The organism is Streptomyces macrolidinus (assembly GCF_023887685.1).
Lineage (GTDB): Bacteria > Actinomycetota > Actinomycetes > Streptomycetales > Streptomycetaceae > Streptomyces > Streptomyces macrolidinus.
Window position 1 is genome coordinate 56,241 of the sequence record NZ_JAMWMR010000018.1, and the last position, 56,920, is coordinate 113,160.

Genomic DNA, 56,920 nt, shown 5'->3' on the forward strand with positions numbered 1-56,920 from the left:
GGACGCGGCTCGCGGAGGCGGAGCGGCGGCTGCGGGAGGCGGAGAACACGGAGCGGCCCCCCGTACCGGCCCCGTCCGCCGCCCTCGCCGACGCCCGTGAGGCAGACACCCAGGCCCGACAGGCCCGGCAGCTCGCGGAGCGGGACGTACGGACGTACGGGACGCCGTACGGCGAGAGCCTGGAGACCGGCGGCGCCGTACTCGGCGGCATCCTGCTCCGCGCCCGCCCCGGCCGGGACACCGGCGGCCCCGCGAGCTACGGCGGACCGGGCACACGCGGGCGCAGGAACTGCGGCGAACTGTTCCACACGCCCCGACACCCGCCCGGCGAAGGAACCGGCTAGAGGGAGCCGTCTAGTACAGGCTCAGCAGTGCCTCCGTCGGGTCCATCGCGTGGCTGTCGCCGTCCGGGAGCGGTAGTTCGAACCACACTGTCTTGCCGTGCGGGGTGCGGCGTGAGCCCCAGCCTGCGGAGAGCAGGCCGACCAGTTGCAGTCCTCGGCCGCCCTCGTCGGTGTCGCGGGCGCGGCGGCGGCGCGGTTGGACCAGGCCCGCGTCCCACACCTCGCACACCAGCGTCCGGTCGAGGAGCAGCCGCAGCCGGATCTCGCCCTCCCCGTACCGCAGGGCGTTGGTCACCAGCTCGCTGACCAGCAGCTCCGCCGTGTCCACGAGGGGTTCAAGGCCCCAGCCGGTGAGTTGGGCGCGTGCGTACTCGCGGGCGCGGCCGACGCTGCGCGGCTCGCGCGGCAGGGTCCAGTCGCCGACGGACTCGGCGGGCAGGCCCTGGATGCGTGCCATCAGCAGCGCGATGTCGTCCTCGCCGTGGTGGGTGTCGAGGGTGGTCAGGACGTGGTCGCAGACGTCCTCCAGCGGCCTGCTGGAGTCGGTGAGCGCTCCGACGAACGCCTGGAGGCCCTCGTCCAGCGGATGGTCGCGGGACTCGACCAGCCCGTCCGTGTAGAGCGCGAGCAGCGCGCCCTCGGGCAGTTCGACCTCCACCTCCTCGAACGGCTCGCCGCCCACGCCGAGCGGCATCCCGGGCGGCACGTCCAGCATCAGCGCGGGCTCGCCCGGCTCGACGAGGACCGGGGGCAGATGGCCCGCGTTGGCGAAGGTGCAGCGGCGCGTCACCGGGTCGTAGACCGCGTACACACAGGTCGCGAGGTACACCTCGGACAGCTCCGCGTCGCGCGGCTGGCGGGATGTGCGCCCGGCTTCCGACGGGGCGCCGAGGCCGCGCGCGATCTCGTCCAACGCGGAGAGCACCTCGGCGGGTTCGAGGTCGAGCAGGGCCAACGTACGGACCGCCGTACGGAGTTCGCCCATCGCCACGGCGGCGCGCAGCCCGCGGCCCATGACGTCGCCGACGACCAACGCGGTGCGGTGGCCCGGCAGTTCGATGACGTCGAACCAGTCGCCGCCGACCTCGGTCGCCGCGTTGCCCGGCAGATAGCGGCAGGCGATGTCGAGCCCGGAGGCCTCGGGGTCGCCCGGCGGCAGCAGGGAGCGCTGCAGGATCAGCGCCCGTTCGTGCTCGCGGCGGTACAGGCGCGCGTTGTCGATACAGACCGCGGCGCGCGCGGCCAGTTCCACGGCGAGCCCGCGGTCCCGTTCGCCGAACGGCTCGCTGCCCTTCGTACGGCAGAACTGGGCGAGGCCGACCACGGTGTCGTGGGCGACCATGGGCACCGCGAGCGTGGACTGGATCAGCCCGCCGTCCTCGGCCGGGATGTACCGGGGGCGCCCGGTGCGCAGGGCCGCCGCCCAGGGCGAGTTGAAGGCGTAGTGGTGGACGGAGCCGACGGGTACGGGCGCGGGGCCGGTGGCGAAGGGCACGCCCGAGACCGCGCTGGAGAAGGCGACGCGCCGCAACTCGACGCTTCCGTCGGTGAGTCCGGGCGGTGTCTCGTCGCCGACCAGCAGCCCTTGGTGGAGGTCGACGGTGGCGAGGTCGCAGAAGCCGGGCACGACCACGTCGAGGAGTTCGCGTGCGGTGGTCTCCAGGTCGAGGGAGTTGCCGATGCGGGCGCCCGCCTCGTTGAGGAGTGCGAGGTTGCGGCGGGCGGCGGCGGCCTCGCGGGCGGCGGCGCGGCGGCCGGTGACATCGGTACTGAGCCAGGCGACGCCGAGGGTGCGCCCGCTGCCGCTGTGGACGCGGTAGAGGTTGGCGGACCAGTGCTTGCGCTCGTCGGAGCCGGGGACGAAGCCCGTGACATGCATGTCCGTGATCGACTCGCCGGTCTCCAGGACGCGCCGCAGGGTCGCGGCCACGCGGTCGGCCTCCGCCGCCGGCAGGTAGTCGTGGACGCGACGGCCGCGGTGGTCGTCCGGGGTGCCGCCGAAGACGGAGGCGAAGCGCTGGTTGGCGCGCCGCACCCGCAGTTCGGTGTCGATCAGCAGGAACCCGAAGGGAGATTGACCGAAAATCGCCTGCGAGGCGGCGAGGTCGGTCTCGATCCGGCGCAGCGTGTGGACGTCCACGACGATGCACACGGCGGCCCGCTCGCCCTCCTCGGTGGCCGTGGGCATCACATAGACCTCGGCGAGCCCCTCCGTCCCGGCCGCATCGGGCGCCCGGAAGGGGACGACACCCGTCCACTCCCGGCCATCGAGAATCTCGGCCATCTTGCGCTGGCCGCGCTCGCGCAGTTCGGGTGCGATGAACGCCTCGATGGGATCCATGCCGACGGCCCGCTCGGCGGGGATGCCGAACAACTGCTCGGCCCGCAGGCTCCACTGGTCGACATGCCCGTCGGGACCGATGGAGAACGACGCGACCTTTATGTAGTCGTACATGGAGCCAGGCGGGCTGACCTGCCACAACGTGCCGCTCGCGGCATCGCGAAGTTCGGCGGCCACGGCAGCGTCAGTCGTGGCCGCTGCCCTCGCGCCGTCCGACGGGTCCTCGGACTCCGTGGCCTTCGCTGGTATCTCGCTCACGCGAACCGTCCCCTCCAGCTCACCGCGTCCGGCACCGGTCACCGAGGGCGGCTGCCCGCAGTATCCAGCACTGCGGCGCCGCGCAACACGGTGTTCACGATCACACCATGGTCCCGATGGCTTTCGGACCGGCCGCGCCATACTCCCAGTCTTCTAACCAGGTGATGCCCCCTCGAACCAAAGACTGCCGCCATCGACCCTGGCGTGATCCTTTCGCTCACCGTGCGCCCCTGGTGCCTCACCGTGCGCCAGCGCAGCGCCACCGCGCACAGGGGGGCGCGATCAGCGGGGACGGGCGGCGCGGGGCGGACGGTGGCTCGGTCAGCCGGAAACCCCCAGTTCGAACCAGACTGTCTTGCCGGGTTCCGCCGGCTCATGGCCCCAGCGGCTCGAGGAGTGGGCGACCAACTGGAGCCCGCGGCCGTTCTCGTCGTCGGCGCGGGCGGTGCGCTCGCGGGGCGGGTCCGGGAGCGGGTCGGAGACCTCGACGCGCAGGGTGGCGGCGGAGTCGGCGGGGCGTACGAGGCGGACGCCGATGGGGCCCGTCGCATGCCGCAGTGCGTTGGTCACCAGCTCGCTGACCAGCAGCGCGGCGACCTCGCCGAGCTGATCGAGCCCCCAGGAGCGCAGTTGCTCCCGGACCGCGGTACGAGCGGTCCGCACCGCACCCGGTTCAGCGGGGAACGTCCACTCGGCGCTTTGACCTTCGGTGTCGAGCACACCGATCACTTCCCAGACCCAGAAGCCCACCCATGTCCGGTTTCGTGGGGTTAGTGGGCCCATACCCGGTATGCGAGGTGCCTTACCGCGCACAAGGGCGCACGGTGGCACCAACGGCGTACGGGGCGGAGGGCGCGGGGCGCGGGCGCGTCAGGGGAGCAGGACACGGGCCACGCCAGTGGTCGGACAGGGGTCAGGAAGAACAGGCCCGTCCCGGGACGCCCTCGGTGGGCCGCCATTCCGCCAGTACGGCCTCGACCGCCGCCACGTCCTGGTCGAGCCAGTCGACGTCCCAGATCTCCTCGGGGGTCAGCCAGCGCAGCTCGTCGTGGTCCTCCAGGGGCTCGGGCACCCCGGCGAGCAGGCGCGCGGTCCACACCCGCAGGACATATCCCGGCTTCAGGGGCCACTCCCCCGGTACGCGGCCGACCGGCTCCACCGTCACGCCCAACTCCTCGCGCAACTCGCGCGCCAGGGCATGTTCGGGGCTCTCGCCGGGTTCGACCTTGCCGCCGGGCAGTTCCCAGCGCCCGGCCAGCTCGGGGGGCGCGCTGCGGCGGGCGGCCAGGAGACGGCCTCGGTCCAGCAGGGCACCTCCGACCACCACGATCGTCTGCGTCATGCGCCGGAGCCTACGGGAGCGCGGGGCGGGACGGCCGTGCGGGGCGAACCCCTCACGTGCTTCCGTTGCTCCCGCTGCGCCCGATGCGCTCCACCCAGTAGAGCTGCTTGTGGCCGCGGTCCTCGAAACTGTCCACGATCTTCTGGGCCTCGGCGCGGGTCGCGTACCTGCCCACGCTGTAGCGGTTGCCGTTGTCGTCCTGCCGGATGATCAGCCAGGGAAGAGTGATCGTGCCGTCGCTCATCGCACCCCTCCGCGTCCCGTCCCCGATATCCGCCGCGCCCCTTCCGAGGGAACCGCATTGCGCATATGCCCGAGCCTACGCCCTGCCTTTACGGAGCGAATACGGGTTTTCACAAAGAGGTTACGCAACCAGCCACCGGGGAGGGGGCGCACGCCGTCGAACGCGCCGTCGCACACGCCCCCGGCGCACGCCGAGCAGCGCAAAGCCGATCAGGGGTGAGGGCGGAAGGAACGACCGAATCCCAACTGCGGCCCGGGATACGGCTATTGAGGGAGAAGCGGACCTCGCGGGAAGAGAGGCGGGTCCGCGCGGCTACTTCACCGGCAGGTGGTACGCCGCACGGAACCGGTCCGCGGGCACGACCACGTCCGCCGTCTCCACCGGGCGGCCCGAGGCGAAGTACGTCCGCTGGAGCGTCAGCACCACATGGCCAGGGACGCCGCCCAGCGCCATCAGCTCCTCCGCGAGGCCGGGGCGGGCGCCGACCTCCTCCGTGACGTTGTCCACGATCACGTCGATGGCGGCCATGCGCTCCACGACGCCCATGCCGCCGAGAGGGCCCTCCTCGGGGAGCATCACGGGCGTGCGGCCGGTCAGGGCGAGCGGCTCCCAGGACGTGGAGAGCATCATCACCTCGCCCGCCTCCCGGAACACGTACTTCGTGCGCATCACGCGGTCGCCCGGCTGGATGGCGAGCCGCTCGGCGATGACGCCGCTCGCCTCCGTCTGCTCGCTGCGCGAGTCCCAGGTGCCGTGCGCCGAGGTGTCCGCCTGCTCCTGACGGAACGGCGTGGCCCCGCTCTCCGGGCGGAAGCCGGAGCGGGCGATGCGCCGCGGCACGGGCCGCTCCCGGACATAGGTGCCCGAGCCGGAGCGGCCCTCGACGAGCCCCTCGGCCATCAGCACCTTGCGGGCCTCCAGGGCCACCGTGTCCGAGACGCCGTACTCCTCGCGGATACGGGCCTGGGACGGGAGGCGGGTGTGCGGCGGCAGCAGGCCGTCGGCGATCTTCTTGCGGAGATCACCCGCGACCCGCAGATATGCCGGCTGGTCACCGAAAGTCACTGGCCGCTCCCCTCAGGCTGTACAGACAGCAACAGATTGGCAACCCTGGGTGGTGCCGCGCAAGCAGAGGCCAGAGAATCACTCGATGTGATGACATTGCCTGCACAGGGCTTTGCGCAGGCACTTTCTCCCCGTTATGGCGCCCGTTACACCCGCTCCTCGCTCCGGGTGTCTCCGCCGGAACCCTCGCTGTCGTCGCTGTCATGTGACGGAGGGGTGGTAGCGAGGCCCAGAGCCTTGCGTGCGGTGACCGCCTCGCGGCCCTCCAGCAGCGCGCTGCCCTCGTCGTAGTGGGTGTAGAACGCGTCGGCGTCCGTGGCCTCCGCCGCCTTCCGCCACTCCTCGCGGGCCCGCTCCAGGGCCTTCGTCTGATCCGCGACGGGCTTGTCGGCGTCGTCCTGCCACTCATGGGTGCGCAGGTTCCGGGTCTGCTCGGTCAGCGCGGCGGCAACCCGCTCCGCCCACGCCCGGTGGCCCGGCAGGTCGTCCTCGACATCCGCGGTGTCGGGGACGGTGTTCAGGGCGTCGTAGAGCAGGACGTCCGCCTGCAGATAGGCGAGTTGGTCCCCGGCCAGGGTCGTGGCGTCGCGGCGCAGCGAGCCGGTGAGCCTGCTCTTGGCGTCGGTGTGGCCGAACATGCAGTTGATGTCGCGGTCGCCGAAGCGCCAACTCTCCCGCGTGGGCGTGAAGTAGTAGACGTCGACGTAGTCGGGGATCGCCCAGAAGTCCATGGCGTAGGCGCTCTGGAGCGTGAAGCACTTCTCCTCGGCGATCTCGGTGAGCGTGGCGGTGCCGGGGTAACGGGTGCCGGTCAGCTCGTAGTCGGCGAACACCTCGGCCTGGTGCCTGCCGGAGCAGGACACCGTGCGGACGTCGTACGGCTCGCCCTCCAGCGACCCACCGGGCACGTCGAAGCACTCGCCCTTCTTCACGGAGAACGTCACGCTGTCGCGCGCCCCGTCCTTGACGCCCTCCCAGAACTCCGACGCGCTGCCCGTCGCGAAGAACAGCACCAGCAGCGCGAGCCCGAGCGAGGACGTCGCGATTCCGCCGATCGCGAGCCCCCGGCCGCGCTCGCCGCGCCGCTTGATCTGCGCGAGCGCGATCAGCCCGAGGATCAGCCCGACGGCGGGCAGGAAGCACATGATGCCGAGGACGAGCGCGGCGACCGCGAGCCCGTTGACCGGCGCCGGACGGTGGTACGGGGCGTACCCCTGGCCCCAGGGCTGGTACGGGAGCCCGTTCCCGTACGGCGGCCCGTACGGCTGCCCGTACGGCTGCCCGTACGCACCCTGCGGAGGGGGGTCCTGGGGCTGCTGGGGGCCGGGAGGCGGGGGTATGGCCACGAGTACGGGCTCCTCGTCCGAATGTGGAGAACTGGTGTACGAGCCGCATGGTACGGCGAGCGCAGGACAGGGCGCCCCCGATCGACAACCCTGTTCCCATGACACTTTTGCCGGACTGTTACTGCCCGGTGGACGGCACGCGGGTGTCCGCGAGGTCGCTCGCCTGGTGCTGCCCCGTCTGCGGCGGCCCGCTGGACCTCGACTTCTCCCCCACCCCGGCCCCCCTCAAGTCCCTTGCGGGGCGCGTGAACTCGCTGTGGCGGTACGCGGAGACGCTGCCGCTGGCCAGGCCCTCGGTCAGTCTCGGCGAGGGCCGTACCCCGCTGGTGGAACTGACGGACGGCGTCCAGGCGAAGCTGGACTTCCTGATGCCGACGCTCTCCTTCAAGGACCGGGGCGCGGTGCTGCTGGCCGAGCTGGCGCTGCGCCTCGAGCCGCGCCGGGTCGTCGCCGACAGCAGCGGCAACGCGGGCACGGCGATCGCCGCGTACTGCGCGCGGGCCGCGCTGCCGTGCACGGTGTACGTCCCCCGGGACACCTCGCCGAAGAAGCTGGAGCAGATCGACGCGCACGGAGCGCGGCTGGAGGTGGTCGACGGCGACCGCGAGGCCGTGGCACGGGCCGCGCGCGAAGTGGCGGACGAACCCGGGGTGTTCTACGCCTCGCACGTCTTCAACCCGTACTTCCTGCACGGCACGAAGACCTACGTCCATGAGCTGTGGGAGGACCTCGGCGGGCGGCTGCCGGAGGTCCTCGTGCTGCCCGTCGGCAACGGCACGCTGCTGCTGGGCGCCGCGCTCGCCGTCGCGGAGCTGTACGCGGCGGGCCTGATCGGGCGTCGGCCCGCGCTGTACGCGGTCCAGGCAGCCGCGGTGGCACCGCTCGCGCGGGCGTGGGAGGAGGGCGCGGACGATCTGGCGGAGGCCGCCCCCGTGGCCCCGACCGCCGCCGAGGGCATCGCGGTCCCCCGGCCGCCGCGGGCCCGTCAGATCCTGCGCGCGGTACGGGACTCGGGCGGCATGTTCCTGACGGTGACGGAGGATCAACTCCGTCATGCGCAACGGGACCTGGCATCCCGTGGCCTGTACGTGGAGTCGACGGGGGTGGCGTCCTGGGCGGCGGTGCGGGACGGGGTGCCGGGCGAGCGCGGTGCGGTGGTGCCGCTGTGCGGGGCGGGCCTGAAGTCGGGACCGGTCGGTCCGGCGCCCTCCGGCGACTGAGGCCGCCGGGACTCCTCTTCTCGCGCGCTCCCACCTGGTCCGTTGTTGACATGCTCCCTGGCCTGAAGTCCGGGGATTCCGGCCTGGGTCGTCCGACCCTTCCGGGGGCTTCCTGCTTCACCGCGCTGTGCGGGCACGTGTGCCCGTCTTACCGGCGCTCCACAGGCGTTTGGCGTCTCCGCCCGTCCGGCGGCGACGATGCGACGTCCTTCGAACAGCACGTTGCGCGCTGCGTTGTGGTCGCGGTCGTGCACGGTCCCACACTCACCGCACGTCCACTCCCGCACGTGCAGGGGCTTGGGGCCGTCCCGGAATCCGCAGGCCGAGCAGACCTGAGAGGACGGGAAGGCACGGTCGACCTTGGCGAAGGTGCGGCCGTGCAGAGCCGCCTTGTACTCCAGCATGCCGACGAACGCGGACCATCCCGCGTCGTACACGGACTTGGCGAGCCGGGTGCGCCCGAGGCCGGACACCGCGAGGTCTTCCACATACACCGCTTGGTTGTCGCGAATGATCTGGGTGGAAGTCTTGTGGTGCCAGTCCCGGCGCCTGTCGGCCACCTTGGCGTGCTGGCGCGCGACCTTGCTGCGGGCCTTGGCCCGGTTCTTCGAACCCTTGACCTTGCGGGACAACTCCCGCTGAAGACGCCTGAGTTTCTTCTCTGCCCGGCGCAGAAAGCGCGGGGCACTGATCTTCGTCCCGTCGGACAGGACCGCGAACGCGGACAGGCCGAGGTCGATACCGGCGTCGGTCTCCACCTCCGGGAGGATGTCCGGGTCGGTGTCCACGACGAAGCTGAGGAAGTACCGGCCCGCACTGTCCTTGGTGACGGTCAGGGACGTCGGGGCCGCCGGAAGGCGGCGGGACCACTTGACCTTGAGGTCGCCGACCTTGGCCACGTACACGGTGCCGTCGTCCTGGAGAGTGAAGGCGTTGGTGTTGAGGCGGATCGACTGCCGGGTGTCCTTCTTCGACTTGTACCGGGGCGGCCCGACCCTCCGCCCTCGCCGTTTGCCCTTGAGGCTGTCGAAGAAGTTCTTGTAGGCGGCATCCAGGTCCCGCAGGGACTGCTGCAGGACGACCGCTGACACGTCGGCGAGCCAGGCGCGTTCTTCGGTGCGCTTGGCCTGGGTGATGCGAAGCCGGGACAACTCCGCCGACTTCACATACGGCAGTCCCGCCGCGTGCGCTTCCTTGCGGTCGCGCAGGCAGTCGTTCCACACCACGCGAGCGCACCCGAACGCGCGCGCCAGCGCACGGCGCTGGGTGGCATCCGGGTAGGCCCGGAAGTTGTAGCGGAGCCGCATGACCAAGACATTACGACAATTGGCCTCATGAGGTGAGAAGAACGACTACAGGCGGGGCAGACACGTTGGTTCGGCGATGCATGTGCACGTGGTCTTCGTGACGAAGCATTGGTCAACAGCCTCAAAGGCGTCTCCGCCCGCCGGATACGCCAGGAGTTCACCGGCCACACCAACCACGCCATCACGCACAAGCACCAGTGGTCACCCTCGTACTTCTCCGCCTCCTGCAGCGGTAAGATCCGGCAGCCGCGTGCTCGGGACGGCGCGCGGCACGGCCGCGGGCCAGGACTGGACGGTCGACCCGTACGGCGGCCACGTCGCCTACGTCGACGCGGGCGGCGACGTCCACAAGGTGTGCTCCAAGTGGGGCGCGTCGTACAACGCGATCGTCGGCGTCGGGGACATCACGGGCGACGGCAAGCCCGACCTCGTCGCGCGGGACACGGCCGGGGTCCTGTACCGCAACAACGGCAAGGGGAACGGGTCGTTCGGCGGACGGGTCAAGATCGCGACCGGCTGGAAGGCCTACAAGGGGATCTTCTGAGGCCTCCCGAGGCGCACTGCCCCGGACGCCGGTTCCGGGCATGGTGCGGCGCCCCATAGGGGCCAACTCCCTTATGGGGTACGCACCTATGCCTCCCCGTACGGGCCTTGCCTAACGTGTGCGCGGCGCACCACAACGCCGCGCACACATCCACACCAGGGCAAGGGGGCCGGGGCATGCGGGACGGACGAGGCCGTGCGGGACGGTGGCGGCTGCTGACCGCCCTGGTGACGGCGGTGGTGGCCGCGCTGCCCGTCACCGGGGGCACCGCGTCCGCCGCCGGGCAGCCGCCCTCCTACCTCGCCCTGGAGGCGAGTTACGGGTCCGGCAGCGTGACCAACGGCTGGGAGCGCGTGGAGCGTTACCTCGACTCCACCTCCGGGTTCCGCACCGAGGGCTACCCGGCCGACGGCCGCGGTGACCAGGACGGGCAGCGTGTGACGTACTTCGGCGGCGTCACCCGTCCGTACTCCGGCCGCTTCCTGCTCTACTCGGCCCCCGGCTGGGACACCGGAGCCGACACGACGCCGGTCCTCCTCGTGCACGGCGCGAACGACACCGCGGACCGCGCCTGGGCCGACCCGGGCGAGTCGGGCGGCTACGGCTGCGGCGCCCTGTCCTGCCCGTCCACCGGGCTGATGCAGTACCTGTCCTCGCGCGGCCACCGGGTCTTCGCCGTCGGCTTCGCGCACAAGCAGGGCGACAACCTGATGCAGGCGCAGGTCGTCGGGGACGCGATCGCCGTCATCAAGGCGAAGCTGGGGGTCGACAAGGTCGACCTGGTCGGCTGGAGCAAGGGCGAGATGTCGGCGCGCGCGTATGTCTCGTCGCTGAAGCCGAGTTGGGGACGCGCGTACGCCGGTGACGTCCGCAGGCTGATCACCGTCGGCGGACCGAACGGCGGCTACGACTACCCGTACGCGCACGGCTGGGCGCACGACTTCTCCGTCTGGCCGGAGTGCGGAGGACAGATCAACGCCCCCTCGCCGCACTCCCGTATGACGTGCTACGGCCTGTACACCGCGCACCCCGAGTTCTCGATGACCCCCTCCGGCGGCTACGACAACTACCCCGGCCAGCGACAGATGCTGGCCCGCTGGGACGACACGTACGGGGTCGACGGCGCCGCGCAGGACTGGTACACGACGTACTACGGCGGCCAGGGCTTCTACACCGCGGGCAGCGGCATCCAGGCCGCCATCGACGCGGGCTCGCTGATCGAGCCGCTGCACCGGGCGGGCGTGCCCGCGTCCGTCACCACGTATCTGCTGGCCGGTGGCTCCCCGGACGTCGTCGGCATCTTCAACGAGAACCGCGGGCCCAGCGACGGTGTCGTCTTCGTCGCGAGCGCGCTCGACACCACCGGCATCCCCACGGTCGGCGGCAAGGCCACCGTCGCCGCGGCCAACCACCTGGAGCTGGGCTGGAACAGCTCGGCCGCCGCTCAGATCGCCACCTGGCTCTCGTAAAGGACCCGCGCACATGACCGCGAGCAGCATCCGTACCCGCCGCGTGCCCACCGGGCGTCTCACCGTGCGGCTCAGCGAGGTACGGGACGAGGGCGAACCGGTCGTCTTCGTCCACGGCAACGTCTCCTCGTCCGCCTTCTGGCACACCACGATGACCCGGCTCCCGGACCGCTACCGCCCCCTCGCGCTCGATCTGCGCGGCTTCGGCGGCACCGATCCGCTGCCCATCGACGCGACGCGCGGTGTGCGCGACCACGCCGACGACCTCGCCGCGCTGCTCACGGCGCTCGGGATCGAGCGCGCGCATCTGGTGGGCTGGTCCCTCGGCGGGGGCGTGGTCATGCAGTATCTGTGCGACCGTCCGGCCGCGGTCCGTTCCCTGACCCTGGTCAACCCGGTCTCCCCGTACGGCTTCGGGGGGACGCAGGGCGTGGAGGGGGTCCTCACCTCCGAGGACGGGGCGGGCTCGGGCGGCGGTACGGCCAACCCGGAGTTCGTCGCGCGGCTCGCCGACGGCGACCACGGCGAGGACTCCCCGCTCTCGCCCCGCGCCGTCCTCGCGAATTGCTACGGCAAGGCGCCATGGCGCCCCGCGGCCGAGGACGCGTACGTCGCGTCCATGCTCACCACCCGGACCGGCGCGGACCACTACCCGGGCGACAGCGTGCCGACGGAGGTCTGGCCGGGCGTCGCGCCCGGGACCCGCGGAGTCCTCAACTCCCTGTCCCCGCTGCACTTCCGCCTCGACGGACTGCCCCTGGTCGACCCCAAGCCGCCGGTGCTCTGGATCCGCGGCGAGGACGATGTGATCGTCTCGGACACCTCGGTGTTCGACCTGGCGCACCTGGGCGCGATCGGCGCGGTGCCGGGCTGGGACGGCACCCCGGCCCAGCCGATGGTGGCGCAGACCCGCCACGTCCTGGACCGGTACGCGGCGGCGGGCGGCCTGGTACGGGAGGTCGCCGTGCCGGACGCCGGACACACGGTGCATCTGGAGCGCCCCGACGCGTTCGACACGGCCCTGCGGGGAATCCTGTCGGCATGACGGTCCGCACCACGGTCTGCACCACCGAGCAGGGCGCCGTCCGCGGGCGGCTGTCCGCGGACGGGGTGGCCTCCTTCCTTGGCCTGCCCTACGCCGCCCCGCCCTTCGGCCCCCTGCGCTTCCGCGCGCCCGCCGCACCCGCGCGCCGGAGCGGCGTACGCGAGGCGACGGCCTACGGCCCCACCGCGCCCCACGCGCCCTACGCGCCGCCCTTCGACGCCCTCATCCCGGAGAACGAGATCCCCGGCGAGGACTGCCTGAACCTCAACATCTGGACCCCGGAGCCCCGGCCGGGCGCCGGTCTGCCGGTGATGGTGTGGCTGCACGGCGGGGCGTTCTCCAACGGCTCGGGCTCGGCGTCGGGGTACGACGGGAGCGCGTTCGCCCGCGACGGGGTCGTCTGCGTCACCCTCAACTACCGGCTGGGCTCGGACGGCTTCCTCCACCTTCCCGGTGTCCCGGACAACCGCGGCCTGCTCGACCAGGTGGCCGCGCTGCGCTGGGTCCGCGCCAACATCGCCTCCTTCGGCGGTGATCCGGAGCGGGTGACGGTGTTCGGGGAGTCGGCGGGCGCCATGGGCATCGGCGTGCTGCTGGCCACCGGGCAGGCCCGCGGCCTGTTCCGCCGCGCGATCCTGCAGAGCGGCGCCTGCCATCACGTGCTGCGCCCGTCGTCGGCGGCGCTGATCGCGGCCCGGCTGGCGGAGAAGCTCGGGATCGAACCGACCCCGAAGGCGTTCGCCGCGGTCCCGCTCGACGATCTGCTGCCCGCCCAGGCCGAGCTGCGCGGCGAGATCGGCGCCCGCCCGGACCCGGCGCTGTGGGGCGAGGCGGCGCTCAACATGATGCCGTTCGAACCGGTGACGGCCGGTCCGTCCCTGCCGGGCCCCGACTGCGGGGTGGACCTCCTCGTCGGGAGCAACCGCGAGGAGTACCGCCTCTTCCTGGTCCCCACCGAGCGCATGGACGTCTTCCCCGCGTCCCGGCTCCGCACCATGGCGGCGGCCTACGGCGTGGACCCGGACCGGGCGCTGTCGGTGTACGGGGCGAGCCGCCCCGGAGCCGTCCCCGGCGAGCTGCTGGAAGCGGTGGCGACGGACTGGTTCTACCGGATCCCCGCCCTGCGCCTGGCCGAGTCCGTCCCGGGCTCGTACGTGTACGAGTTCGCCTGGCGCTCTCCGCGGTACGCGGGCCGCCTCGGCGCGTGCCACGCCCTGGAGCTGGGCTTCGTCTTCGACCGGCTGCACGACCCGTCGTACGCCCCGATGGTCGGCCCCCGCCCGCCCCAGGCGCTCGCGGACGCGATGCACGCGGCCTGGGTCTCCTTCGCGACGAGCGGCGACCCCGGCTGGCCCGCGTACGACACGGCCGGCCGCACCACGATGATCTTCGCCGAGGATTCGGGCCCGGAGGACGACCCCCGCGCGCGGGAGCGCCTGCTGTGGGACGGCGTACGCTGACCGGCCGTACGCGCACCGCCACACATATCCGTACGTACGCGTACAGGCGCCCGCTCGTGAGGCAAGCTCGTAAGGCAACTGGACCCCGCCTGGTAGCGTCTACTCCTCTGTAGATGTTCACGCCTCGGAGGCCTCACCTTCACCCGGGTGTCCGCCTCGTGCCGCTGTGCGTTCCCCGGGGCGTGTCCGCATGTGATCCACATCTCGGAGATCCACTTGATGCCTACCTCCTCGGTCGCTCTAGACGGCGCGGCCATAGACGGCGGTCTGTACACCGACGTCACCGACATCGCCCGCGACACCCACTGGCTCAATGAGCCGGTGGCGGTCTTCACCGACTACGGGATGGGGCTGTTCGCCGTCTTCCTGCTGTTCGCGTGGTGGCGGGCCCGGCGGGAGGAGAGCACGGTCATGGCGGCCGTCCTGTCCATACCGTTCGCCGTCGTGCTCGCGTACGTCTTCAACAGCGGGATCAAGAACTACTTCGAGGAGCCCCGCCCCTGCCGGGCCCTCCCCCACGCCTTTCTCGTCGAGGCCTGTCCCCCGGTGGACGACTACGCGTTCCCCAGCAACCACACCACCGTGGCCTTCGCCTTCACCGCGGCGTTCTTCCTGATCGACAAGCGCCTCGGGGCGGTCGCCCTCCTGACGGCCGTGGTGATGGGAACCTCCCGCGTCTACGTCGGCGCCCACTACCCCCATGACGTCGCGGTCGGCGCGGTGGTGGGAACGATCGCCGCCCTCATCATCGCGGTGCTGGGCCGCCGTCTGCTCACCCCTCTCGTGGAACGCCTCCGCGGCGGGGCACTGCGCCCGCTGCTCGCCGCCTAGCCGTACTCCTCGCGGCGGCTCTCGGGCCGCTGAAGCACCTCACCACCGACCCCAGGGAGCGGAACCCCGCCCCCTGGGGTTTGACATGAGGGAGATCGACTTCCTAGGTTTCACTAACACATTAGTTAAAGGGTGGTGACAGTGATCGAGTACCGCATCGAACGACGCAGCGGTGTCCCCACCTACCAGCAGATCGTCAGACAGACCGAACAGGCGCTGCGCCTCGGCCTGTTGAAGCCCGGGGACAAGCTCCCCACGGCCCGCGAGGTGGTGGAGGCCACCGCCGTCAACCCGAACACCGTGCTCAAGGCCTATCGGGAGCTTGAGCGTTCGGGGCTGGTCGAACCGCGTCCGGGGCTCGGCACGTTCGTGCTGCGCACCCTGGGCGCGGGCGAGACGGACGGTGAACTGCGGGACGAACTGCAACGGTGGACGGCCAGGGCACGCCGGGCCGGACTGGACAAGGAGGACGTCATCGCCCTGGTGACGTCCGTGATGGAACGGGAGTTCGCCGACGGCGCCGCGGACAGCGGAACCGGCACACGGACCCGGAAGGCGAGGACGTCATGATCGACCGGACCGAAGGGACGGCGGCCGTACGGGCCGACGGCCTGGACGTGCGGCGGGGCGGGAAGCCCGTCCTGCGGGGACTCCGGCTGGAGATACCCGCGGGCCGGGTCTGCGCGCTGGTGGGCCCCAACGGCGGGGGCAAGACCACGTTCCTGGAGACGGCCGCAGGGCTGCTGCGGCCGGACCGGGGGACGGTACGCCTGCTGGGCGAGGACCCGGGCAGCGACGCGGGACGGACACGGCTCGCGTTCGTCGGCCAGGACAAGCCGCTCTACCCGCGGCTGACCGTCGCCGAGACGCTGCGGATGGGCCGCGACCTCAACCCCGGCTGGCGACCCGACCTCGCCGCGCGGATGCTCGACGAGCGGATATCCGAGCGGGCCCGGGTCGGGTCCCTCTCCGGCGGACAGCGCACCCGCGTCGCGCTCGCCCTGGCGCTGGGCAAGGCGGCGGACGTACTGCTCCTCGACGAGCCGCTGGCCGACCTGGACCCGCTCTCCCGCCACCACGTCACCTCCGTACTCATGTCGGACGCCGCCGAGCGCGGCACCAGCATCGTGATGTCCTCGCACGTCCTGGCCGAGCTGGAAGGGATGGCCGACGAGGTACTGCTGCTCGACCACGGCCGCGTCCGGATGTCCGGCCCCGCCGACGAGGCCACGGCCGACCACCGGCTGCTCACCGGGCCGGCCGCCGAGGACGCGGCACCGGACCTGCCCGGCGTGGTGGAGACCCGTACCCGGGGACGGCAGACGACGCTTCTGGTGCGCGGTGACGGCACCGTGCCCGGAGGTCCCTGGCAGAGCGAAGAACCTTCCCTGGAGACGTTGTTGATGTCCTACTTGCGCTCCCCCGAGGCCCCGGCGTGGATCGCCCGCCCCCTGGACGACACCGCGCCGACGGCGACGCACCAGGAGGCGGCGGCATGAGCGCGCAGTCCCTCGCCCCGTCCACCGACTCCGCCAAGTCGGCTTCCGTGGCGTCCCGTTCGGGGCTGCTGCGCACGGTGGTCCGGCGTCAGCGGTCCCTGTTCCTGGTCGCCGGTCTCGTCCTCCTCGCGGTCGTCGCCTGGGCCGCGGCCGACCGGGCGGCGCTGTTCAAGGCCCGGAGCCAGAGCGACGCCTGTCCGCCGGTGAGCCCGGCCTGCGATGTGACGCTCAGTCATCTGATGGACGCCGAAACGGCCGTGCAGTACTTCCAGTACGCCCTGATGCTGCTGCCGCTGCTGATCGGCGCGTTCGTCGGCGCTCCGCTGATCGCGCAGGAACTGGAGCGCGGCACACACCGGTTGATGCTGACCCAGTCGGTCTCCCGCGCCCGCTGGCTCACCGCCCAACTCGCCCTGCCCGCCGCCGTCGTGACGACGACCGCCGTGGGCTGCTCGCTGGCCGCCGCCTGGGTGCGCTCGGCCGCCCGGCAGACCACCGTGCAGAACGTGTGGGGCCGCTGGGAGACCCCCGTCTACTCCACCTTCGGCATCGTGCCCGTCGCCTCGGCCCTGCTGGCCCTCGCCGTCGGCGTCCTCGTGGGCGTCCTGGTGCGGCGCACGCTGCCCGCGATGGGCATCACGCTCGTCGCATGCGCGGGCCTCAGCGCCTTCTTCTACTGGATCCGGCCCCATCTGCTGCCGGTGCGCACCTGGGTGGGCCACGGCGGCTTCCAGTTGAAGGGCGAGGTGTGGATGCTGCAGGACGGCGTCGTCCGCAAGGACGGCTCCTGGCTGCCGTACGACCAGTGTCCGGCCCCGGGCACCTGCCGTACGGGGACGGTCTTCGAGCAGTACCACGAGGCGAGCCAGTTCTGGCCGATGCAGGGCATCGAGACGGCCCTCCTGCTGGCCTGCGCCGCCGCGGCCACCGCCGCCACGTACGCGGTCCTGCGCCGCAGGGCCTGCTGACCGGGACCGCCTGACCTGGTCCGTCGGACCGGGTTCGCCTGGCCGGGTTCGTCGGGGAGTGCACCCGTGCACTCCCCGCCCCACCCCACTCCCCCATCCCACCCCCAAGGCCTGTCCACTCCCAGGCCTCCCCATGCCTACTTCCACTAACACACTAGTTAAATAGTCAGGAGCGTCACGCCCCCATGCCTCCCGCCCAGAAGAACCTCACCGCCAACCGCAGTTCGCTTCTGCACCGCGCCGGTTACGCGCTGCGGCACCCGCAGCGTGTCCCCCGGTACCTGCTGCGCGCGGGCCGGGACGCCTGGCTGCGCATGCGCCACCCCGACCACGTCTCCTACTACCGGGCGGTGATGCGCAGCGACACCGCCCGCAATCCGGAGGCGGCCGTCGGCAGCCGCAGCCATGAGAGCTGGCTGCGGCTCGGGAAGATGCAGTTCGACTACCTGGTGCAGCACGGCCTGCGCCCGGAGGACCGGCTCCTGGAGATCGGCTGCGGCAACCTGCGCGCAGGCTGGCGCTTCATCGACTACCTGGAGCCCGGCTCGTACCACGGCATCGACATCTCGCCCGACATCCTCGCGGCGGCCCGTGACACCGTGATGGAACGGGACCTGCGCGACCGGGTGCCGCATCTGTCCCTGGTGCACAACCTCACCTTCGACTTCCTGCCCGACGCGCACTTCCGGGTGGTGCACGCCCACAGCGTCTTCTCGCACTCGCCCTTGGAGGTCATCGACGAGTGCCTGGCCCATGTCGGGCGCATCCTCGCTCCCGGCGGCTGGTTCGACTTCACCTTCGACCGCACCACCGGCACCGAACACCAGGTGCTGCGCGAGGACTTCTACTACCGGACGGAGACGCTCGTCGCCCTCGCGGCCCGCCACGGTCTGGCGGCCCGCTTCATGGACGACTGGGAGCAGCTCCCGCACGGTCAGTCCAAGATCCGCGTCACCCACGGCCCCGCCCGCTGACTCACCCCGGGGGCGTCACGCCGCCTCGGTCTCCACGGTCTCGGCCTCCAGGCCCTCGATCCGCAACTCCCTTGTGCAGTCGCGGATCAGGGCGTGGAAGGAGAAGCAGTCCGGGGAGTCCTCGCGGATGAGGTTGTTCTCCAGGAGTACGTCGAAGTGGCGTTCCACCTCGCCGACCGGCAGCCCGGTGACGGCGGCGGCGTGGTCGAGGTCGTAGGCCGGGGACGGGTGGCGGCTGATGAGGCGGCTGAACCGGCGCTGGGCGGGGTCCAGATGCTGGTAGGACGTGCGCAGCATGGACATCAGGTCACGGTCGGCGGTGTGCAGGCAGTTCGCCCGCTGCGGGGCGCCCGTCAGCCGGTCCACGAGGTCCGCCACCGCCCACGCGGGGCGCCCGCGCAGCCGGGTCGCGGCGATCCGGACGGCGAGCGGCAGACAGCCGCACAGGTCGACGGCCCGGGCGACCTGCTCGGGCTCCCGGGCGGCGCGCTGCTCGCCCACGATGCGCGTGAACAGGGCGGCGGCGTCCTCTGGCGGCAGTACGTCCAGCGGATGCGGCATCGCGCCGTCCAGCGCGGTGAGCTTGCGACGGCTGGTCACCAGCACCAGGGCGCCGCCGGTGCCGGGCAGCAGCGGGGTGACCTGCGCGGTGTTCGCCGCGTCGTCGAGGACGATCAGACAGCGCTCACCCGCGATCCGGGAGCGCCACAGGGCGCTGCGTTCCTCCAGGCTGTGCGGCAGCGCCTGCGGTACCACGCCGCTCGCCTGCAGCAAGGTGGCCAGGGCCTGTTCGGGCGGCAGCGGCGGCCGGTCGGCGCTGTAGCCGTGCAGGCTGATGAAGTACTGCCCGTCCGGATACCGGTCGGCGACGCGGTGGGCGACGCGTACGGCGAGGGTCGTCTTGCCGACGCCGCCCATACCGTCGATCGCGATCATCAGGGGAGCGTCGTCGTGCTCCTGCCCGGCCGCGCTCAGCAGGGAGTCCGACTCGGCGGTGCGGCCGGTGAAGTCGGTGAGGTCATGGGGCAGGTAGTTGCAGCGGTTGCCGGGCGGGGACGCGGGTACGGTCGCGGGCGCGGGTACGGCGGGCGGTCGTACGTCGCTGTCGGCGCGCCGGGGTTCCGTACGGCGGGCCGCGAGGTCGGCCGGGGTGATGCCGCGGGCCGTGGGCGAGTCGGCGAGGATCTCCGCGTGCAGGCTCCGCAGATGCCGGCTGGGCTCAAGGCCGAGTTCCTCCGCCAGGAACCGCCGGCCCTCGTCGTAGACCGCGAGGGCGTCGGCCTGCCGTCCGCTGCGGTACAGCGCGAGCATCAGGCTGCCGCGCAGTGAGTCCCGTAACGGGTACTCCGCGAGCAGCGCGTGCAACTCCCCTACCAGCGAACCGGTTTCGCCGATCCGCAGCCGCAGCGTCATGAGGTCTTCCAGGGCGGTCAGTCGCTGCTCGTGGAGCTTGACCGCGGCGGAGCCGAGGGACGGGCAGTGGATACCGGCGAAGGCGTCACCGCGCCAGAGGTCCACCGCCGACTGGAGCAGGCGGATGGCGTCGGCGCAGCGCCCCTCGCGTCCCGCGATCCCCGCCCCGCGCACCTGCTGGACGAACCGGCGGGCGTCTATGGCGTCGTCGGGGATCATGAGCCGGTAGCCGACGTCCATCGTGACCAGGCTGGTCTCGTGGGCCGCGGACAGGACGCGGCGCAGGTCGCGGATGGCGTTGTGGACCTGGGGGCGCGCCGAGGTCGGCGGGTCCTCCCACAGCTCGTCCACCAGTACGTCCATCGGGACCACCCGGTTGGCGTGCAGGAGCAGCAGCGCCAGGAGCTTCTGCTGGCGCATGCCCCGGACCCGGATCAGCTCGCCGGACTGGCGTGCCTCCAGAGACCCCAGGACCAGGAATTCCATTTCTTCTGTCCCCCGACTGTTGTTTCTCTTCCGGTGCCGTGATCATTCACCGTCACCCGCGTGGATCGATCAGCTTCCCCAGGTGACGTCGCCGTCCGCGTGCACGGTGCCGGTGCCCGTTTCGCCGTCGCCCAGGACAATCGCCGGAACGCTCTTCTCGATGTCCGTCATGGCCACCGAAAGCGAGATTCCGGCGGCGGCGAGAAGCACGGAAGAGACGATCTTGGAGACACGGGTGGCCAGCATGGATTTCCTCCATCAAGAGTGAGTGGATTCCCGGTGGATATTCACCGGACCGAGGCGGTGGCTGCTTTCGCTCCCGCCGATGCCTCTACTCTGCTCGCCCGCCGGGCGAGAGGGAACGGAAAGCGGATGGACGGAACCTGCAGTGTCCTAAGCCGTCCAACGCGACCTGCGTAAACGCGGAGGCTCAGGCACTCCACCACGGGCCGGGCACGAGCACCGCGCCGGCGTCGAGCAGACGGAACCCGCGCAGTTCGGGGTGGTCGGAAACGGCCTGTCGGGCGAGGCGCGCGGCGGCCTTCTCGGCTTCCCGCAGGTCGTCGGCGAGCAGGAATAGGCCCAGCGTGACATCGCAGGCCGGGCCCGGGGTGACGGTGACATGCTCCAACCCGTCCGCTTCTTCCGTGTACGACATGACAATCCCGGCCAGATCGGGCCGCACGGCGGCGCCCTCCGGCTCCTTGAGACGCACATGGATGAGGTACATGCCTTCATTCTCGACCGTGGGAATTGGGCAGGGGGTGCCACTCGGGGTGGACGGTTTGTGCCATGGCATAAACCGTCACTCGCGGACGCGGGGCACGCGCCCCTAAATTGACGAGATCGCCGGGACAGGTGCGCGCCGGGGGAAGCCCGAGCGGACGCCTGAGCAGCGGCTGAGCGGGCGACTGAGTGGACGACACCCACCAGAAGATTCAACGCGCAACTACTTGCGGCCATGGCTGCCGCACTGTCCGCTGAGCGGACAGGTTCGGCGCCGCCATCTCCTTCGCGAGATTGGCCGGAACCTGCATTGCTGCGACCATCCGGAGTCATAGGAGTTCAACATCAGTAAGCTCGTGGGCGCTATGTTTCGAACTCGGTGTTCTTGGTGCTGACCAGGGGGAACGCATCATGTTGGATGTTCTGGGGCTCGATGCCGTTGCAGAGGCCATCTACCGCGGGATGCTGACCGCTCCCCGGGACGGTGTGGCGGTTCTCGCGACGCGACTCGGCCTGACGGCGGAAGAGGTCCGAAGAGGGCTCGACCGGCTCAGCGAGCTGGCGCTGATACAGCCCTCGGGCAGGGAGAGCGACGATATGGGCTTCCGGGCGGTCGGCCCGGAGACCGCGATGGAGGTGCTGCTGGCCCGTCAGCAGGCGGAGCTGGCGGCTCAGCAGATGCGGGTGGAGGCCTCCCGCGCGGCAGCCGCCCAACTGATCGCCGAATGCTCGGCGTTGCGTCCGCGCGCCGTCGACCAGGCCGCCGAGCAACTGATCGGCCCGGACGCGATCCGGGAGCGGCTCGCGGAGCTGGCCCGGACCGTGCAGACCGAGGTCGCCACCTTCGCGCCGGGCGGTGCGCACTCGGCCGAGGATCTCGCGGCCAGCCGCCGCCCCAACGCCGAACTGCTCAGCCGCGGAGTGCGGATGCGCACCATCTACCTGGACAGTGTGCGCAACGACGGCCCGACCCTCGAACACGTCAGCTTCCTGCATCAGCACGGCGGCCAGGTCCGCACGGTGCCCGAGCTGCCGATCCGGATGATCATCTTCGATCGCTCCCAGGCGGTGCTGCCCATCGACACCTCCGACGCCCGGATCGGTGTGGTCGTGCTGCGCGGGGCCGGGACGGTCGCGGCGCTGTGCGCGCTGTTCGAGGGCGTCTGGCAGACGGCGATCCCGCTGGACGCCACCCCCACGTACGGGGCGAAGGACATGCCGCCGCAGGAGCGCGCGGTGCTCAAGCTGCTCGCCCAGGGCTTCACCGACGAGGCCATCGCCAAGCGGCTCGCCGTCTCTCCGCGTACGGCCCGTCGGGTGGCGGCCAACCTGATGGAGCGCCTGGACGCCCGCAGTCGCTTCGAGGCCGGAGTCCATGCCGTCCAGGACGGCTGGCTCCCCTCGACGCGGTGACCGCGGACGCCCGGCGCACCCTGCGCCCTCCCCCGTCGCGTCTCCTTACGCTCCTTGCGCTTCCCGCGCCCCCTGGCCTTCCTGCGCTTCTTGCGCTTCCCGCGCCTGCTCGCCGGCGCGGCGGGCCTCACGGCGGTCCGCCAGGAGCAGCGCCAGAGCCGGGAGCAGCGTGACGGCGTAGACGGCCAGCAGCCGGCCGAAGGAGTGGGCGAAGGCACCGGGCACCAGGCCGTGGCGCTGCCGCGCCGCCGACTCCAGGATCACCGTGACCACGGCGAGGGCGACGGCGCCGCCGATCCGCTGGATCAGGTTCAACTGGGCGGAGGCGTCCGGGATGGACTGCGGCCGGATCGACTGGAACGCCCTGGTCATCGCCGGGACGATGGTCAGCCCCGTGCCCAGGCCGCGCACCGCGAGGCTCGCACACAGCAGCGGGTAGGAGGTGTCGGCCGTGAGGCGGGTGAGCGGCACGGTGGCGAGCATGGTCAGCGCGATGCCGACGACGACGGTCCCGCCCCCGCCCAGCCGCTTCATCAGCACCCGGCACAGCCAGGCGGCGGTGACCACGCCGAGGCCGCCCGTGGACATCAGCAGACCGGTCGTCACCGCGCTCTCGCCGCGCGCCGACTCGAAGTAGAGCGGGATCAGCATCATCGGCGAGTAGAGCACGAAGCCCAAACAGAAGATGTTGATCGCGGCCGTGCGGTAGACGCCGTGGGTGAACAGGCGCAGGTCCAACAGCGGGAAGCGGGCGCGCAGTTGGCGTACGACGAACACGGCGCCGCTCAGCACGGCGAGGACCAGCGGCACCAGCAGCGCGGGCCGCACCCGCAGTCCGGCCCCGGAGAAGGCGTGGATGGCCAGGACGGTGCTGACCGTGCAGGTGGCCGAGGACAGCAGGCCCACCACGTCCAGCGGCTTGGCCTCCTTGCCCGCCGGAGTGTCGCCGGGCACCCGACGCGCCGTGAGCGCCAACAGGGCGGCGCACAGCGGCACGTTGATCACGTACACCGCGGACCAGCCGCCCGCCGCCACCAGCAGTCCGCCGATGGTCGGGCCGAGCAGCGGGCTGATCAGCATGACGCTGCCGTTCAACGCCTGGACCCGGCCGAGCTGTTCACGCGGTACGCCGCGGGTGAGCAGGATCGTGGACACCGGGGTGAGGACACCGGCCGCCGCTCCGGCCAGGCCGCGCGCGGCGATCAGTTCCGGGAGGGTCTGGCTGACCGCGCAGGCCGCCGAGCCCAGTCCGAACAGCGCGGTCGCGCCGAGGAAGACCCGCTTGACGCCGAACCGGGTGGCGAGCCAGCCGGTGGCCGGCATGAGCGCGGCCAGGGCGATCAGATAGGTGGTCACCACCCACTGGACGTGGTTGATCGAGCCGAACCGGGCGCTGGTGTCCTGAAGGGACACGTTCACGATCGTGGTGTCGAGCAGGGCGAGGAAGCCGCCGGTGATGGCCGCGGCGATCGTCACCATGGTGGGCCCGGAGGGCCGGGCCGAGGCCTCCTTCGACGGCTTCTCGGTGGGTTCCGCAGTCGCCCGCGGCCCGTCCTCGGGGGTGTCCGGGGCCGGGGGCTCCGCGTCCTGGGCCGTGGCCGCGGGTTCCTCGGCTTTGCGCGGAGGGCTCGGTGCGACGTCTTCTTCGGTGGGGTGGTCGGTCAGCGACATGAGGTGCGCATCCTTGTGAAGTCAGCGGGTGGGCGGGGGAGTTCAGGCCGCCTCGGTGAACGCGTGCGCGATCCCGTCCAGCACCCGCTCGCCCGCCTCGCGGGCGCCGGGACGGTTGCGGCACGACAGGGTCAGCTCGGTTCCCTCGCCGCTCTGGCAGGCGCTCAGGAACATCTCGGCGTAGGGCACGAGCATGGGCAGCGTGGAGAACGCGGTGGGCCGGAAGCCGTCGGTGCGCAGCCCGTCGGTGTCGATCCGGCCGTGGTCGGTGATGATCGCCGTACAGGGGAAGCGGGTGCCGTCCAGCTCCTGAGCTTCGCGCAGGCTGTTGGCGAAGGGGTTCTGGCGCAGGAAGTCCCGGCTGAGCGCGGCCACTTCGCGCTTGCTCAGCAGGGCGCGCACGATCCGGCCGTGCAGCGACTTCCAGCTCTCCTCGCGCCGGAAGTCCAGCACCAGTTGGGAGGTCAGGTTGGCGGTGGAGCGCACCGCACGGTCGTGGCGGCGCAGGTCCACCGGGACGACCAGGCGGCCGGTGTCACCGGCCAGGTGCCGCGAGAGGGCGGCGGCCACGCGTGCGGTGACGGCGGACGGGCAGGCCGGCACCCGGCGGCGCAGCCACAGCGGGGTGCCGTCGGCCGGTCCGTCGCCGAGGATCGCGGGCAGGCCCGGGATACGGGCCAAAGGTTCGGCGGGCGGTACGGTTCCCGCCGCCGTACGGAAGTGGGTGTCGTCGACCACCGAGGCGGCGCCGACGGGGTCCTCGCCGCGCAGCACGCGGAACACGTCGTCGATCCACTGCCGCAGTCCCCGGCCGTCGGTGACGATGTGGCTGGCCCGCACGACCAGCCGGGTCACCGGGCCGCCGGCGAGACCGACCTCGCAGACCGGGCCGGTGACGACGTCCAGGTCACGGTGGAAGAAGGGGGTGTCGAAGGCGGTGTCCGCGGCGAGGTCGGGGAGTTCGACGACCGGCGGGACCGGGCCGTCCGCGCGCCAGGCGGCGGCCCGTCGGCGGACCGCCAGTCCGGGGTTGGCCAGGGTGGCGGTGCGTACGGCGTCCCGGAGGGCACCGGGGTCGATCCGGCCCTCCCCCTCCACGACCATCTGGATGAGCTGCGGGGTGCCGGTCGCCGCCGCGTTCAGATAGCCGCGCTCGATCTGCGAGATACGGCGGGTGTACGGCCGTGCCCGGGTGGCCGTGGCTGCGGCGGTCATGCCGCTCTCCCTTCTTGCCGGGTGCGCCCCGGCCGTGCGCGGTGGGGTGCCTGGTGTTCTTCCTGCCGCCGGTAGCGCACCGGGACGGGCTCGGCGGCGACGAGCGCGAGGTGCATCGCGGGGGCTAGTGCCTCGGCAGGCGATGTTTGCCCGTCAAGGAGCGGCGTCCGGTGCGTGCTCTCTGGGGGTCCCCCCTGCTCGAAGAGCTTGGGGGAGTGCCGGGCGGAAGCCCTCGTACTGGACGTACGTGGGCTTTCGTCCGGTGCGGCGAGTGGGGGTCCCCCCTGCTCGCAGAGCTCGGGGGAGCGTGCCGGGCGTCGCGACAGGGCGAACGTCGCCTGCCGAGGCACTAGGGCGGCCGAACGGACGTGGTAGGGCGTGACGTTGGTGGGCCGCCAGCCCGGCCGCCAGTCCGGCAGCCGGACCCCGGCGAAGGTCTCCTTCGTCACGTGCGAGGCCTTGATGAGCGCCTCGCACTCGGCGAAGTCCCGTATGGTGGCCGGCTCGGTGCGGCCGAGCAGTTCCCCGAGCCAGCGCATGGCGTGCGGCCGGTCCCGCTCGTCCTGGAGGTCCACCCCGACCACCGGGCCGGTCGACAGGGCGACCGCGCTGTAGGCGTCGCAGTGGGCGACCGAGACCGTCAGTCCGTGCGCCGGAACGCTCCACCGCTTGTGGTCGTCCCGGGCCAGGTCCCGTGCGGTGATGCCGAGGCCGTACACCGTCCGTACGGCCTCGATGATCAGCGAGCGGCCGGACCGGCTGAGGTGGTGGCCCATACGGTCACGCGGGAGGCGGGGGTGGTGGGTGACGACGCAGTCGATCACGGCCGCGCCGTCCCCGAGGCGCGCCCGGGTTCCCGTACCGGCCCGCATCACCGGGTCCATCACCAGCCCCATCAACGCGCCCATGGCTCACGCCTCCGTGTCGAACACGGCCGCCGCGTAGCTGCCGCCGTAGGCGAAGCTGGACAGCAGCACCCGGCCGCGCGGGGTGTCGCCGCTCAGCGCGGCGACCAGGCCGAGGGCACCCGCACTGCCGTACGTCTCCCCCAGCAGCGCCTTGGGCGCGAGCACCGGGCGGCCTTCCAGACCGGCCAGGCGCAGGGCCCGGGACTGGGCCGTGTCGACCAGGCTGTATCCGGAGGCGGCCGAGACGACGGTGTCGATCCCCTCCGGGCCGGTCCCGGCCTCGGCCATCGCCGCGCGCAGCGCCCTGGCCCACGCCTCGCCGTCGCGGCCGATGCGGCCGATACCGGCGGACTCGCCGGAGGCGCCGTAGCCGCGGACCCGGGCGAGGACGTCCGCGCCGCGATCGGCGGCCGACTCCCGGCTCTCCAGCAGGATCGCGGCGGCCCCCTCGCTGAGGACCGTTCCGGTCCGGCCGCCGGGCACCACGCGGGCGGTGCGGGCATAGCCGGGGAGTCCGGCCTGGGTGGCCAGCGCCTGCTCGGGGAACTCGTCGGCGATCACGACCATGATCCGCCGGGCCGCGCCGCGGGCGATGACCCGCGCCGCGAGCTGCAGCGCGAGGACCGAACTGGTGCCGCCGGACGCGATGGTGGCGGTGTAGCCGCGGTAGCGGTGCAGCATCGCCACGTGCCCGGCGGCGGCGTTGACGACCGTGTTGGCGAACAGGGCCGGGTTGGCGCCGTTGATGCCCTGCTGGAGGACGCCCTTGTGGAACTGGAGGACGGACGTCACCGGGCCGTACCCCGTCGCGAAGACGATGCCGGTGCCCTCCGCCTCGGCCCGCGAGGGCTTGCCGTGCCGGCCGTAGAGGTCGGCGACCGCGGCGGCGGCGAGCAGGCTGAGCGGGTCCATCCGGCGGGCGCGGCTGGGGTTGATGCCGCGGGACGCGGACTTGACGTCGATCCGGCCGACGGGCACCTCCCCGACGCCCTCGACGTGTTCGACGCCGGTGAAGCAGGCGCGCTCCTCGGCCAGGGCCGCGAGCAGGTCGGCGGTGGTGCCGGCCGCGCCCGCCAGACCCGCGACCCCCGTGACCACCACGTCGTGGACGGACTCGGTGCGGCGCGGCACGGAGCCGGGGTGACCCGGCCGGTTCAGCACGACGGAGGCGTTGTTGCCGCCGAAGGCGAAGGAGTTGGACAGGATGGCGTCGGGGACGGCCGGGCGGCCCGCGTCCGGGATGACGTCCAGGCCGAACGGCTGCTCCACACCACGGGTGTTGATGGTCGGCGGCAGGACCCCGCGGTCGATCGCGAGGGTGCTCACCACCGCCTCGACCGCGCCGGCCGCGCCGAGGGTGTGGCCGATGATCGACTTGGTGGAGCTGGCCGGTGGCACGGACGCGCCGAACAGCAGCTTGACGGCCTTGGGTTCGGAGGCGTCGTTGGCGGGCGTCCCGGTGCCGTGCAGATTGAGGTAGTCGACGTCGGCCGGGGTGAGCCCGGCGGTGTCCAGGGCCTGCGCCATGGCGGCGCAGGCGCCCTTGCCGCTGGGGTCCGGGGCGGTCTGGTGGTAGCCGTCGCAGGACAGGCCGTACCCGCCCAGCTCGGCCAGCGGCCGGGCACCGCGGGCGGCGGCGCGGTCGGCCGACTCCAGCACCATGAACCCGGCGCCCTCACCGAGGGTCAGCCCGCTGGAGGCCGACATCGGCGAGCAGGGCTCGGCGTCCAGCGCGCCCAGGGCGCTGAACCCGTACGCGGACAGCGAGGCGAGGGGGTCGACGCCGCCGCAGATGACGTAGTCGACGTCCTCCTTCCACAGCAGCTCGGCCGCGTAGCCGAGGGCCACCGCGCTGGCCGCGCAGGCGTTGGAGAGGACCACGCGCGGGCCGCGCAGGTCGAACTCGGCGGCGATGTAGTCGCCGACGCACGGCAGTTGGGAGGCGGCGGCGCCCTCGGCGTCCAGCGTCCCCTCGTGCACCAGACCGGCGTGCACGCCCTCCAGCGTCGGCATCGCGCCGAGGCTGGAGCCGACCACGACCGCGACCCGGTCCCGGTCGACGGTGTCGAGGTCCAGGCCGCTGGTGTGCAGCGCCTCGCGGATGGCGGTGGCGGCCAGGGCGTAGCAGCGGTCGAGGCCCGCAGGCTGCTCCGCGGTGACCATCCCGGCCCACTCGGTCAGCAGCTCGGAGGTGTCGAAGAGGGAGTTGGTACGGATGCCGGAGGTCCCGGCGGTGATGGACGACCAGCTCTTCTCCAGGTCGTCCCCGGCTCCGGTGATCAGTCCCAGGCCGGTGAGGGCGATTCTCGGCGTGGTCATCAGGAGATCCTCGTGGTGAGCGAACGGGCGATGACGCGGGGCAGGGTGACGGTGCGCAGCGGGCGCTCGGCGCCCTGCTCGTCGGTGGCGGCCAGCTCCAGGCCGGGGACCCAGAAGGGGGCGTCGAGGAGGGCCAGGACCAGCTCCTCCTCCGGGTTGGCGGAGGGCGCCTGCCACAGGACGGTGCCGACGGGCTGCCCGGCGGCGGTGATCTTCGTACCGGCGGTGAAGCGGCTCTCGGCGGGCGTGGCGAGCGCGGTCAGCCGGGCGGTGTCGGTGGTCGGCTGCTCCAGGTCGGCGGAGCCGTGGAACTCGCCGATCCGGTTCCAGTCGATCATCCAGGACAGGTCGGCCTCGTGGACGCTCAGCCCGGCGAACCCGGTCGCGTAGAGGGCCATACCGGCCTCGGCCTGGACCCGGGCGAGTCCCTCGGGCCCGACCGGCGCGCCGCCCTGCTCGGCGACGGCGGTGAGCACGGCCTGGTGGGCGACGTCGGGGGCGTTGGTCAGCAGCAGGTAGCCGTACTCGCCGGTGGTGCCGACGCGGGCGAGGTGGGCCGACGCGGCGGGCTCGCCGGGCAGTTCGGACTCGGTGACGGCGTGCAGGGTCAGGCCGGAGATGTCGAAGTCGACGAAGTGCGCGGCCACGGACCAGGCGGTCGGCCCCTCGAAGGCGCTGGCGCCCCAGCCCTCCGGTTCGACCTCGATCGTGACGTCCTCGGGGGTGTCCAACTGGGCGAAGTACGCGCGCAGTTCGTCGCCGGTGACCGCGGTGCGCGGCAGCAGCCAGGCGTCGTCGCCGATCTCGAAGTGCAGCAGGACCGCGAACGGGGTGCCGTCGGCGTTCAGCGCGAGCGCCTCACGGACGGTGTCCGGCTCGACGAACTCACCGGACTTGGCGAGGAACTGGTCGAGGAAGGTGATCCGCTCGTCGCCGCAGACACGGACCAGCGGGGCCGTGATCCGGTAGGCGCCGACCGTGGTGCGCACGGTGGTGTAGTCGTCCGTCTCGGTGCGGAGCAGGGCGGTGGTCATGATGAACGGTTCCTTTCGGTCGGTGCGGTGCGGTGCGATGAGTTCGTCGGTCAGCACGGCGAGTTCGTCGGTCGGCGAGGCGAGTTCGTCGTTCAGCACGGCGAGTTCGCTGGCTGGCAAGGCAAGTGCGTTGTTCAGCACGGCGGTTCGGCGCTCACCGTGAGGTGCCAGGCGTTCTCCTGGCGCGCCGGGGAGGCGCAGCCGACGAGCAGGCCGGACGAGGTGGGGCGCAGGACGATCTCCGCCTCGGCCGACGCGGGGTCGGCGGGCCGGCAGTGCAGCCAGGTGCCGTCGGTGAGCCGTACGGCGACGGCGGCGGCCCAGAGCTGCCGGAACTCCCGGGAGTTCAGCTCCCACCGGGTACCGGCGGAGTCGATCACCACGGGGGTGTGGCGTGGGGTGTTCGGGGTGAGCCAGAGGACGACCTCCTCGTGGGTGGCCGGTGCCTGGATGTCCACGCGGACCGGCTCGGCGGTGTCCTCGGGCGCGGTCAGCTCGAAGCCGACCTGCTCCTGCGGGCCGTACAGGCCGAGCGGGTGCTTCTCCTCCCACGCGGCGGTGGAGCGCACGCCCCAGCCGAGACCGGCGGCGCGGCCGAACCGGCTGTGCTCGGCGGTGACCCACAGGCCCGCGCTCCAGCGGGGGTTGTTGCCGAAGGCCCGGGTGCGCGGGAAGGGGCTGCGCAGGACCTTGGTCCTGCCCTCCTTCCAGGAGGTGACGCCCGCGGCGGCGGCGTCGAGCTGGATCCGGCGGGGGCCGTCGACCGGTCGTACGGCGGCGGTGCCCGCACGCGGGGCGTCGCCGCGCCGGAACTCGGTGCGCAGCCGGGCCACCCCGTCCGCTCCGGCGGCCAGGCCACGCTCCAGCAACTGGCTGTGGATCAGCCGGACCGGTTCCTGGACCGGCACCCGGATCTGCCAGTCCGCGCCGCGCCAGGTCAGGTCGGTGCCGGGCGGGGCCACCCGCGCCGCGGCGACCACCTCGGAGGCGTCGCGGACGCCGAGGCCGAGCCCGAGCAGGTGCGGCTCCTCGCCGCCCTGGGCGAAGGTGCCCTGCCGTACGCCCACGGTCTGGAAGATCCGGCCGGGGCGGCGGGTGAAGGCGAAGTCCTGGGCGAGCACGCCCTCGGCGAGGGTGACCGTGCCGGTGACCCGGTCCTCCCCGCACCGCTCGGTGATCCGTACGCCGCCGTCGACGGGGGCCAGTTCCAGGTCGCGCGGTTCGCCCTCGCGCCAGCCCGCCGGGCGGTCGGCGCGGCAGCTCGGCCAGGTGGAGACGAACACCGGCCCGTGGTGGCCCTCGGCCAGCACGCGTACGGTCCCGTCGTCGCCGTCCACCTCGACCGCCAGTCCGTCGGCGGCGAACCGGTACGGCTCGACCTGCCGCGGGGCGCGGATCCGGTAGGGCGGTTCCACGAGCCGCAGGGCGCGGGAGGTGCCGTCGGGTCCGGCGATCCGTGCCTCGCGGACGGCGCCGCGGTCCACGTCGACACGGGCGGTGAGCCGGAACTCCCCGAGCGCCAGGCAGTACTCGACGGTGTGGACCCCGTCGACCACGCGGACGTCGGAGCGCATCTCGTCGTCGCGTGCCTCGGTCACGCTGGCGAAGCTGTTGAGGCCGCCGAGGGCCGCCTTGACCTCGGGGTCGAGGTCGGCGAAGACGCTGCGCAGGATCAGCGGGATGTAGTTGTGCAGTTCGACGTTGCCGTCCTCGCCGGGCACGGTCCGCCCGACGGAGACACAGCCGACCCGCCGGTAGAGCCGGAACGCCACGGTGTTGGCGGGGTTGACGGTGAGCCGCAGCACGAGACAGCCGGACTGCACCATCCACTCCACGGCCTCCGTGAACAGCCGTCCGGTGATCACACCGTTGCGGTAGGCGGGGGCGACGAAGAACATGTCGGCGATCAGCTCGCCGGCGCGGGCGGAGCGCCGCCCGGTGTTGTGGAACAGGCCGAAGGTGCCCACCACACGCCCGGCGTCCACCGCCACCAGGAACATGCCGGTGTCGCGCTCGGCCAGCTCGCGCCTCAGCTCCTCGCCGGTGATACCGCCCGCTACCGGGTTGGGGTTGTCGCGGTGGCGGTTGTACAGCTCCGCGATGTCATGCGCGTCGCCCTCCTGGTACGGGCGGATCGTGAGGGACATTCCACACCTCCTTCTCTCGTTCGGATCTGGGCCGGGGGCGAGTGACTAGGACTTGCGGCCGGTGGTGACGATCAGGGAGCCCGCGGCGGCCAGTTCGGTGCCGACGCTGGCACGGACCGACACCTGCCGCAGGCCGCCCAGGCGCTGGCCGAGCCGGGCCTCCAGGGTGAGCTGGTCGCCGGGGACCACCAGCCGGGAGAACTTCATCGAGCTGATGGAGCCGAGGTAGCCGACGCTCTCGGACGGGTCGCCGCCCTCGGCGGGCGGCTCGGGCGCCTCGATGATCTCGGCGACGTAGACGACCGCGACGAGCTGCGCCATCGCCTCGACGATCATCACGCCGGGCATGATCGAGTGGTCGGGGTAGTGACCGGCGAAGAACGGCTCGTTGACGGAGACGCTCTTGACTCCGCGGCCGGAGACACCGGGGACGACGTCGTAGGCGCGGTCGATCATCAGCATGGGCCAGCGGTGCGGCAGCATGCGCTTGATGTCGTCGGACGAGTACGCGTACTTCTTCTTGGCGGACTTGGCCGAACCGGCCGCCTTGGCCGAACCGGCCGCCTTGACCGGCGCCTCGGGGGTGACCGTCATGCTCACACCTCGCGGGCTTCGACGAAGTCGACGAGGGCGTTGATGGAGCCGAAGGCCTCGAAGTCGTCGTCGCTGATCAGCACGTCGTACTCGTTGTTGACCATGACGACGATCTCCAGCGTGTCCAGCGAGTCCATCTCCAGGCCTCTGCCGAACAGCGGCTGGTTGTCGGAGACGACGGCGGGCTCGACGTCGAGACCGAGGCGGTCGATGATCATCGACTTGACCTTCATGTTCTTCTCCAGGCGCGCCTCGGCCTGGCTGCGGATGTCCTCGAAGGTGGCGACGGACATGTGACTTCCTTTCGGTCGGTCTGCTTCAACGGGCGTGGATATATGGATCAGTTGGGGATCTATGGCCCAGTTCGTGATCCATGGGTCAGTTGGGAATCATTCCGCCGTCGACGGTGAGCACCTTGCCGGTGATGTACGAGGCGGCGGGGCTCGCCAGGAAGGCGGCGGCCTGGGCGACCTCGGCCGGGGTGCCCATGCGCCCCATGGGGATCGCCTGGAGGGCTTCCTTCATCTGCGCGGGCGGCACCTTCTTGACCATGTCGGTGTCGATGAAGCCGGGCGCGACGACGTTGACGCGGATGCCGCGCGGGGCGACCTCGTAGGACAGGGTCTTGGCCAGCGAGATCACTCCGCCCTTGCTGGCGGCGTAGTTGGCCTGGCCGGCCCGTCCGGCGATACCGCTGGTGGAGGCGATGAAGACGATCGCGCCGCCGCTCGCGTACATCTGCTTGGTCGCCTCACGGGCGGTGTAGAAGGTCCCGGTGAGGTTGGTGCCGATGACCTCCTGCCACTTGGCGCCGCTCATGGCGGCCAGATGGCCGTCGGCCGTCACACCGGAGTTGAGGACCGCGACGTCCAGGGAGCGCCAGGTGGTCTTCAACTCCTTGTACATGGCGGCTACTTGGGCCTCGTCGGAGATGTCCGCCCGGAGCAGCAGGGCCTCGCGGCCGAGGGCGCGGATCCGCTCGGCGACTTCCTCGGCCTTGGCGGCGTTGGAGCGGTAGTTGAGGGCGACGTCGCAGCCGTGCTCGGCGAGCCCGAGCGCGATGGCCGCGCCGATGCCGCGGGAGGCGCCGGTGACCAGGGCCTTGGTGCCCTCGGGGAACAGGGTGCTCATGCCGCACCTCGCAGCATCGCGGCGGTCACCCGGTGGCTGCCCGGGTCGAAGCCCGCGACCTCGAGGCCGAGCCCCGCCTCGGTGGCGGCCTTGAGGACGGCCTGCGCGACCGCGAGGTCCAGGATGCCCAGGCCGAAGGGCGAGAAGATCACCGTGCGGTCGGTGGCCGGCGGCTTGGAGCAGCCCAGCGCGGAGGCGATCTCGGCGTGCACGAACTCCCGGTGGCCGACCTCCTGTTGGGCCTTGTGCAGCGAGGTCTGCTCACGGATGGCGTGCTCGAAGTCGTCCACCACGTTGTAGGCGCCGAGCACGGACGCGGTGCTCAGGTCGCGCAGCGACAGATGCAGGATCACCTGGCCCGCGGGCCGGTCGGGGTACGCGGCGAGGTCGAGCCAGTACGTGGAGTCGGTCGTCGCGATGCTCACGGTCTCGGCGGCGAGCGCGTCGCCGAGTTCTCCGGGACGGAAGGTGATCTCCGGGTATTCAGACTCCAGTTCGGTCGCGAAGGTCTCCGCGCGCCCCGGTACGACGTCCTGGACCACGACCGTCTCCAGGTCCGGGTGGGTCAGGGTGAGGTAGGCGAGGACGCGCTGGTTGATCGTGCCGCAGCCGATCAGCCCGGCGGTGCGCACCCGGCGGTCGCCGTGCAGGGCACCCGCGGCGAGAGCGGCGCTCGCGGCGGTGCGCGAGGCGGAGATCTGACTGCCCTCCAGGAGGGCCTTGGGGTAGCCGGTGTCCAGGTCGTTGAGGATCTGCACCGAGGAGGCGCGCTGGAGGCCCTGCTCCACGTTGGCCGGGAAGGAGGAGATCCACTTCAGCCCCATCACCGGCTCCGGACCGCCCAGGTAGGCGGGCAGCGAGATGATGCGGGAACCGGTGGGCCGCGGCGGGCGCAGGAAGCTGGAGAAGGGCAGTTGCGAGCGGCCCTGGCCGTGCAGCGTGTAGGCGGTGCGGACGGCGTCGAGCACGGTGGGTTCGAGGCCGGTCAGCGCGATGGTGACGTCGTCCCGTCCGAGGATCTTCACAGCGCGCTCCTTGTCTGGTCGGGGATCGGGTCGGGGCTGGACTGGGGGTGGTGTTCCGGGAAGCGGTGCTCGACCCACGCGTCGGAGTAGATGGTGTCGAGGTAGCGGTCACCGCCGTCCGGGAGCACCGCGACGCAGGTCGCGCCGGGCTCCAGCCAGTCGGCGGCGGCGGTGAGCGCCGCGATCACCGCGCCGGACGAGCCGCCCGCGAGGATCGACTCCTCGGCGAGCAGTCGGCGGCAGCCGTGGACGCAGTCGAGGTCGGTGACCTTCACGACCCGGTCGGCCAGGCCCGGCCGCAGCAGCGGCGGGACGACGGCCGCGCCGTGTCCGGGGATGGTCCGCCGGTGGCCGCGTTCCCACGGCTCCGGCGGGCCGAAGATGACGCTGCCCACCGCGTCCACCGCGACCACCCGGGTGGCGAGACCGCTCTCCTGGATGTACTCGGCGCAGCCGCGCAGCGTGCCGGTGGTGCCGGCCGCGAGGAACAGGTAGTCGGGGCCGCCGGGCAGCGCCTCGCAGATCTCCCGCATGGTGTGGCGGTGGGCGCGGGCGTTGTACTCGTTGGCGTACTGGTTGGGCCAGTAGGCGTCGGGGACGCTCTCCAGCAGGGCGCGCACCCGCTCGATACGGGCGGGCAGGTACTCGCCGGTGGCCGGGTCGCGGTCGACGACCTCGACCTGCGCCCCGTACGCCCGCATGATGGCGGCGTTCTGCTGGGTGGTGCGCGGGTCGACCACGCAGATCAGGCTCAGCCGGTAGAAGTTGCAGAGCTGGGCGAGGGCGATGCCGAGGTTGCCCGAGGACGACTCCACGACGGTGGAGATGCCGGGGACGAGCTTGCCGGACCTGAGGGCGTGCTCGATCATCGACTTGGCGGCGCGGTCCTTGATGGACCCGCCCGGGTTGAAGCGCTCGCACTTGGCGTACACCTGGAACCGGGCGGGCGGGAAGAGCCGGTCGAGGGCGACCAGCGGGGTCCCGCCGATGGTGGCGACGATGTCGGGGTTCCGCGAGCGGGTGGCGCCGAGCGCCACTGCTTCGTCGGAGGCGAGGACGGTCATTCCGGCACCTTTCTGCTGATCTGGAGCCGTAGTTCGCTGACGTAGCGCTCGCCGTCGGCGTCGGTCAGCCAGGAGTCGTCCGGGGCGGGCAGCGGTTCGCTGAGGGTCACGGCGGCGTCGGGGTCGAGGCGGCGCGCGGCGCGCACCAGACTCGCGAAGGCGAGCACGAGGGTCGGGCTGGTGAAGTCCACGAGGGACGGCTTGGTCTCCTCGGGGAACTTCACGAAGAGCAGGTCGGGCAGGGCGTGCGCGTTCACCCAGCGGCGTACGGCGAGGTAGTCGCGCTCCTTGTCGGCCTTGTCCGGCAGGGCGACCCCGGCGACGGGCAGCCGCCAGGTCTCCCGGAACAGGACGAGGTCGTCGAGGGTCACGCGCGGGGCGTGCGCCCGGTCGAGCCCGATCTTGAAGGCGTCGGCCGCGATGATGGAGACGGGCACCGCGAGCAGTTCGGCCATCGACCAGGTGCGGCCGTCGGGGGTGGTCGCGGTGACCGTGCCGTCCGTCTCGGCGAGCGCGATCGCCGCCGCCGGATCGACGCGGCCCCGGTCGTCGTACGGTGCCCGGGTGAACCCGATCAGCCGGTCCCCCGCACCGATCGGCGCGGGCACCATCCGGCCGCTGTTGCGCTTCCACTCCACCGGCAGCAGGGGCACCATGCGCGGGGCGTCGAGCGCGGCGTTGACCTGGTCCCGCAGGGAGCCGGTGTCGCAGGTCCAGTCGAGGAACGGCAGGTCCAACGTGGCGAGACAGGCGTGCAGTTCACCGAGGACGGCGGTGTACTCGCCGGCGTTCACGGCCTCCGGGGAGGACGCCACGACCTGGAGGTCCGGGCTGTGCACGGCCAGGTGCGGCGAGCGCACCGGGCCGGTCGCGAACACCGCGCGGGCGCGTTCCTCGATGTCCGCGACGCTCAGCCGCACCGGGACGCTTCCCGGCGCCGCCGGGTCCAGGGCGAGCACCTCGCGCCACTTCTCGGCCAGTTCACGGGTCGCGGTGTGCACCGGGGTGGCCCGGTCGCCCCAGAACAGGCCAAGCACCTGCGTCCACACATCGGCGAGGGTGACGTCCGCGCGCCGGGCGGCGGCCTTGCGGACGAACCCGGCGACCTCGGCCTCCGCCAGCTCCGCGAGCCGGTTGCCGAACCAGTCGGCGGTGTCGGCGACCAGGGCCAGCGGCCGGGCGATCGAGTCGACGAAGTCCCGCCCGAGGTCGGTGCGGCAGTCACGCAGGGAGTCCTGGTAGCACAGGGTGCGCCCGGCGTAAGCCTTGCCCTCCTCGCGGGAGGCCGCCTGCCCGGTCGTACGGACGAAGAAGTCGTCGAGCCGGTCCAGGGCCGCGACCAGTTCCTCGGCGCTGTCCGCGCGGTCGATGTCCACGCGCAGCCGGTCCAGTTCGGCGAGGATCGCCGCGCAGTGGACGAACAGCTCCGGGTCGCCGATGCCGGCCACCCGGCGCCGCAGGACCTCCTCGGCGCGTACGTCGACGGGGATGTTGGCGTCCCAGGTCAGCACCCGCTGCTTCAGCAGCCGCGTGAGGACCTTCTCCACCCGCTGCCGGGCCGTGGCCGGGTCCCAGCCGGTGGCGTCCGCGATGGCCTCGGCGCTGCGGTCGCCGTCGGCCAGGCGCAGCACGTGGACGTCGTCCTCGCGCAGCCGTACCGTACGGCCGCCCTGCATGACGAGCCGGTCGCCGTCCAGGTGGACGTCGGGCCGGAGCATCGGCGGGAACCACCAGCGGGCGCCGGGCCGCGCGGCCATCCGGTCGGCGAGCGCGGCCATCGTCCAGCGCTCGAAGAACGTACGGCTCGCGGCGGTGAGCGACGGGCCGTGGTCGAGGGCGAGGGCGCGCTGCCCCTGCCCGACGGAGATCCACGCCCCCGGCCCGAAGAAGCCGATGGTGTCGGCCTTGGCGCAGTACCGCAGCCAGTACATGGCCAGGGTGCGTTCGCGCTGCCGCCGCTTGGACTCCTTGCCCTTGCGGGCGGCGAGCGAGTCGAGGATCCGGTAGACGGTGCGGTTCTGCCAGGCGATGGCCGTGCGCACCCGGTCGTCGGTGGCGAGCCGGGCCAGCCGTACGGACTCGGTCTCGGTGTCGGCGCGGTAGGCGGCGCGGAAGGCCTCGTGGGCCGTGTCGCCGCCGTCGGCCAGGGCCGCGGCGCGGGCCGCCCGCGGACCGCCGAGCAGCTTCAGCCCCGAGACCGGGAAGCCCGCGCTGCGCAGCAGGCCCATCCCCCACATCTGCCAGTGGCTGTCGCCCAGTTGATACGCCGGCGCGAGGGCCGACCAGTCCAGGGTCTGTCCGGTGTCAAGGCTCTGTCCGGTGTCCAGTGCCGTGGTCATCAGGCCGCTCCCCGCAGGGACGGCACGGGCGCGGTGAGCGCCGCGGCCAGCCGGGAGACGCCCTCGGCGATCCGCTTCCTCGGGACGTTGCTGAAGCAGAGCCGCAGTCCGTCGGCGTGCTCCCCGTCGAGGCCGAAGTGGCTGCCGGGCACGTACGACACCCCGTGCTCGGCGGCGGCCTCGGCGAAGCGGACGGTGTCCACGCCCTCGCGGTGGCGCAGCCAGATGTAGAAGCCGCCGCGCGGGCGCTCCCACTGCCAGGGCCCGTCGGTGCCGAGTTCGGCGTCCAGCGCGTCGGCCATGAGCGCGCACCGCTCCTGGTAGCTCGCCCGGTAGGCGGCGAGCAGGTCGCCCCAGCCGGCCCGGGTGTGGAAGGCGGCGAGCGCGGCCTGGGCCAGCGCCGACGGCGACAGGGACATGACCTCGGTGGTCCGGCGCAGGTGCGGCGCGAGCTGCTCGGGCGCCGCGATCCAGCCGCAGCGCAGGCCCGGGGCGAACACCTTGGAGAAGGTGCCGAGGTAGATCACCCGCTCCGGGTCGAGGGCGTGCAGGGCCGTGGTGGTCCCGCCGTCGAAGGAGAGCAGGCCGTAGGGGTTGTCCTCGATGATCAGGAGGTCCAACTCGCGGGCCACGGCGAGCAGTTCGCGGCGCCGGGCGACGGACAGGGTGGCGCCGGTCGGGTTCTGGAAGGTCGGGTTGCAGTACAGCAGCCGTACGGTGCGGCCGTCCGCCCGCAGCCGCAGGACGGTCTCCCGCAGCGCGGCCGGGGCCAGGCCGTCGGCATCCTCGGGCGCCGGGTGGAGGGCCAGGCCCGCGATGCGGAAGGCCGCGGCGGCGCCGGGGTAGGCGGGGGTCTGGACGAGGACGGTCTCGCCGGGGGTGGCGATCCCGAGGCCGACGGCCATCAGGCCCATCTGGGAGCCCTGGGTGGGGACCAGGTGGTCGGCGGTCGTGGCGCTGCCCTCACGGCCCATCAGGTCGTTGATCGCCGGGATGAGCGCCTTGGCGACATGCGGGGTCGTGTACTGGAGGGCGAGCTTGCCGCCGAGCCGGACGAGCCGGGACAACTGGCCGGAGATCGTTTCCAGCGGCAGGACGTCCAGGTCGGGCAGGCCGCCCGCGAACGAGATGACGTCGCCGCCCCGTTCGAACAGCCGCGGCATCTCCACCGTGGGGCGTAGGTCGGTCCACATGGCCATCAGTTCCCTCCGGCTCCGGCCGGCAGCGCGGCGGAGAGCTGGTCCTGCACGGAGCGCCACAGACCGGCGGAGGAGGTGAGCGAGGGGTCGCCGATGACCTCGGGGTCGATCTCGATGCCGTAGCGCTCCTCGACGGCCATCACCAGGGCGATGGTGTGGAGGGAGTCCACGCCGAGGTCGACGAGCGGGGTGTCGGGGTCGGTGACCGTCACGGCGCAGATCTGCTCCACGAGCTGGTCGAACTGCGACTGGGTCGGCTGGTCAGACTGCGACTGGTGCATGGCTGGTCCTCGTCTGGGCGAAGGGGGAGGTCTGGGTGGGTCGTACGGGCGCCGGCGGTGCGACCAGGCGCTGGACGGCGGCGCGGTCCGGCTTGCCGTTCCGGGTGAGCGGCACGGTGTCGATGAGGGTGATCCGGTCGGGCATCCGGGCCCGGTCGAGCCGCCGCGCGAGCTGGGCGCGGACCTCGGCCGCGGGGAGCGTGCCGCGCACCGCGAGGTGCAGGGGGCCGTCCTCCGGCTCGGGCCGCAGCGCGATCGCCGCGCTCACCCCGGGGATCCCCTCGGCGGCGTTCTCGATCTCGGTCAGGCCGAGGCGGATGCCGCGCCGCTTGATCATGTCGTCGTCGCGGCCGGTGAAGTAGAGCCGGCCGTCCTCGTCGAGCCAGCCCTGGTCGCCGGTGCGCAGTTCGAGCGTGCCGTCGGCGCGGCGTACGTAGCGCTGCTGCGCCTTGAGGGGTACGCCCCAGTAGCCCGCCATGACCGTGGCGCCCCGGACGACGATCTCGCCGGTCTGCCGCGGACCCAGGGTGGTGCCGTCCGGGCCGACGATACGGACGTGGTCGCCGGGGATGGGCCGGCCGACCGAGTCGGGGTGGGCGGCGTACTCGGCCGGGTCCAGGATCGAGATGCGCTTGCACTCGGTCATGCCGTACATCGAGGCGAAGGCCGATCCGGGGAAGAGGTCGAGGAGTTCGGCCATGACCGCCCGGCCGGGCCGGGCCCCCGTGTTGGTGAACAGCCGTACGTTCGTGGGCTGTCGATGCTTGCGCTGCAGCAGGGCGAGGATCTGGGCGAGCGAGGGGACCAGCGGCACGACCGTCACGCCGTGCTGCTCGATCACCCGCAACAGCCCTACGTCTCCGGCGCGTTCGGCGAGCACGAGGGTGCCGCCGGTCAGGGCGCACAGCAGCGCCTGGTACAGGCCGTAGTCGAAGGAGAGCGGCAGTCGGCACAGCACCACGTCGTCGGCGCGGTAGCCCAGGCAGGCGTTGACGGCTGCCACGGACGCGAGCATCTGCCGGTGCGGGCAGACGACGCCTTTGGGGCGGCCGGTGGTGCCGGAGGTGTAGATCAGCATCGCGAGGGCGTCGTCCTGGACGCCGGGCGCGAAATCGTCGGCGGGGGTGCGCCCGATCTCCTGCCAGGCCTGCTGCGGCTCGACGGTGCGCCGGGCCCGCGCTCCCCCGCCGGGCGAGCAGATCGCGAGGGTCGCGCAGCAGTCGCCGACGATGTGGTCGAGCTGTGCGTCCGTCAGGTCCGGGTGGACGGGGACGAAGACGGCGCCGATGCGCAGGGTGGCGTAGAAGAGGGCGAGGAACGAGCGGTCGTTCGGACCGGCGTGGACGACCCGTTCCCCGGCGGTGACGCCCTGGCCCCGCAGCCAGCCGACGGCCCGGTCCACGGCCGCGCCGAGTCCGGCGTAGTCGAGAGTGCCGTCCGCGTCGACGACGGCCGGATGGTCGCCGCGGTCGGCGCGGCACCGGGCGAGCAGGTCAGACACCGGCATGGACGAGCACCTCCTCGCGGGCCGCCTCCGCGACGGCGTCGAGCCGGGCCGGCACCTTGCCGATGTCCCGTGCGGTGGTGACCGGCAGGACGGCGAGTCCGGGGTGCTGGCGGCGGAGGATGTTGGTCAGGGTCTTGGCGGGCGGCAGGGACACGGTCAGCGCGGGAGCGAGCCGGGCCAGGCTCAGCAGGCACAGATCCCAGCGCACCGGACGCACGAGCTGTTCGACGAGGCGCTCACGGACGGCCTCGGGCGTGGCGCACGCTTCGCCGTCGGCGTTGGAGAGCAGCAGCCCGCGGGGCGGGGCGAAGTGCGTGGCGTCGGCGGCTGCGGCGAAGGTCCGCCGCGCGGATTCCATGTACGAGGTGTGGAAGGCCCCGGCGACCGGCAGCGACTTGACGGTGGCTCCGGCCGGCGGTGCGGCGGCCAGCCGTGCCAGGTCCTCCTCCAAACCGGCGGCGACGATCTGGCCGGGGCCGTTGAAGGTGGCGGCGGTCAGGCCGAGGGCCCCGATCCGGTCGAGCACCTCCGCTTCCTCGCCGCCGACCACGGCCGCCATCGAGGTGGGTGCCTCGGCGCAGGCGGCGGCCATGGCCCGGCCGCGGATCGCCGCGAGCCGTACGGCGTCGACGGGTGCGAGGACACCGGCATGGGCGGCTGCGGTCAACTCGCCGACGGAGTGACCGGCGGCCACGGCGGGCTGCGCGGCTGCCGCCGGGGCCAGTGCCTCGTGCGCCAGCAGCCCCTGGGCGACCAGCAGCGGCTGGGTGTTCTCGGTCCGGGCGATGGTGGCGGCCGAGGCCTTGGTGCCCAGGTGGACCAGGTCCACGTCCGCGGCCTCGGACCAGGCCCGTACGCGCTCGGCGTACACCGGGTCCCGCAGCCAGTTGGCCAGCATGCCGGGGGTCTGGGACCCCTGACCCGGCGCGATGATTGCGAACATTCGTTCTATCCCCCTTTCGTGTCGAGTACCGGGCGCGCGGCGTCGGGCGACGGCGGGCGGTACGGGCGAAGCAATGGGTACGGAGCAAGTGGTGCGGGCCGAGCCGTGGGGGGAGGGGCTGGGGCCTGTCGTCAGTTGCGGCCGGTGCTCTTGGCGAAGCGGCGCAGGGCCATGAAGGAGAAGGCGGCGAACCAGGCGACGATGTTGACCACCGCACCGGCGAGGCTGGAGTGCTCGCCGCTGAAGGTGTAGCCCTCGGTGAGCCAGTAGCGGGCGAGGGTGGAGACGCCGTACATCGGGGTGTACCGCGAGATCTCCAGCATGGTGCCGCTGAGCGGGATGAACAGGTTGCCGAGGAACGCCAGCGCGGTCATGGTCAGGCCGGGCATGTGCATCACGACCTCGGGCTTCATGATCAGCCCCATCGCGATACCGAGCGCGGCGAAGACCGCGGCCCCCAGCCAGGCGAAGAGCAGGGAGGTCACCCACACCTTGGGGTCGGTGTGTGCCCCGGTGAGGGCACCGAGGACCCCGACGATGGCGACCGGCACGGCGGCCATGACGACCGAGCAGACCACCTTGACGAGCAGATAGCCGGGCGGGGCCAGCGGGCTCATCGCGATCGTGCGCATCCAGCCCGCGGACCGCTCGACCGAGATGGTCGCGGCGGAGCTGGTGGCGGCCATCGCGGCGCCGTACACCGCGAGGCCGATCATCATCCAGGCGGCGAAGTTGCCGTGCGGCAGCGTCCCGTGGGCCGGGGCGGTACGGAACAGGGCGAGGTAGAGGACCGCCGGCAGCAGCAGCGTGAAGATCGTGGTCTGGCGGTTGAAGCGGCGGCGCAGCTCGTAACCGATGAAGGTCGCGTTGACGCCGCCGAAGGACGAGGAGCGCGGGCGGACGGGAGCGGTGGCGGACACGGTCGCGGGGGTCATCGCGGGCCCTCCTGGGCGGTACGGCCCTGGCTGGTGATGGCCATGAAGGCCTCTTCGAGACTGCGCGGGGCGACCTCGATCTCGGTGGCCGAGGTCTGGGTGACCAGCACGCGCAGCAGGGCGTCGGAGTCGGTGGCGTCGAAGTAGTGGCGCTCCCCGCGGACCACGCAGGAGCGGACGACGGGCGAGGCCGCCACCGCGCGTGCGTCCGCCGGGCTGATCAGGGCGGAGACGGTACGGCCGGTCATGGCCGCGCGGATGGAGGAGGCGGAGCCGTCGGCGACGACCCGGCCCTCGTCGATCATCACCACACGGTCGGCGAACTGGTCGGCCTCTTCCATGTAGTGCGTGGCGAACATGACGGTCATGCCGCGCTGGGTGTCCTCGCGGACGGTGGCCCAGAACTCCCGGCGGGCGACGACGTCCATCCCGGCGGTCGGCTCGTCCAGCACCAGGAAGTCCGGGCTCGACAGCAGGGCGATGGCGAACCGCAGCCGCTGCTGCTCACCACCGGAGCACTCGGCGACCCGCCGGTGGCGCAGCGCCGAGATACCGGCGCGGGCCATGACGCCCTCGATGTCGGCGCCCGGGTGCAGCGAGCCGAGCATCCGTACGGTCGCCTCGACGGTCAGATCGGGCAGCAGCCCGCCCGACTGAAGCACCGCGGCGACCTGCCCGGCCCGCACCGCCTGCTGCGGCGCCCGGCCGAACAGCTCGACATGACCGGAGTCGGGCCGGGTGAGCCCGAGCAGCATGTCGATGGTGGTCGTCTTACCGGCACCGTTCGGCCCGAGGAACGCCACGATCTCACCGCGCCGGATCCGCAGACTCAGCCCGTTGACGGCGGTGAATTCCTCACCCTTGGCATTGGTGAAGCGTTTGACCACCGCGTCGAGCACGGCGGCAGCCGGGGACGTCACCTCCCTCGCCGACGGAGGCAGTTGAGTTTCCATCATGATCAGAGTCCTCACCATGTCCGTGGCCGTTACCCCGGCCGTGTTCTTGGCGAGAACCAACCTCCCGCACCGGCCTATCGACGTGGACCGCGGTGGCTACGGGGGGACTATCTGGGGGCTATCTCTGACCGCTGACCTGGGCGTGGTGTGCCGCTCCAAGCGGTCGCGCCGCACCATCACACCTGCTCGGTGCGGGGGAAGGCCACCCGCCCGCCCCGGCAGTCACGCCTTGATCCCCGACGATCCGGCCGGATGACGCCCCTGCGGGCGGATGCGGCGTCGGGTCAACCCGGCCGACGCCGTCTCGCACCGCCGTCGGCCGGGGCCGCCTCGGCGTCAACTCCTTGGCCAGGGAGTTCAGTCGTGCGTTAGCCTAGCCCCGTACCGCGTGTTGCTCCCTGGAGGAATTACACGACATTGCCTGCGGAGACGTGGGCCTTTCGGTTCGATGGCGCAGCGCCCTGGCGTGTTCCCGGCGGGAGCCGGCCGGCGTCCGCCATCGGTCACAACCGAAGGGACGCATTCCTATGGCTGCCGTCGAGTACGCGCGCACGCACCGCGTTTGGGTCCGTGATGTCCTGGTGGGCATCATGGCGAGCCTCGGCTCGAATCTGATGTGGGCGCTGGCGCAGGCCGTGGTGCACCGCCTCGGCTGAGCCGGGCGGCGGGCGGGCCTCCGGGCCCGCCCTCTCCCCTCCCAAGGCCGGGTTAACCTACTGATCGTCATTGCGGCCCGCCGGGCTTCCGCTCCGCTTCGACGGGGCCACGAAGGACATGCCCCCACCCGCGCGATTCGTCTCGTGCCTGGGGAACCTTCGTGCTCCTGCAAATGTCCGCAGCCGAGCTCGGTCAACTCGTCGTTGCTCGGGCCGAGTCCGCGCACCTTCCACTCACCGAGCGGCTGATCGACGGTCATTCCGGGGTCACGGGGCGAACAGCCGACCAGCGCGATGTGGCTTCCTGGAACAACAGCATCCCCGTAGTGGTGAAAGCACTGCTGGACTGCGGCCTCGACGCTGTGGAGGTACAGGTCGAGGTCGACCTGCCGCATACCAACTCCGCCGTGGACCTGGTGCTGTGTGGTCAGCGTCCCGTCACGGGAACGGCCTCCTACCTCGCGGTCGAGCTGAAGCAGGTCCGGCACGCCTCAGTGGACCCCCGGTGTCCGATCGCCGTCGACCTCGGATTCGGCAACGGGAAGAACAAGCTGCATCCGGTGCGGCAGATCCAGCGCTACTGCGAGTACATGATGCGCTACCTCCCTCATCTCCGGGAAGACGAGGATCAGTTGATGGGGGTCGCACTGCTCCACAACGCACGGGACGCGGACGTGGCTGCGCTGTTCGATCTGCCCGAGTCCGACCACGGCTTCCTCTACACGCTTGACGACCTGGACCGGTTCCGGCGGGTCCTCACCTCGAGGTTCGCTGCCGCGTCGGGGAAGCGAGCTGCGCACGCCCTGAGCGAGGCACGCCGCGACCCCTTGCTCAAGGTGACCGATGTGGCGCGGCAGCGGTCGATCACCGGCGGCGGTCTGATGCTCCTCGACGAGCAGTATGTCGCGTTCGACCGGATCACCCGGCACCTGGAGAAGACCGCGCCCTTCACCGGCTACGACGTCGGGCTGTTCTACGACCCCGCCGGCGCCCACGACCCCGGCCGACCGCCGGATCGGAAGCGCGTCTACATCCTGCGGGGTGGTCCGGGCAGCGGAAAGAGCGCCGTGGCTCTGGAACTGCACCGCGAGTTGGGGCTCCAGGGTCGCGAGGCTGTGCTGGCCAGCGGATCTCACGCGTACACGGAGACGCTGCGGGAGATCATGATCGGCACAGCACGCCACGGGCAGGTGTCGGCCAAGCGCAGCGCGGCTCGCAGGCTGTACCGGTATTTCAACAGCTTCGCCGACACCCCGCCGAACAGCATCGATGTCCTGATCTGTGACGAGGCGCACCGCATGCGGCGCAGTTCGACCCACCGCTGGACGCCGAAGGAACTTCGGGACGACGACCGGCCGCAGGCAACCGAGTTGCTCAGGGCCGCCAAGGTGCCGATCTTCCTGCTTGACGACCACCAGTCGATCCGCCCTGACGAGGTGGGAACTGCCGAGTACCTCAAGAATCTCGCTGAGGACAGCGGTTGTTCGGTCGAAGTGATCGATCTGGAGGGAACGTTCCGGGCGGGTGGCAGCAAGCGGTACCAGAACTGGGTCCAGCAGTTGCTGGGACTGAACGTATCCGACCCGGTGGTCTGGCGACCGGACGGCCGGATGACACTCATGGTCGCCGACTCCCCCGATCAAATGGAACAGTTCATTCGGGACCGCGCCCATGAGGGAGCCACGGCGCGCATCACCGCCGGCTTCTGCTGGCCGTGGAGCAATCCGGACGGGGAGCGACTCGTCGACGACGTGCACATCGGGGACTGGCGACGGCCCTGGAACGTGAAGCCGCAGCACAGCGTTCCGAACGCGCCGAAGTCGGATCTGTGGTCGACCGACCACCGCGGCATCGGCCAGATCGGTTGCGTCTACACGGCGCAGACCTTCGAATACGACTGGAACGGCGTCATCATCGGCCGCGACCTGCTGTTCCGTGACGGCGAGTTCACGGTGGACCGGACCGCCTCCCACGACCCCGCCTTCCGCGACCAGGTCGGCGACGCGATCGTCAAGCGGTGTATCCGTAACGCCTACCACGTGCTTCTCACTCGCGGGGTCGTCGGCACCGTGGTCTACGCGGTCGATCCGGCGACCCATAACGAACTGCGCAGGCTCATCCCGGGCACCATCGGCCTGCAGCACTACGACGGCGACCAGCCGAAGCTCACCGCTGAAGGAGCACACCTGCCCCCCGCCTACAACAGACGTCACGGGTAGCCTTGATCCGTCGTAGCTGCGGCCCGCCGGGCTTCCGCTCCGCCTGGCGGAGTCACCGAGGACATGCCCCCACCCGCACGGGTCCCTTCGTGCTGCCTGGGGGCATGCCTTGTTGTTCCGCGACTCCGCCGCCGCGGTCGCCGCCGAGTGCCTCTCCGGCGCTCTCTTCTTCCGTCTGACGGAACAGTTCGTGCACGTGCACGGTCACAAGCCGAGTTCGTCCGAAGTCCGCTCGTGGGAGCGGAGCATCCCGGTCCTCGCGAGCGCGCTCAACGATGCGGGGCTCGGACAGGTGGAGATGCTGCTGGAATACGGGCTGCCGTTGAACAGCAAGCGCGCCGATGCCGTGCTCGCCGGCGTACACCCCGAGACCGGGCTGCCGTCGTACGTCGTCGTGGAGCTGAAGCAGTGGAGCAGCGCCGAGCCGGACGACGACGATCCGTCGCTGTGTCGCGTCGGTGCTTACACCCGGGCCGTGCTGAACCCTGTCGACCAGGTGCGCGGGTACTGCGAGTACCTCATCTCCTTCAACGGAGCGTTGGCCGGGCACCCGGAGCGTGTCTGTGGTGCCGCGTACCTGCACAATGCCACCGAGTTCGGCGTCAGCGGGCTCTTCGAGGCCGAGCAGGACCAGTTCGGGCAGCTCTTCGTCGGTGCACGGCGCGGCCAGTTCATCGACTTTCTGCGTACGAGGCTGGGCACAGGGTCCGGCGCTTCGGCCGCGGACGAGCTCCTGAACGGGAAGATCGGTCCGTCCAAGCAGCTCATGGCGGTGGCGGCCCAAGAGGTGCGCGAACGTGAGCAGTTCGTGTTGCTGGACGAGCAGAAGATCGCGTTCCGCACGGTCCTCAACGCCGTTCGCCGCGCCAAGCAGTCCGACCACAAAGAGGTCGTGGTCGTCACCGGCGGGCCCGGCACCGGCAAAAGCGTCATCGCACTGTCGCTCCTCGGCGAGCTGTACCGGCAGAACACCTCCGCGCTGCACGCGACAGGCTCCAGCTCGTTCACGACGACGATGCGAAAGGTCGCGGGCGCTCGAAAGCGTGAAGTACGGGACCTCTTCAAGTACTTCAACAGTTTCATGACCGCCGAGCGCAATGGTCTCGACGTCCTGATCTGCGACGAAGCTCACCGCATTCGGGAGACTTCGGCCAACCGCTACACGTCGGCATCGAACCGCACCGGCAAAGCCCAGGTCGAAGAACTCCTGGACGCGGCGCGCGTCCCGGTGTTTCTGCTGGACGAGCATCAGGTCGTTCGGCCCGGCGAGATGGGTACGGTCACGGAGATCGAGACGGCCGCCGCGAAGAAGGGGCTCCGCTGCCACGTGGTGCCGCTGGACAGCCAGTTCCGGTGCGGTGGCAGCGACGCGTATCTGCGGTGGGTGGTAAGGCTGTTGGGGCTCGAGCCGGGGGGCCCGGTGGTCTGGGAACCCGACGACAAGATGCGGCTCATGGTCGCGGACAGCCCGCAGGAGATGGAGGCGTTCCTCGACAACCGCCGCGCGCAGAATTACAGCGCGCGTATATCCGCGGGCTACTGCTGGAAGTGGACGAAGAAGGTCCCACCCGGGCAGGCGCTGCCCGCGGACGTCGTCGTCGGGGAGTGGGAACGCCCCTGGAACGTCTTCGGCGACCGGGCTGTCGGAGGCGCGCCCCCGGCGGCCCTGTGGGCAACCGACCCGGCCGGTTTCGGTCAGGTGGGCTGCGTCTACACGGCGCAGGGCTTCGAGTACGACTGGAGTGGCGTCATCATCGGCCCCGACCTGGTGTGGCGGGGCGACCGGTGGGTCACCGACCGTACGGCGTCCAAGGATCCGGTCTTCAAGAAGTCGACTCCGGACGCGGATGTCGACCGGCTGATTCGCAACACGTACAAGGTGCTGTTGACGCGAGGAATGGTCGGCACGGTGGTGTACTCGACCGACGCCGAGACACGCGAAAAGCTGAGAGAGCTGACCGGCGCGGCCTTGAGCCTCACTGCCGCGTGACCTGGTCCTGATCCGCAGCTCCGTGACGGCACGGGGACTGGACGGGGATGCCGTGCGAGGGCGGTCGCGGGGTTGCGGCCGCCCTTCGGCGGCTCGGTCAGGTGGGCAGGAACAGTTCCCGGAACACCCGGTCCTGGGGGATCCCTTCCGCCGTCGCCACGTCCGTGACGGCCTCGATCAGGGCCGGTGGGCCGCATACGTAGATGTCCGGCGACTCCGTTCCGTCCAGGGTGCGCAGTGCGGCGGCGAGGCGTTCGGCCGGTGTGCCGACGGCGCCCTGCCAGCGGGTGCCCGGTCGGCGTACGCAGATCTCGTGGGTGAATCCCGGCAGCCCGGCGGCGATCTCCTGGAGCGGGGCCTCGCCGAAGACGTCGTCCTCCTCGTTCACGCCGAAGCAGAACCAGGCCTGCTGCGGCTCCTGCCATTCGGCCATCTGCCGCGCCATGGACAGCAGCGGCGCCAGTCCCGTACCACCGGCGACGAACCAGCGGGGCCGCAGCCCGGTCTCGCGCAGCCCGAACGCGCCCTGCGGGCCGTGCACCGTCAGCCGGTCGCCCACCCGGGCCCGCTCGCGCAGGTACGAGGAGAACAGCCCGTCGGGCAGCAGCTTCACGTACAGCTCCAGGACGCCGTCCCAATTCCCGGTGTTGGCAAGGGAGTAGACGCGCCGTGCGCCCCCGCTGTCCGGCACCTCCACCTCGACGAACTGTCCCGCGTCGAACTGGAAGCCGCCGCCCTCCTCCTCGTCCGGCTCCAGCACCAGTTCCAGCCGGACGGTGTCGCGGGCGACGTGGTCAAGGGCGGTGAGCGTGCCCTCGCGGACCGGGATCGAGCCGTAGACGATGCGGGAGTCGCCGTAGGGCAGTTCGGCCGCCAGCGCCTCGCGCGGGAAGGTGCGGCAGAGCAGCACGCCGCCGTTCGCCCGCTCCCCGGGCGGCAGCGCCTGCGTACTGTGGGCGCCCAGGTCGTACGCACCGGAGACGACGGTGGCCCGGCAGGAGCCGCAGGTGCCCTGGCGGCACGCGGCGGGCAGCGCGGCGCCCCACTCCGCCGCCGCTTCGAGGACGCTCTGCCCCGGCGCGCACGGGAACTCCAGCCGCTGCCCGTCGACGGTGTGCAGCGTGACCGGGACGGCCCCGTCCGCCGCCTCCCCGGCGCTCCCGGTACGGGGCTCGGTGGCCGACGTCATGACGCGGACCTCTCCAGCGCCGCCGCGACATCGATGGCCGGGTCGCCGATGGTGCGCAGCCCGAACGTGTCGACGAGCGCCGCCACCAGCCCCGGCGTGAGGTAGACGGGCAGTGACGGACCCAGGTGGATGTTGCGGAATCCGAGCGCCAGCAGGCTCAGCAGCACGGCCACCGCCTTCTGCTCGGTCCAGGACAGGGCGAGCGTCAGCGGCAGTTCGTCGAGGCCGCACTCGAACGCGCCGGCCAACGCCTGGGCGATCTTGACGGCGGAGAAGGCGTCGTTGCACTGGCCGAGGTCCAGCAGCCGGGGAATCCCGTCGATCTCGCCGAAGTCATGCCCGTTGAAACGGTACTTGGCGCAGCCGAGCGTCATCACCACCGAGTCGTCCGGCGCCCCCAGCGCGAAGTCCCGGTAGTACTCGCGGCCGACGGTGGGGCCGTCGCAGCCGCCGACGAGGAAGAAGTGCCGGATGGCACCCTGTCGTACGGCGTCGGTGACCTTGTCCGCGACGGAGAGCAGCGCGTCGCGCCCGAACCCGACCGTGATGAACCGCTCCTCCGGCTCGTCCGCGCGGAAGCCGGGCATGGCCTGCGCGGCCTTGATCAGGGCGGAGAAGTCGCGGTCCGCCAGGTGCCGCACCCCCGGCCAGCCCACGGGCCCGGTCGTGAAGATCCGTCGGCGGTACGCGGGGTACGGCTCGATGATGCAGTTCGACGTCATCAGGATCGGGCCGGGGAACTTCGTGAACTCCCGCTGCTGGTCCTGCCAGGCCCCGCCGTAGTTGCCGACCAGGTGCGGGTACGCCTTGAGGAGCGGGTAGGCATGCGCGGGCAACATCTCGCCGTGCGTGTAGACGTTGACGCCCGTGTCCTTCGTCTGCTCCAACAGCGCGGCCAGGTCCCGCAGATCGTGCCCGCTGACCAGGATCGCCTTGCCCGCCACCGGAGTTGTCCGTACGGCCGTCGGCTGCTGAGGGCCGAACGTGCCGGTGTTGGCGGCGTCGAGCATCTCCATGACCGTCAGGTTGAGCCGCCCGAGCCCGACCGCGCGCGCGAGCAACTCCTCGGTCTCCGTGGGCTGTTCGGCCAGGTAGGCCAGCGCCTCCTCGACCCCGGCGGACACGTCGTCGTTCTGCTGCCCGAGCACGTGGGCGTGGTAGGAGTACGCACAGATGCCCTTGATCGCGTACAGGTGCAGCGAGCGCAGCCCGACGACATCGGGGCCGACCGCGCCGAGCCCCGCGTCCACCCGGTACGAGGGCGCCTGCCGCAGCAGCCCGTCCAGGTCGGCGGCGGGCTCCCACCGCGCAGGGCCGGTGAGTTGCTCGGGCTGCTGACCGCGGGCACGCGCGGCGTCCTCGTAACGGGCCCGCACCCGGTCCCGTACGGCCGCGGCCTGCTGGATCAGGGCGACGAAGCGGGTGGGGTTGAAGTTGACGTTGGTCAGGGTGGTGAAGACCGCGTAGAGGATGAAGGGCGCCGCCTCTTCGTCGGGAGCGCCCAGGGCGCGGGCCCGCGTCGCGTACTGGGCGATGCCCTTCACCGCGTGGATCAGTACGTCCTGGAGGTCGGCGGTGGCGGGATCCTTGCCGCAGTTGCCCAGCGGGCCCGCGCAGCCGAGCATCTCACCGGTACGGTCGGCCTGTTCGCACTGATAGCAGAACATCCATGCTCCTTGGCAATGAGTGGTGTCCCCGTGGAGCCGACGCTAGGCCGATGCCACCGCCGTCTCCTTGACGCAGATCAAGGAGGGAGCAAGGTGTGCTGTGGCGTCGATCACCGCCATCACCTCCATCACCGCCATGCCAGCTTGTCCCGCAGGGCGGTCGTGTCATGGAGCACGATGCACCGGCCCCGCACGCTGATCAGGCTCTGGGCCGACAGTCCGTGCAGGACGCGGGAGAACGTCTCCGGGGTGAGGTTCAGCCGCGAGGCGAGGATCTGCTTCGACACGGGCAGCCGCACATGGTCCCGGCCCTCCTTGTCGGTGGTGGCGTCGTCGGTGGTGGCGTTGTGCAGCAGGAACCCGATGACCCGCTGCTCACCCGTCCGCAGCGAGTAGGACTCCACGTCCCGTACGAGTCGGCGCAGCCGCACCGCCATGTTGCCGAGCATCCGGCGGGCGAACGACGGGTCCCGGTCGAGCAGTTCGAGCATCGCCCGACTGGCGACCGCCAGCATCTCCGTACCGACCAGCGCCGTCGCGGTGACGGGATAGGTGCTGCCGTCGAAGACCACCGCTTCCCCGAAGCTCTCCCCCGCCGACACGATCTCCACGACCTTCTCCGACCCGTCGCCCGTGGACACCGAGAGCTGCATCTGCCCGCCCAGGACGAAGAAGAAGCCCCGCACGGGATCGCCCTGATGAAAGAGCACCCGCCCGCGCGCCAGCGTCACGGAGGAGCACCCGGCCGAGATCACCCCGAGCTGCTCGGAGGTGAGCCCGGCGAACAACGGCAACCGGGACAGCAGCTCCCGCGCATCCACTCCGGCCCGCGGCGACATGTACCCTCCAGCGCCCCATGCCCGGATACCCCAGGCCTTCCAGCCACACCCGCACCGACGCTACTGCGGGACCACACCCCGGCCGGAAGGGCCATTGGTCCCGGGTATGCGAACGGGCCGCCTGTTGACGTGCGTTGGGCCGGACGGCCGCTCACGGGCGTCCCGCGGACTCACGGGTGCCCTGCGGACTCACGGGCGTCCCGCGGACTCACGGGTGTCCCGCGGGCTCGTCGCGGACCGCTGCCAGCCGCTCGCGGACCGCTGCCAGCCGCGCCTGCTCCTCCTCGACGATCTGGCGGGCCATCACCGTGTCCGAGACGTCGACCGCGTCCGGCGTGGACTCGGCGACCGCGCTGCGGCGTGCGTACGCGTCGAACAGGCGGGTCTTGTTCTTCAGCATCTCCACCATCCGCTCGTCCACCCCGCGGGTGGTGAGCAGCCGGTGCACCCGGACCGAACGCACCTGCCCCATGCGATGGGCCCGCGCCACCGCCTGGTGCTCGATGGTCGGTTTGATCTGCGGCTCACAGATGATCACGACCGACGCGGCCTGCATGTTGAGCCCCACCCCCGCCGCCTCGATCTGCGCCACCAGCACCGCATGACCCGGCACGGCGGCGAACTCGTCCACCAACTGCTGACGGCGCGCGGGCGGCACGCTTCCCGAGATCGGACCGAACACCGGACCGCCACCCTTGCTCCGCGCGGCGTCCAGCGTGTCCTTCACCGCCCCGAGGACGTCCCTGAAGGCGGAGAACACCACCACCTTCAGCCCGTTCTCGGCGGCGTCCTCGACGATCTCGCGCAGCCGGTTCAGCTTGGCCGACTTCTCGGGACGGGCGTACGCGGCTCTGCGCATCGCCATGAAATTGCCGGCGCCCACGGCCTCGCGGTAAGCCTCTTCGTCCGACGGGCTGAACTCGTCCCACTCGTCCGTCTGCTGGAGCGCGGGCAGTTCGGTCAGGACGTCCTGCTGGTTGCGGCGCAGATAGACCGGGGCGACAGCCTTCCGGAAGGCCTTGGAACCGGCCACTCCGTCACGGTCACCGATGGCCTCCGCCAGATGCGGCTGGAGAATCTGCACGAGGCTGCGGAACTCGGCGACTCGGTTCTCCATGGGAGTGCCCGTCATGAAGAGAACGCGTTCGCATCGCCCGGACCATTCCGTCACGGCCCGGGAGCGACGCGTCTTCGGGTTCTTCACGTAGTGCGCCTCGTCCACGACCAGCATCCCCAGCTCGCCGCCTCCGGGCACCGGGAAGCCGCGCAGGGCGTCGAAGGTGGTCACCCCTACGCCGCCCCTGCCCTTCCAGTCCGCGAACGCTTCCTGTCTGTCGGGGCCGTGAAGAGGCATCACGCGCAGCTTGCTGCGGGCCTCGATCTCGCGTGTCCAGTTGATCAGGACGCTGGCCGGGCAGACGACCATGAAGTGGCTCTGCCCCTCGGCGGCGAGATGGGCCAGGGCGGCGATGGCCTGGATGGTCTTTCCGAGCCCCATCTCGTCGCCGAGCATCGCCTTGCGTTGCGCCAGGACGAAGCGCGCCCCGAAGGCTTGATAACCGCGTAGCGACACCCGCCGGTGCGTGTCGTCGAGCTTCTGGTCACGGACCCGCTCGGCGACGTCGTCGGGCAGGAACCCCTCGACGGCGGCCGTGTCCGGTCTGCGGCCGGAGATCTCCGCGAGCAGGCTGTAGTAGTCGGCGGAACGCAGCTCGAAATCGACCCAGGCCGCGGCCTCGGTCGAGGTACCGCGCAGCAGGTCCACCGAGGCCTGCGCGAGCAGCTCCGGCACACCGCCCCGCGCCGCTTCCTCGGTCAGCCCGCGGAGCTCCGCGACAGCCTCCAGCGCCCGAGTTCGTCTGGCCTTCCCCGCCAGCAGCATCCGCAGCCGCCCGGCGGCCGGCTTGGCTTCGGCGAGCAGCGGACCGAGCCGCGCCGAGAGGGCCGCGGCCGTGTCGACGGCTCGCCGCGCGTCGAGGCCCGCTTCCACCAGCACCTGCAGGGCCATGACGAGTGAGGTGGTGCGCGGCTCCGGCCGATCCACGTCGATGTGGACGGCGACGGCCTCCCGAACGGCATCGGCTATCTGACGTGCCGCCGCGATGACCTGATCGGCGGTCCGCTCCCCCACCCCGGGAATCTGCCGCAACCGGTAGGGACCGGCATCGAGCACCTGCCGAACCGACCGCAGCCCGCTCCGCTCGACTTCCCCGAGCCTCAGCCGCCCCTCGGTGACCTCCTTCAACCGGGTCACCGGGATGGCGTCCAGCGCCTGTTCCACCGCCGTGTCGCAGATCGGCTTCAGCGCCGCCCGAACCGCCTCGACCGCCCGCCCGTGGTCGTCGGCCACCGCCTGCGCCGCCGCGTACAGCCGCCCTCCCGCGGCAACCGCCTCCCGCTCACCGCGCCCCATCCCGCCCCGGCCCCTCTCGCCACGTCAAGCTGTATCAAGTTCTGTGGACCGCCGCGGACAGTACAACGGCCTGACCCGCTTGCTCGCAGGTCAGGCCGATTGCCCACGTCCGATCAGACGTTGAAGCGGAATGTCTACTGCAGATCTCCCGCCTGCGAAGATATCGCTTCCCCAGGAGTCATCCCAGCACGATCCCAGCACGGGTTCCATCTCGGCTGCTCCAGCGCGTCGAGGCGCGGATCGGAGCCGATGGAGTGTCGACTCGGACCTCAACAGCCAGAGCCCGACAGCTGCGCCGCCCTCGCCGAAAAGGCCAAGGTCTGACCATTCCCAAGGGTTACGCTGAATCTCTTGGTTCACGGGACGACGAAGGGGCGGAACCTCCGTGCGCGCGCTGCATGTTCACCACGTCAAGGATTCACTCAGTCAGGACTTCAACGGCCTGATCGACTTGAGCGACCTGGCGGGCAGTCAACGCGCCCAATCCGACACGATCTTCCTCACCAGGGCATTGGCAGCTCGCGCCGTACAGCGCTTCACAGGCTGCGCCCTCGACGAGGCCGCGGCCGCCGTGACCGACGGGTTCCATGACAACGGGATCGACGCTCTGGCCATCGACGAGGAAAACCGTCGGATCGTCATCGTCCAGTCGAAACTGGACAGTTCGGGAAATTCTGGGCTCTCACAAGCCGACGCCCTAAAGATCCGGAACGGCTGCAGTGACCTGTTCAACATGAAGTTCGACCGCTTCTCACCCGCACTCCAAGCGCGCCGCACAGAAATCGCTGCAGCTTTGAGTGATGCTGCGGTCACCTTCATCGTGGTTGTCGCCACTACGGGCCGAAGCGCTCTGCCAGCGGAGGCCCAGTACGTATTCGACGACTTCCTGACGGAAGCCAACGAAAATGATCCAGTGGTCACTCTAGAAGTACTTGGCCTACGAGAATTCCATTCCATGGTCGTCGAAGGAACAGCAGGACCACGGATCGAGCTGGCCGTGCCCATCGAACAGTGGGGAAAGGTCGACCTTCCTTATCAGGCGTACTACGGACTTGTTCAAGCAACAGAAATCGCCTCATGGTTCGAACAGCACGGCGATCGACTTTTCTCACAGAATCTACGCAAGTCACTCGGTAATACCGAGGTAAACGAAGGTTTGACCCACACACTGCTCACCCAGGGTGAGAACTTCTGGTATTTCAACAATGGAATCACCGCGCTCTGCGAATCCGTCAAGAAGACGCCTCGCGGTGGCTCTACCCACGCGTATGGGGACTTCACGATCGAGGGCGTGAGCGTGGTCAACGGGGCACAGACCGTGGCGAGCATCCACAGGGCGGCAAAGAAGGACAAGAAGCCTCTCGAAGAGGCCCGCGTGTGGGTTCGATTCATCTCACTCGAGGGATGTCCACCCGATTTCGCCACGAATGTGACCCGGGCAACAAACACGCAGAACAGTGTCGAGAGCCGCGACTTCGTCGCACTTGATCAACAGCAGGAACGCATTCGCCGGGACATGCTTCTATCACTACACAAGCAGTACTCCGTCAAACGCGGAGAAAGCGTACCCACAGCAAGTGACGGATGCACAGTCGAAGATGCAATCGTTGCGCTCGCCTGCGCCCACAACAATCCGTACTACACGGTTCTGGCAAAGAGCGCGGTTGGCCGGCTGTCCGAAAACACCGAACGAGCACCGTACACAAATCTCTTCAACAACGGGACCAGCGCGCATCGGGTGTGGCGTTGTGTTCAGGTGATGCGTGCGGTCGAAACAGACTTGGCCGATCGTCGGAAGAAGCTCGTCGATAGGGAGTTCGCCGTGGCCGCACACGGGAACCGGATCGTGCTGCAGCTGGTGTTCAACCAACTCAGAATGGACAAAATCAACGATGCGAACTACGACTGGGATAAGGAGATCAAGCAGATTCACAAGGTAACCGGCATCGCTCTCGACCACCTGACCGAGGCCATCGAGAGCACCTACTCGAACAACTATCTCGCGCCGCTCTTCAAGAACACCACGAAGTGCCGCGACCTGGTCACCCAGGTCGAGGCCAAGTTGGGTTCCGGCTGATCGGTGGCGCCCGGCAGATTGGCTCTTACTGGACGTTTCAGAATGAGGTTCGGAGGCAGGCGGAGGCATATGAGGCTGCAGGCCAGTTCGAGCAGGCCCTGATGGAGATCGGCGCGTCGTTCGTAGCGGATGCGGAGTCGTTTGAACTGAAGCAGCCAGGCGAAGGCGCGCTCGACCGCCCGACGCACCTTGCCCAGACCGGAGCCGGTAGGCGACACCGCGTCGGGCGATCAGGGGCTTGATGCCGCGTTTCCACAGCAGGCGGCGGTACTTGTCGAAGTCGTACCCCCGGTCGGCGTACAGCCGA

Annotated in this window: 46 protein-coding genes and 4 pseudogenes (2 of these 50 only partly in view); 17 read left to right on the forward strand and 33 right to left on the reverse strand. The window is 71.2% G+C overall.

The genetic code is table 11. The features are described 5' to 3' along the window. Positions 1 to 344 carry the end of a TPM domain-containing protein gene (locus NGF19_RS19850; RefSeq protein ID WP_252426398.1) on the forward strand. It extends 1,165 nt beyond the left edge of the window, so only the last 344 of its 1,509 coding nucleotides appear in the window; the start codon falls outside the window, past its left edge; its stop codon occupies positions 342 to 344. Between the two features lie 10 nt (positions 345 to 354). Here NGF19_RS19850 and NGF19_RS19855 read toward each other — a convergent pair whose 3' ends face one another. From NGF19_RS19855 to NGF19_RS19880, 6 genes are all read right to left on the reverse strand, one after another. After that, positions 355 to 2,943: a SpoIIE family protein phosphatase gene (locus tag NGF19_RS19855; protein ID WP_252426399.1), complete on the reverse strand. Its 2,589-nt coding sequence runs from the start codon at positions 2,941 to 2,943 to the stop codon at positions 355 to 357. Positions 2,944 to 3,264: 321 nt separating this feature from the next. After that, positions 3,265 to 3,693 (reverse strand): ATP-binding protein, encoded by a 429-nt coding sequence (locus tag NGF19_RS19860; RefSeq protein WP_252426400.1) that lies wholly within the window; start codon positions 3,691 to 3,693, stop codon positions 3,265 to 3,267. Positions 3,694 to 3,856: 163 nt separating this feature from the next. Then, the gene (locus tag NGF19_RS19865) at positions 3,857 to 4,285 is read right to left on the reverse strand and encodes a (deoxy)nucleoside triphosphate pyrophosphohydrolase (RefSeq protein ID WP_252426401.1); all 429 of its coding nucleotides are present in this window, start codon (positions 4,283 to 4,285) and stop codon (positions 3,857 to 3,859) included. Between the two features lie 52 nt (positions 4,286 to 4,337). Further along, complete coding sequence (locus NGF19_RS19870) at positions 4,338 to 4,529, reverse strand: SPOR domain-containing protein (protein ID WP_252426402.1); 192 nt, start codon at positions 4,527 to 4,529, stop codon at positions 4,338 to 4,340. A 312-nt stretch (positions 4,530 to 4,841) separates the two neighbouring features. Next, positions 4,842 to 5,594 (reverse strand): GntR family transcriptional regulator, encoded by a 753-nt coding sequence (locus NGF19_RS19875; RefSeq protein ID WP_252426403.1) that lies wholly within the window; start codon positions 5,592 to 5,594, stop codon positions 4,842 to 4,844. 146 nt (positions 5,595 to 5,740) lie between these two features. Beyond that, positions 5,741 to 6,940: a DUF4190 domain-containing protein gene (locus tag NGF19_RS19880; protein WP_252426404.1), complete on the reverse strand. Its 1,200-nt coding sequence runs from the start codon at positions 6,938 to 6,940 to the stop codon at positions 5,741 to 5,743. Positions 6,941 to 7,038: 98 nt separating this feature from the next. Between NGF19_RS19880 and NGF19_RS19885 the strand changes: the two genes are divergently transcribed. After that, on the forward strand, positions 7,039 to 8,160 hold the full coding sequence (locus NGF19_RS19885; protein ID WP_252426405.1) for a pyridoxal-phosphate dependent enzyme: 1,122 nt from the start codon (positions 7,039 to 7,041) through the stop codon (positions 8,158 to 8,160). Positions 8,161 to 8,225: 65 nt separating this feature from the next. Here NGF19_RS19885 and NGF19_RS19890 read toward each other — a convergent pair. Next, positions 8,226 to 9,467 (reverse strand): annotated as a pseudogene (locus tag NGF19_RS19890) (RNA-guided endonuclease InsQ/TnpB family protein); the annotation flags it as partial. 76 nt (positions 9,468 to 9,543) lie between these two features. Here NGF19_RS19890 and NGF19_RS19895 point away from each other — a divergent pair. The 10 genes and pseudogenes from NGF19_RS19895 to NGF19_RS19940 all read left to right on the forward strand — a co-directional run. Continuing rightward, positions 9,544 to 9,692 (forward strand): annotated as a pseudogene (locus NGF19_RS19895) (transposase); the annotation flags it as partial. Between the two features lie 127 nt (positions 9,693 to 9,819). Continuing rightward, positions 9,820 to 10,011: pseudogene (locus NGF19_RS19900) on the forward strand (FG-GAP repeat domain-containing protein); the annotation flags it as partial. Between the two features lie 176 nt (positions 10,012 to 10,187). Further along, complete coding sequence (locus NGF19_RS19905) at positions 10,188 to 11,480, forward strand: esterase/lipase family protein (protein ID WP_252426406.1); 1,293 nt, start codon at positions 10,188 to 10,190, stop codon at positions 11,478 to 11,480. A 13-nt stretch (positions 11,481 to 11,493) separates the two neighbouring features. Continuing rightward, on the forward strand, positions 11,494 to 12,525 hold the full coding sequence (locus tag NGF19_RS19910; RefSeq protein ID WP_252426407.1) for an alpha/beta fold hydrolase: 1,032 nt from the start codon (positions 11,494 to 11,496) through the stop codon (positions 12,523 to 12,525). Beyond that, positions 12,522 to 13,985: a carboxylesterase/lipase family protein gene (locus NGF19_RS19915; protein WP_252426408.1), complete on the forward strand. Its 1,464-nt coding sequence runs from the start codon at positions 12,522 to 12,524 to the stop codon at positions 13,983 to 13,985. The genes NGF19_RS19910 and NGF19_RS19915 overlap by 4 nt, the downstream gene beginning before the upstream one ends. A 219-nt stretch (positions 13,986 to 14,204) precedes the next feature. Then, on the forward strand, positions 14,205 to 14,816 hold the full coding sequence (locus tag NGF19_RS19920; RefSeq protein WP_252426409.1) for a phosphatase PAP2 family protein: 612 nt from the start codon (positions 14,205 to 14,207) through the stop codon (positions 14,814 to 14,816). 141 nt (positions 14,817 to 14,957) lie between these two features. Then, entirely contained in the window at positions 14,958 to 15,386 is a 429-nt protein-coding gene (locus NGF19_RS19925) for a GntR family transcriptional regulator (RefSeq protein ID WP_252426475.1), read from the forward strand. Then, positions 15,383 to 16,315, forward strand: a complete 933-nt coding sequence (locus tag NGF19_RS19930; protein WP_252426410.1) for an ABC transporter ATP-binding protein — start codon at positions 15,383 to 15,385, stop codon at positions 16,313 to 16,315. The genes NGF19_RS19925 and NGF19_RS19930 overlap by 4 nt, the downstream gene beginning before the upstream one ends. Next, a complete protein-coding gene (locus NGF19_RS19935; protein ID WP_252426411.1) occupies positions 16,312 to 17,283 on the forward strand; it encodes an ABC-2 membrane transporter-related protein in 972 nt (323 codons plus the stop codon). Before NGF19_RS19930 ends, NGF19_RS19935 begins: the two co-directional genes overlap by 4 nt. A 185-nt stretch (positions 17,284 to 17,468) precedes the next feature. Further along, positions 17,469 to 18,257 carry a class I SAM-dependent DNA methyltransferase gene (locus NGF19_RS19940; protein ID WP_252426412.1) on the forward strand — a complete coding sequence of 263 codons (789 nt, stop codon included), beginning with the start codon at positions 17,469 to 17,471 and terminating at the stop codon, positions 18,255 to 18,257. A gap of 15 nt (positions 18,258 to 18,272) precedes the next feature. Here the strand turns inward: NGF19_RS19940 and NGF19_RS19945 are convergent, their stop codons facing one another. The 3 genes from NGF19_RS19945 to NGF19_RS19955 all read right to left on the reverse strand — a co-directional run bounded on the left by NGF19_RS19945 (position 18,273) and on the right by NGF19_RS19955 (position 20,886). Next, a complete protein-coding gene (locus tag NGF19_RS19945; RefSeq protein ID WP_252426413.1) occupies positions 18,273 to 20,156 on the reverse strand; it encodes an AfsR/SARP family transcriptional regulator in 1,884 nt (627 codons plus the stop codon). 69 nt (positions 20,157 to 20,225) lie between these two features. Continuing rightward, positions 20,226 to 20,402 (reverse strand): hypothetical protein, encoded by a 177-nt coding sequence (locus NGF19_RS19950; protein ID WP_252426414.1) that lies wholly within the window; start codon positions 20,400 to 20,402, stop codon positions 20,226 to 20,228. Between the two features lie 184 nt (positions 20,403 to 20,586). Further along, complete coding sequence (locus NGF19_RS19955; RefSeq protein WP_252426415.1) at positions 20,587 to 20,886, reverse strand: hypothetical protein; 300 nt, start codon at positions 20,884 to 20,886, stop codon at positions 20,587 to 20,589. 407 nt (positions 20,887 to 21,293) lie between these two features. Here NGF19_RS19955 and NGF19_RS19960 point away from each other — a divergent pair, with 407 nt between their 5' ends. Then, positions 21,294 to 22,295, forward strand: coding sequence for a LuxR C-terminal-related transcriptional regulator (locus tag NGF19_RS19960; RefSeq protein ID WP_252426416.1), 1,002 nt, complete (start codon positions 21,294 to 21,296; stop codon positions 22,293 to 22,295). A 45-nt stretch (positions 22,296 to 22,340) separates the two neighbouring features. Here NGF19_RS19960 and NGF19_RS19965 read toward each other — a convergent pair whose 3' ends face one another. The 18 genes from NGF19_RS19965 to NGF19_RS20050 all read right to left on the reverse strand — a co-directional run bounded on the left by NGF19_RS19965 (position 22,341) and on the right by NGF19_RS20050 (position 43,563). Continuing rightward, positions 22,341 to 23,966 (reverse strand): DHA2 family efflux MFS transporter permease subunit, encoded by a 1,626-nt coding sequence (locus NGF19_RS19965; protein ID WP_252426417.1) that lies wholly within the window; start codon positions 23,964 to 23,966, stop codon positions 22,341 to 22,343. Positions 23,967 to 24,008: 42 nt separating this feature from the next. Then, positions 24,009 to 25,181, reverse strand: coding sequence for a hypothetical protein (locus tag NGF19_RS19970; RefSeq protein WP_252426418.1), 1,173 nt, complete (start codon positions 25,179 to 25,181; stop codon positions 24,009 to 24,011). Beyond that, positions 25,178 to 26,089, reverse strand: coding sequence for a 4'-phosphopantetheinyl transferase family protein (locus tag NGF19_RS19975; RefSeq protein WP_252426419.1), 912 nt, complete (start codon positions 26,087 to 26,089; stop codon positions 25,178 to 25,180). Before NGF19_RS19975 ends, NGF19_RS19970 begins: the two co-directional genes overlap by 4 nt. A gap of 3 nt (positions 26,090 to 26,092) precedes the next feature. Continuing rightward, positions 26,093 to 28,408, reverse strand: coding sequence for a beta-ketoacyl synthase N-terminal-like domain-containing protein (locus NGF19_RS19980; RefSeq protein ID WP_252426420.1), 2,316 nt, complete (start codon positions 28,406 to 28,408; stop codon positions 26,093 to 26,095). Continuing rightward, entirely contained in the window at positions 28,408 to 29,562 is a 1,155-nt protein-coding gene (locus NGF19_RS19985; RefSeq protein ID WP_252426421.1) for an aminomethyl transferase family protein, read from the reverse strand. Before NGF19_RS19985 ends, NGF19_RS19980 begins: the two co-directional genes overlap by 1 nt. A gap of 14 nt (positions 29,563 to 29,576) precedes the next feature. Then, a complete protein-coding gene (locus NGF19_RS19990; RefSeq protein ID WP_252426422.1) occupies positions 29,577 to 31,589 on the reverse strand; it encodes a GNAT family N-acetyltransferase in 2,013 nt (670 codons plus the stop codon). 45 nt (positions 31,590 to 31,634) lie between these two features. Then, the gene (gene fabZ / locus NGF19_RS19995; RefSeq protein ID WP_252426423.1) at positions 31,635 to 32,183 is read right to left on the reverse strand and encodes a 3-hydroxyacyl-ACP dehydratase FabZ; all 549 of its coding nucleotides are present in this window, start codon (positions 32,181 to 32,183) and stop codon (positions 31,635 to 31,637) included. A 2-nt stretch (positions 32,184 to 32,185) separates the two neighbouring features. Beyond that, positions 32,186 to 32,476 carry an acyl carrier protein gene (locus tag NGF19_RS20000; RefSeq protein WP_030176434.1) on the reverse strand — a complete coding sequence of 97 codons (291 nt, stop codon included), beginning with the start codon at positions 32,474 to 32,476 and terminating at the stop codon, positions 32,186 to 32,188. Positions 32,477 to 32,561: 85 nt separating this feature from the next. Next, a complete protein-coding gene (fabG, locus tag NGF19_RS20005; RefSeq protein WP_252426424.1) occupies positions 32,562 to 33,314 on the reverse strand; it encodes a 3-oxoacyl-ACP reductase FabG in 753 nt (250 codons plus the stop codon). After that, positions 33,311 to 34,339 carry a 2,3-diaminopropionate biosynthesis protein SbnB gene (gene sbnB, locus NGF19_RS20010; RefSeq protein WP_252426425.1) on the reverse strand — a complete coding sequence of 343 codons (1,029 nt, stop codon included), beginning with the start codon at positions 34,337 to 34,339 and terminating at the stop codon, positions 33,311 to 33,313. The genes fabG and sbnB overlap by 4 nt, the downstream gene beginning before the upstream one ends. Beyond that, positions 34,336 to 35,403, reverse strand: coding sequence for a 2,3-diaminopropionate biosynthesis protein SbnA (gene sbnA / locus NGF19_RS20015; protein ID WP_252426426.1), 1,068 nt, complete (start codon positions 35,401 to 35,403; stop codon positions 34,336 to 34,338). The genes sbnB and sbnA overlap by 4 nt, the downstream gene beginning before the upstream one ends. Continuing rightward, positions 35,400 to 37,742 carry a lantibiotic dehydratase gene (locus tag NGF19_RS20020; protein ID WP_252426427.1) on the reverse strand — a complete coding sequence of 781 codons (2,343 nt, stop codon included), beginning with the start codon at positions 37,740 to 37,742 and terminating at the stop codon, positions 35,400 to 35,402. The genes sbnA and NGF19_RS20020 overlap by 4 nt, the downstream gene beginning before the upstream one ends. Beyond that, positions 37,742 to 38,941 carry an aminotransferase-like domain-containing protein gene (locus tag NGF19_RS20025; protein WP_252426428.1) on the reverse strand — a complete coding sequence of 400 codons (1,200 nt, stop codon included), beginning with the start codon at positions 38,939 to 38,941 and terminating at the stop codon, positions 37,742 to 37,744. Before NGF19_RS20025 ends, NGF19_RS20020 begins: the two co-directional genes overlap by 1 nt. Further along, on the reverse strand, positions 38,941 to 39,222 hold the full coding sequence (locus NGF19_RS20030; RefSeq protein WP_252426429.1) for an acyl carrier protein: 282 nt from the start codon (positions 39,220 to 39,222) through the stop codon (positions 38,941 to 38,943). The genes NGF19_RS20025 and NGF19_RS20030 overlap by 1 nt, the downstream gene beginning before the upstream one ends. Then, on the reverse strand, positions 39,203 to 40,729 hold the full coding sequence (locus NGF19_RS20035; protein ID WP_252426430.1) for a class I adenylate-forming enzyme family protein: 1,527 nt from the start codon (positions 40,727 to 40,729) through the stop codon (positions 39,203 to 39,205). Before NGF19_RS20035 ends, NGF19_RS20030 begins: the two co-directional genes overlap by 20 nt. After that, positions 40,716 to 41,672, reverse strand: coding sequence for an ACP S-malonyltransferase (locus NGF19_RS20040; RefSeq protein ID WP_252426431.1), 957 nt, complete (start codon positions 41,670 to 41,672; stop codon positions 40,716 to 40,718). The genes NGF19_RS20035 and NGF19_RS20040 overlap by 14 nt, the downstream gene beginning before the upstream one ends. A 131-nt stretch (positions 41,673 to 41,803) precedes the next feature. Beyond that, entirely contained in the window at positions 41,804 to 42,607 is an 804-nt protein-coding gene (locus NGF19_RS20045) for an ABC transporter permease (RefSeq protein ID WP_252426432.1), read from the reverse strand. Continuing rightward, entirely contained in the window at positions 42,604 to 43,563 is a 960-nt protein-coding gene (locus tag NGF19_RS20050) for an ABC transporter ATP-binding protein (protein WP_252426433.1), read from the reverse strand. Before NGF19_RS20050 ends, NGF19_RS20045 begins: the two co-directional genes overlap by 4 nt. Positions 43,564 to 44,090: 527 nt before the next feature. Between NGF19_RS20050 and NGF19_RS30725 the strand changes: the two genes are divergently transcribed. The 3 genes from NGF19_RS30725 (at position 44,091) to NGF19_RS20060 (ending at position 48,428) form a co-directional block, all read left to right on the forward strand. Continuing rightward, a complete protein-coding gene (locus NGF19_RS30725) occupies positions 44,091 to 44,219 on the forward strand; it encodes a DUF6408 family protein (protein ID WP_289735814.1) in 129 nt (42 codons plus the stop codon). Between the two features lie 173 nt (positions 44,220 to 44,392). Beyond that, the gene (locus tag NGF19_RS20055; RefSeq protein WP_252426434.1) at positions 44,393 to 46,438 is read left to right on the forward strand and encodes a DUF2075 domain-containing protein; all 2,046 of its coding nucleotides are present in this window, start codon (positions 44,393 to 44,395) and stop codon (positions 46,436 to 46,438) included. A 109-nt stretch (positions 46,439 to 46,547) separates the two neighbouring features. After that, the gene (locus tag NGF19_RS20060; RefSeq protein WP_252426435.1) at positions 46,548 to 48,428 is read left to right on the forward strand and encodes a DUF2075 domain-containing protein; all 1,881 of its coding nucleotides are present in this window, start codon (positions 46,548 to 46,550) and stop codon (positions 48,426 to 48,428) included. A 97-nt stretch (positions 48,429 to 48,525) separates the two neighbouring features. Here NGF19_RS20060 and NGF19_RS20065 read toward each other — a convergent pair whose 3' ends face one another. The 4 genes from NGF19_RS20065 to NGF19_RS20080 all read right to left on the reverse strand — a co-directional run bounded on the left by NGF19_RS20065 (position 48,526) and on the right by NGF19_RS20080 (position 54,536). Continuing rightward, positions 48,526 to 49,617, reverse strand: coding sequence for a 2Fe-2S iron-sulfur cluster-binding protein (locus tag NGF19_RS20065; protein ID WP_252426436.1), 1,092 nt, complete (start codon positions 49,615 to 49,617; stop codon positions 48,526 to 48,528). Continuing rightward, the gene (gene hcp, locus NGF19_RS20070; protein ID WP_252426437.1) at positions 49,614 to 51,284 is read right to left on the reverse strand and encodes a hydroxylamine reductase; all 1,671 of its coding nucleotides are present in this window, start codon (positions 51,282 to 51,284) and stop codon (positions 49,614 to 49,616) included. The genes NGF19_RS20065 and hcp overlap by 4 nt, the downstream gene beginning before the upstream one ends. A gap of 128 nt (positions 51,285 to 51,412) precedes the next feature. Beyond that, positions 51,413 to 52,123 carry a Crp/Fnr family transcriptional regulator gene (locus NGF19_RS20075; protein ID WP_252426438.1) on the reverse strand — a complete coding sequence of 237 codons (711 nt, stop codon included), beginning with the start codon at positions 52,121 to 52,123 and terminating at the stop codon, positions 51,413 to 51,415. A 208-nt stretch (positions 52,124 to 52,331) separates the two neighbouring features. Beyond that, positions 52,332 to 54,536, reverse strand: coding sequence for a DEAD/DEAH box helicase (locus NGF19_RS20080; protein ID WP_252426439.1), 2,205 nt, complete (start codon positions 54,534 to 54,536; stop codon positions 52,332 to 52,334). A 385-nt stretch (positions 54,537 to 54,921) separates the two neighbouring features. On the opposite strand from NGF19_RS20080, the gene NGF19_RS20085 reads away from it, so the two are divergent. After that, positions 54,922 to 56,613: an AIPR family protein gene (locus NGF19_RS20085; protein ID WP_252426440.1), complete on the forward strand. Its 1,692-nt coding sequence runs from the start codon at positions 54,922 to 54,924 to the stop codon at positions 56,611 to 56,613. Between the two features lie 59 nt (positions 56,614 to 56,672). Here NGF19_RS20085 and NGF19_RS20090 read toward each other — a convergent pair. Continuing rightward, positions 56,673 to 56,920 (reverse strand): annotated as a pseudogene (locus tag NGF19_RS20090) (IS5 family transposase); its annotated part runs 152 nt beyond the window's last position; the annotation flags it as partial.

Excerpts from the sequence above, each read along its gene's own strand:
- NGF19_RS19865 (WP_252426401.1), bottom strand. The coding sequence starts at position 4,285 with ATGACGCAGACGATCGTGGTGGTCGGAGGTGCCCTGCTGGACCGAGGC.
- NGF19_RS19870 (WP_252426402.1), bottom strand. The coding sequence starts at position 4,529 with ATGAGCGACGGCACGATCACTCTTCCCTGGCTGATCATCCGGCAGGAC.
- NGF19_RS19885 (WP_252426405.1), top strand. The coding sequence starts at position 7,039 with ATGACACTTTTGCCGGACTGTTACTGCCCGGTGGACGGCACGCGGGTG.
- NGF19_RS19905 (WP_252426406.1), top strand. The coding sequence starts at position 10,188 with ATGCGGGACGGACGAGGCCGTGCGGGACGGTGGCGGCTGCTGACCGCC.
- NGF19_RS19910 (WP_252426407.1), top strand. The coding sequence starts at position 11,494 with ATGACCGCGAGCAGCATCCGTACCCGCCGCGTGCCCACCGGGCGTCTC.
- NGF19_RS19915 (WP_252426408.1), top strand. The coding sequence starts at position 12,522 with ATGACGGTCCGCACCACGGTCTGCACCACCGAGCAGGGCGCCGTCCGC.
- NGF19_RS19920 (WP_252426409.1), top strand. The coding sequence starts at position 14,205 with ATGCCTACCTCCTCGGTCGCTCTAGACGGCGCGGCCATAGACGGCGGT.
- NGF19_RS19930 (WP_252426410.1), top strand. The coding sequence starts at position 15,383 with ATGATCGACCGGACCGAAGGGACGGCGGCCGTACGGGCCGACGGCCTG.
- NGF19_RS19935 (WP_252426411.1), top strand. The coding sequence starts at position 16,312 with ATGAGCGCGCAGTCCCTCGCCCCGTCCACCGACTCCGCCAAGTCGGCT.
- NGF19_RS19940 (WP_252426412.1), top strand. The coding sequence starts at position 17,469 with ATGCCTCCCGCCCAGAAGAACCTCACCGCCAACCGCAGTTCGCTTCTG.
- NGF19_RS19945 (WP_252426413.1), bottom strand. The coding sequence starts at position 20,156 with ATGGAATTCCTGGTCCTGGGGTCTCTGGAGGCACGCCAGTCCGGCGAG.
- NGF19_RS19950 (WP_252426414.1), bottom strand. The coding sequence starts at position 20,402 with ATGCTGGCCACCCGTGTCTCCAAGATCGTCTCTTCCGTGCTTCTCGCC.
- NGF19_RS19955 (WP_252426415.1), bottom strand. The coding sequence starts at position 20,886 with ATGTACCTCATCCATGTGCGTCTCAAGGAGCCGGAGGGCGCCGCCGTG.
- NGF19_RS19960 (WP_252426416.1), top strand. The coding sequence starts at position 21,294 with ATGTTGGATGTTCTGGGGCTCGATGCCGTTGCAGAGGCCATCTACCGC.
- NGF19_RS19965 (WP_252426417.1), bottom strand. The coding sequence starts at position 23,966 with ATGTCGCTGACCGACCACCCCACCGAAGAAGACGTCGCACCGAGCCCT.
- NGF19_RS19970 (WP_252426418.1), bottom strand. The coding sequence starts at position 25,181 with ATGACCGCCGCAGCCACGGCCACCCGGGCACGGCCGTACACCCGCCGT.
- NGF19_RS19975 (WP_252426419.1), bottom strand. The coding sequence starts at position 26,089 with ATGGGCGCGTTGATGGGGCTGGTGATGGACCCGGTGATGCGGGCCGGT.
- NGF19_RS19980 (WP_252426420.1), bottom strand. The coding sequence starts at position 28,408 with ATGACCACGCCGAGAATCGCCCTCACCGGCCTGGGACTGATCACCGGA.
- NGF19_RS19990 (WP_252426422.1), bottom strand. The coding sequence starts at position 31,589 with ATGTCCCTCACGATCCGCCCGTACCAGGAGGGCGACGCGCATGACATC.
- fabZ (WP_252426423.1), bottom strand. The coding sequence starts at position 32,183 with ATGACGGTCACCCCCGAGGCGCCGGTCAAGGCGGCCGGTTCGGCCAAG.
- NGF19_RS20000 (WP_030176434.1), bottom strand. The coding sequence starts at position 32,476 with ATGTCCGTCGCCACCTTCGAGGACATCCGCAGCCAGGCCGAGGCGCGC.
- fabG (WP_252426424.1), bottom strand. The coding sequence starts at position 33,314 with ATGAGCACCCTGTTCCCCGAGGGCACCAAGGCCCTGGTCACCGGCGCC.
- sbnA (WP_252426426.1), bottom strand. The coding sequence starts at position 35,403 with ATGACCGTCCTCGCCTCCGACGAAGCAGTGGCGCTCGGCGCCACCCGC.
- NGF19_RS20020 (WP_252426427.1), bottom strand. The coding sequence starts at position 37,742 with ATGACCACGGCACTGGACACCGGACAGAGCCTTGACACCGGACAGACC.
- NGF19_RS20025 (WP_252426428.1), bottom strand. The coding sequence starts at position 38,941 with ATGGCCATGTGGACCGACCTACGCCCCACGGTGGAGATGCCGCGGCTG.
- NGF19_RS20030 (WP_252426429.1), bottom strand. The coding sequence starts at position 39,222 with ATGCACCAGTCGCAGTCTGACCAGCCGACCCAGTCGCAGTTCGACCAG.
- NGF19_RS20035 (WP_252426430.1), bottom strand. The coding sequence starts at position 40,729 with ATGCCGGTGTCTGACCTGCTCGCCCGGTGCCGCGCCGACCGCGGCGAC.
- NGF19_RS20040 (WP_252426431.1), bottom strand. The coding sequence starts at position 41,672 with ATGTTCGCAATCATCGCGCCGGGTCAGGGGTCCCAGACCCCCGGCATG.
- NGF19_RS20045 (WP_252426432.1), bottom strand. The coding sequence starts at position 42,607 with ATGACCCCCGCGACCGTGTCCGCCACCGCTCCCGTCCGCCCGCGCTCC.
- NGF19_RS20050 (WP_252426433.1), bottom strand. The coding sequence starts at position 43,563 with ATGATGGAAACTCAACTGCCTCCGTCGGCGAGGGAGGTGACGTCCCCG.
- NGF19_RS30725 (WP_289735814.1), top strand. The coding sequence starts at position 44,091 with ATGGCTGCCGTCGAGTACGCGCGCACGCACCGCGTTTGGGTCCGTGAT.
- NGF19_RS20055 (WP_252426434.1), top strand. The coding sequence starts at position 44,393 with ATGTCCGCAGCCGAGCTCGGTCAACTCGTCGTTGCTCGGGCCGAGTCC.
- NGF19_RS20065 (WP_252426436.1), bottom strand. The coding sequence starts at position 49,617 with ATGACGTCGGCCACCGAGCCCCGTACCGGGAGCGCCGGGGAGGCGGCG.
- hcp (WP_252426437.1), bottom strand. The coding sequence starts at position 51,284 with ATGTTCTGCTATCAGTGCGAACAGGCCGACCGTACCGGTGAGATGCTC.
- NGF19_RS20075 (WP_252426438.1), bottom strand. The coding sequence starts at position 52,123 with ATGTCGCCGCGGGCCGGAGTGGATGCGCGGGAGCTGCTGTCCCGGTTG.
- NGF19_RS20080 (WP_252426439.1), bottom strand. The coding sequence starts at position 54,536 with ATGGGGCGCGGTGAGCGGGAGGCGGTTGCCGCGGGAGGGCGGCTGTAC.